51 protein-coding genes, 1 tRNA gene and 11 pseudogenes (1 of these 63 running past the window's edge) are annotated in these 57464 nt (G+C 64.1%); 37 read left to right on the forward strand and 26 right to left on the reverse strand.

Annotated features, from left to right (window positions below):
• The 5 genes and pseudogenes from NI18_RS26805 to NI18_RS26815 all read left to right on the forward strand — a co-directional run.
• Nucleotides 1-187: hypothetical protein (locus tag NI18_RS26805; RefSeq protein WP_306286329.1), on the forward strand; the 187-nt coding region annotated here is incomplete at its 5' end.
• Nucleotides 188-333: 146 nt separating this feature from the next.
• Nucleotides 334-1291: pseudogene (locus NI18_RS09505) on the forward strand (IS481 family transposase).
• A gap of 60 nt (nt 1292-1351) precedes the next feature.
• A pseudogene (locus tag NI18_RS23250) lies at nt 1352-2054 on the forward strand (IS5 family transposase); the annotation flags it as partial.
• A gap of 101 nt (nt 2055-2155) precedes the next feature.
• Nucleotides 2156-2770, forward strand: coding sequence for a transposase (locus NI18_RS27955; protein WP_347574834.1), 615 nt, complete (start codon nt 2156-2158; stop codon nt 2768-2770).
• A 71-nt stretch (nt 2771-2841) separates the two neighbouring features.
• Nucleotides 2842-3235 (forward strand): annotated as a pseudogene (locus NI18_RS26815) (transposase); the annotation flags it as partial.
• Nucleotides 3236-3467: 232 nt separating this feature from the next.
• Here NI18_RS26815 and NI18_RS09520 read toward each other — a convergent pair.
• A pseudogene (locus tag NI18_RS09520) lies at nt 3468-4975 on the reverse strand (glycerol-3-phosphate dehydrogenase).
• A gap of 121 nt (nt 4976-5096) precedes the next feature.
• On the opposite strand from NI18_RS09520, the gene glpK reads away from it, so the two are divergent.
• Complete coding sequence (gene glpK / locus NI18_RS09525; protein ID WP_031441528.1) at nt 5097-6590, forward strand: glycerol kinase GlpK; 1494 nt, start codon at nt 5097-5099, stop codon at nt 6588-6590.
• A gap of 17 nt (nt 6591-6607) precedes the next feature.
• Here the strand turns inward: glpK and NI18_RS09530 are convergent, their stop codons facing one another.
• Both NI18_RS09530 and NI18_RS09535 read right to left on the reverse strand, forming a co-directional pair.
• The gene (locus tag NI18_RS09530) at nt 6608-6988 is read right to left on the reverse strand and encodes a hypothetical protein (protein ID WP_031395863.1); all 381 of its coding nucleotides are present in this window, start codon (nt 6986-6988) and stop codon (nt 6608-6610) included.
• 317 nt (nt 6989-7305) lie between these two features.
• Nucleotides 7306-8565 carry an MFS transporter gene (locus NI18_RS09535; RefSeq protein WP_347574835.1) on the reverse strand — a complete coding sequence of 420 codons (1260 nt, stop codon included), beginning with the start codon at nt 8563-8565 and terminating at the stop codon, nt 7306-7308.
• A gap of 288 nt (nt 8566-8853) precedes the next feature.
• On the opposite strand from NI18_RS09535, the gene NI18_RS09540 reads away from it, so the two are divergent.
• From NI18_RS09540 to NI18_RS09585, 10 genes and pseudogenes are all read left to right on the forward strand, one after another.
• Nucleotides 8854-10065, forward strand: a complete 1212-nt coding sequence (locus NI18_RS09540) for a ubiquinol oxidase subunit II (protein ID WP_042467556.1) — start codon at nt 8854-8856, stop codon at nt 10063-10065.
• 10 nt (nt 10066-10075) lie between these two features.
• Entirely contained in the window at nt 10076-12076 is a 2001-nt protein-coding gene (gene cyoB, locus NI18_RS09545; RefSeq protein WP_031395866.1) for a cytochrome o ubiquinol oxidase subunit I, read from the forward strand.
• 4 nt (nt 12077-12080) lie between these two features.
• A pseudogene (gene cyoC / locus NI18_RS09550) lies at nt 12081-12724 on the forward strand (cytochrome o ubiquinol oxidase subunit III).
• Complete coding sequence (cyoD, locus tag NI18_RS09555) at nt 12721-13122, forward strand: cytochrome o ubiquinol oxidase subunit IV (RefSeq protein WP_031395868.1); 402 nt, start codon at nt 12721-12723, stop codon at nt 13120-13122. The pseudogene cyoC and the gene cyoD overlap by 4 nt, the downstream one beginning before the upstream one ends.
• Nucleotides 13122-13838: an SURF1 family protein gene (locus tag NI18_RS09560; RefSeq protein ID WP_037529716.1), complete on the forward strand. Its 717-nt coding sequence runs from the start codon at nt 13122-13124 to the stop codon at nt 13836-13838. Before cyoD ends, NI18_RS09560 begins: the two co-directional genes overlap by 1 nt.
• Before the next feature lie 75 nt (nt 13839-13913).
• Entirely contained in the window at nt 13914-15224 is a 1311-nt protein-coding gene (locus tag NI18_RS09565) for an ATP-binding protein (protein ID WP_192098653.1), read from the forward strand.
• 11 nt (nt 15225-15235) lie between these two features.
• Complete coding sequence (locus NI18_RS09570) at nt 15236-15769, forward strand: response regulator transcription factor (RefSeq protein ID WP_031395871.1); 534 nt, start codon at nt 15236-15238, stop codon at nt 15767-15769.
• A gap of 39 nt (nt 15770-15808) precedes the next feature.
• Nucleotides 15809-16873, forward strand: a complete 1065-nt coding sequence (locus NI18_RS09575; protein WP_306286331.1) for a spore photoproduct lyase family protein — start codon at nt 15809-15811, stop codon at nt 16871-16873.
• A 133-nt stretch (nt 16874-17006) separates the two neighbouring features.
• Nucleotides 17007-17573 carry an NAD(P)H-dependent oxidoreductase gene (locus NI18_RS09580; protein WP_037529754.1) on the forward strand — a complete coding sequence of 189 codons (567 nt, stop codon included), beginning with the start codon at nt 17007-17009 and terminating at the stop codon, nt 17571-17573.
• Nucleotide 17574: 1 nt separating this feature from the next.
• Nucleotides 17575-18435 (forward strand): pirin family protein, encoded by an 861-nt coding sequence (locus NI18_RS09585; RefSeq protein WP_037529717.1) that lies wholly within the window; start codon nt 17575-17577, stop codon nt 18433-18435.
• A gap of 122 nt (nt 18436-18557) precedes the next feature.
• On the opposite strand, the pseudogene NI18_RS09590 reads toward NI18_RS09585, so the two are convergent.
• Nucleotides 18558-20502 (reverse strand): annotated as a pseudogene (locus NI18_RS09590) (CocE/NonD family hydrolase).
• Between the two features lie 143 nt (nt 20503-20645).
• On the opposite strand from NI18_RS09590, the gene NI18_RS09595 reads away from it, so the two are divergent.
• Nucleotides 20646-21032, forward strand: a complete 387-nt coding sequence (locus NI18_RS09595; RefSeq protein ID WP_052149099.1) for a potassium channel family protein — start codon at nt 20646-20648, stop codon at nt 21030-21032.
• Nucleotides 21033-21126: 94 nt separating this feature from the next.
• Here NI18_RS09595 and NI18_RS09600 read toward each other — a convergent pair whose 3' ends face one another.
• Nucleotides 21127-21912, reverse strand: coding sequence for a LysR family transcriptional regulator (locus NI18_RS09600; protein ID WP_306286332.1), 786 nt, complete (start codon nt 21910-21912; stop codon nt 21127-21129).
• Nucleotides 21913-22006: 94 nt separating this feature from the next.
• On the opposite strand from NI18_RS09600, the pseudogene NI18_RS09605 reads away from it, so the two are divergent.
• Nucleotides 22007-23523: pseudogene (locus NI18_RS09605) on the forward strand (CoA-acylating methylmalonate-semialdehyde dehydrogenase).
• 93 nt (nt 23524-23616) lie between these two features.
• Here NI18_RS09605 and NI18_RS09610 read toward each other — a convergent pair.
• Nucleotides 23617-23934: pseudogene (locus NI18_RS09610) on the reverse strand (GIY-YIG nuclease family protein).
• A gap of 114 nt (nt 23935-24048) precedes the next feature.
• Between NI18_RS09610 and NI18_RS09615 the strand changes: the two are divergent.
• The 4 genes and pseudogenes from NI18_RS09615 to mmsB all read left to right on the forward strand — a co-directional run bounded on the left by NI18_RS09615 (nt 24049) and on the right by mmsB (nt 28292).
• Complete coding sequence (locus NI18_RS09615) at nt 24049-25194, forward strand: acyl-CoA dehydrogenase family protein (RefSeq protein WP_037529719.1); 1146 nt, start codon at nt 24049-24051, stop codon at nt 25192-25194.
• 140 nt (nt 25195-25334) lie between these two features.
• Nucleotides 25335-26374, forward strand: a pseudogene (locus NI18_RS09620) (enoyl-CoA hydratase/isomerase family protein).
• Nucleotides 26375-26427: 53 nt separating this feature from the next.
• Complete coding sequence (locus tag NI18_RS09625) at nt 26428-27204, forward strand: enoyl-CoA hydratase (protein WP_037529758.1); 777 nt, start codon at nt 26428-26430, stop codon at nt 27202-27204.
• Between the two features lie 207 nt (nt 27205-27411).
• Nucleotides 27412-28292: pseudogene (mmsB, locus tag NI18_RS09630) on the forward strand (3-hydroxyisobutyrate dehydrogenase).
• Here mmsB and NI18_RS09635 read toward each other — a convergent pair.
• Nucleotides 28289-29149, reverse strand: a complete 861-nt coding sequence (locus tag NI18_RS09635; protein WP_037529721.1) for a peptidylprolyl isomerase — start codon at nt 29147-29149, stop codon at nt 28289-28291. The pseudogene mmsB and the gene NI18_RS09635 overlap by 4 nt on opposite strands.
• Before the next feature lie 88 nt (nt 29150-29237).
• Here NI18_RS09635 and NI18_RS09640 point away from each other — a divergent pair.
• The 5 genes from NI18_RS09640 to NI18_RS09655 all read left to right on the forward strand — a co-directional run bounded on the left by NI18_RS09640 (nt 29238) and on the right by NI18_RS09655 (nt 32105).
• Nucleotides 29238-29329 (forward strand) — tRNA-Ser (locus NI18_RS09640).
• A gap of 165 nt (nt 29330-29494) precedes the next feature.
• On the forward strand, nt 29495-30205 hold the full coding sequence (locus NI18_RS26820; protein ID WP_306286333.1) for an integrase arm-type DNA-binding domain-containing protein: 711 nt from the start codon (nt 29495-29497) through the stop codon (nt 30203-30205).
• On the forward strand, nt 30180-30881 hold the full coding sequence (locus tag NI18_RS26825) for a site-specific integrase (protein WP_306286334.1): 702 nt from the start codon (nt 30180-30182) through the stop codon (nt 30879-30881). Before NI18_RS26820 ends, NI18_RS26825 begins: the two co-directional genes overlap by 26 nt.
• Nucleotides 30882-31189: 308 nt before the next feature.
• Nucleotides 31190-31396, forward strand: coding sequence for a hypothetical protein (locus tag NI18_RS09650; RefSeq protein ID WP_128082165.1), 207 nt, complete (start codon nt 31190-31192; stop codon nt 31394-31396).
• Nucleotides 31397-31484: 88 nt separating this feature from the next.
• Entirely contained in the window at nt 31485-32105 is a 621-nt protein-coding gene (locus NI18_RS09655; RefSeq protein WP_128082166.1) for a hypothetical protein, read from the forward strand.
• 130 nt (nt 32106-32235) lie between these two features.
• On the opposite strand, the gene NI18_RS09660 is transcribed toward NI18_RS09655, so the two are convergent.
• Nucleotides 32236-32457 (reverse strand): AlpA family phage regulatory protein, encoded by a 222-nt coding sequence (locus NI18_RS09660; protein WP_037529727.1) that lies wholly within the window; start codon nt 32455-32457, stop codon nt 32236-32238.
• Nucleotides 32454-32636, reverse strand: coding sequence for a hypothetical protein (locus tag NI18_RS25615; protein WP_037529730.1), 183 nt, complete (start codon nt 32634-32636; stop codon nt 32454-32456). The genes NI18_RS09660 and NI18_RS25615 overlap by 4 nt, the downstream gene beginning before the upstream one ends.
• Before the next feature lie 95 nt (nt 32637-32731).
• Between NI18_RS25615 and NI18_RS26830 the strand changes: the two genes are divergently transcribed.
• The gene (locus tag NI18_RS26830) at nt 32732-32989 is read left to right on the forward strand and encodes a hypothetical protein (protein ID WP_306286335.1); all 258 of its coding nucleotides are present in this window, start codon (nt 32732-32734) and stop codon (nt 32987-32989) included.
• 63 nt (nt 32990-33052) lie between these two features.
• Here NI18_RS26830 and NI18_RS09670 read toward each other — a convergent pair whose 3' ends face one another.
• The 6 genes from NI18_RS09670 to NI18_RS09690 form a co-directional block, all read right to left on the reverse strand.
• Complete coding sequence (locus tag NI18_RS09670) at nt 33053-33298, reverse strand: hypothetical protein (protein ID WP_198526980.1); 246 nt, start codon at nt 33296-33298, stop codon at nt 33053-33055.
• 62 nt (nt 33299-33360) lie between these two features.
• Nucleotides 33361-33666, reverse strand: coding sequence for a hypothetical protein (locus tag NI18_RS09675; RefSeq protein WP_128082168.1), 306 nt, complete (start codon nt 33664-33666; stop codon nt 33361-33363).
• On the reverse strand, nt 33666-33845 hold the full coding sequence (locus NI18_RS09680; RefSeq protein ID WP_037529735.1) for a hypothetical protein: 180 nt from the start codon (nt 33843-33845) through the stop codon (nt 33666-33668). The genes NI18_RS09675 and NI18_RS09680 overlap by 1 nt, the downstream gene beginning before the upstream one ends.
• Nucleotides 33842-34165, reverse strand: coding sequence for a hypothetical protein (locus NI18_RS09685; RefSeq protein WP_052149100.1), 324 nt, complete (start codon nt 34163-34165; stop codon nt 33842-33844). Before NI18_RS09685 ends, NI18_RS09680 begins: the two co-directional genes overlap by 4 nt.
• Nucleotides 34162-34452, reverse strand: coding sequence for a MarR family transcriptional regulator (locus tag NI18_RS23260; protein WP_084215132.1), 291 nt, complete (start codon nt 34450-34452; stop codon nt 34162-34164). Before NI18_RS23260 ends, NI18_RS09685 begins: the two co-directional genes overlap by 4 nt.
• A gap of 226 nt (nt 34453-34678) precedes the next feature.
• Complete coding sequence (locus NI18_RS09690; RefSeq protein ID WP_128082169.1) at nt 34679-34897, reverse strand: hypothetical protein; 219 nt, start codon at nt 34895-34897, stop codon at nt 34679-34681.
• Nucleotides 34898-34953: 56 nt separating this feature from the next.
• Here NI18_RS09690 and NI18_RS24315 point away from each other — a divergent pair, with 56 nt between their 5' ends.
• The gene (locus tag NI18_RS24315; RefSeq protein WP_128082170.1) at nt 34954-35301 is read left to right on the forward strand and encodes a hypothetical protein; all 348 of its coding nucleotides are present in this window, start codon (nt 34954-34956) and stop codon (nt 35299-35301) included.
• A 74-nt stretch (nt 35302-35375) separates the two neighbouring features.
• Here NI18_RS24315 and NI18_RS09700 read toward each other — a convergent pair whose 3' ends face one another.
• From NI18_RS09700 to NI18_RS09715, 4 genes and pseudogenes are all read right to left on the reverse strand, one after another.
• Nucleotides 35376-36314 carry a DUF87 domain-containing protein gene (locus tag NI18_RS09700; protein WP_306286336.1) on the reverse strand — a complete coding sequence of 313 codons (939 nt, stop codon included), beginning with the start codon at nt 36312-36314 and terminating at the stop codon, nt 35376-35378.
• A gap of 39 nt (nt 36315-36353) precedes the next feature.
• A pseudogene (locus NI18_RS09705) lies at nt 36354-37289 on the reverse strand (IS5 family transposase).
• Between the two features lie 9 nt (nt 37290-37298).
• Nucleotides 37299-37739 carry a hypothetical protein gene (locus NI18_RS09710; protein ID WP_052149102.1) on the reverse strand — a complete coding sequence of 147 codons (441 nt, stop codon included), beginning with the start codon at nt 37737-37739 and terminating at the stop codon, nt 37299-37301.
• Between the two features lie 732 nt (nt 37740-38471).
• Nucleotides 38472-39365, reverse strand: a complete 894-nt coding sequence (locus NI18_RS09715) for a Gfo/Idh/MocA family oxidoreductase (RefSeq protein WP_037529740.1) — start codon at nt 39363-39365, stop codon at nt 38472-38474.
• 446 nt (nt 39366-39811) lie between these two features.
• Between NI18_RS09715 and NI18_RS09720 the strand changes: the two genes are divergently transcribed.
• Nucleotides 39812-41899, forward strand: a complete 2088-nt coding sequence (locus NI18_RS09720) for a TonB-dependent receptor (protein WP_128082172.1) — start codon at nt 39812-39814, stop codon at nt 41897-41899.
• A gap of 1 nt (nt 41900) precedes the next feature.
• Here the strand turns inward: NI18_RS09720 and NI18_RS09725 are convergent, their stop codons facing one another.
• On the reverse strand, nt 41901-42161 hold the full coding sequence (locus tag NI18_RS09725; protein ID WP_128082173.1) for a hypothetical protein: 261 nt from the start codon (nt 42159-42161) through the stop codon (nt 41901-41903).
• A 252-nt stretch (nt 42162-42413) separates the two neighbouring features.
• On the opposite strand from NI18_RS09725, the gene NI18_RS09730 reads away from it, so the two are divergent.
• Together NI18_RS09730 and NI18_RS09735 are read left to right on the forward strand one after the other, a co-directional pair.
• Nucleotides 42414-43745: a Gfo/Idh/MocA family oxidoreductase gene (locus NI18_RS09730; RefSeq protein WP_037529744.1), complete on the forward strand. Its 1332-nt coding sequence runs from the start codon at nt 42414-42416 to the stop codon at nt 43743-43745.
• A gap of 396 nt (nt 43746-44141) precedes the next feature.
• The gene (locus NI18_RS09735) at nt 44142-44777 is read left to right on the forward strand and encodes an NIPSNAP family protein (RefSeq protein ID WP_052149103.1); all 636 of its coding nucleotides are present in this window, start codon (nt 44142-44144) and stop codon (nt 44775-44777) included.
• 354 nt (nt 44778-45131) lie between these two features.
• Here the strand turns inward: NI18_RS09735 and NI18_RS09740 are convergent, their stop codons facing one another.
• From NI18_RS09740 to NI18_RS09750, 3 genes are all read right to left on the reverse strand, one after another.
• A complete protein-coding gene (locus NI18_RS09740) occupies nt 45132-46034 on the reverse strand; it encodes a HAMP domain-containing sensor histidine kinase (protein WP_052149104.1) in 903 nt (300 codons plus the stop codon).
• Entirely contained in the window at nt 46027-46932 is a 906-nt protein-coding gene (locus tag NI18_RS09745) for a response regulator transcription factor (RefSeq protein ID WP_306286337.1), read from the reverse strand. Before NI18_RS09745 ends, NI18_RS09740 begins: the two co-directional genes overlap by 8 nt.
• A 246-nt stretch (nt 46933-47178) precedes the next feature.
• Nucleotides 47179-47727 carry a periplasmic heavy metal sensor gene (locus NI18_RS09750; protein WP_128082174.1) on the reverse strand — a complete coding sequence of 183 codons (549 nt, stop codon included), beginning with the start codon at nt 47725-47727 and terminating at the stop codon, nt 47179-47181.
• Between the two features lie 165 nt (nt 47728-47892).
• On the opposite strand from NI18_RS09750, the gene NI18_RS09755 reads away from it, so the two are divergent.
• The 4 genes from NI18_RS09755 to NI18_RS09770 all read left to right on the forward strand — a co-directional run bounded on the left by NI18_RS09755 (nt 47893) and on the right by NI18_RS09770 (nt 51705).
• Nucleotides 47893-48138, forward strand: coding sequence for a hypothetical protein (locus NI18_RS09755; protein ID WP_031439217.1), 246 nt, complete (start codon nt 47893-47895; stop codon nt 48136-48138).
• A 545-nt stretch (nt 48139-48683) separates the two neighbouring features.
• Nucleotides 48684-48920: a DUF3253 domain-containing protein gene (locus NI18_RS23280; RefSeq protein ID WP_081874081.1), complete on the forward strand. Its 237-nt coding sequence runs from the start codon at nt 48684-48686 to the stop codon at nt 48918-48920.
• Between the two features lie 563 nt (nt 48921-49483).
• Nucleotides 49484-50233 carry an SGNH/GDSL hydrolase family protein gene (locus NI18_RS09765; RefSeq protein ID WP_037529746.1) on the forward strand — a complete coding sequence of 250 codons (750 nt, stop codon included), beginning with the start codon at nt 49484-49486 and terminating at the stop codon, nt 50231-50233.
• The gene (locus NI18_RS09770; RefSeq protein WP_031439219.1) at nt 50230-51705 is read left to right on the forward strand and encodes a carboxylesterase family protein; all 1476 of its coding nucleotides are present in this window, start codon (nt 50230-50232) and stop codon (nt 51703-51705) included. Before NI18_RS09765 ends, NI18_RS09770 begins: the two co-directional genes overlap by 4 nt.
• On the opposite strand, the gene NI18_RS25625 is transcribed toward NI18_RS09770, so the two are convergent.
• From NI18_RS25625 to NI18_RS23285, 3 genes are all read right to left on the reverse strand, one after another.
• The gene (locus tag NI18_RS25625; RefSeq protein ID WP_198526982.1) at nt 51702-51842 is read right to left on the reverse strand and encodes a hypothetical protein; all 141 of its coding nucleotides are present in this window, start codon (nt 51840-51842) and stop codon (nt 51702-51704) included. The two genes, NI18_RS09770 and NI18_RS25625, sit on opposite strands and share 4 nt — an antisense overlap.
• Complete coding sequence (locus NI18_RS09775) at nt 51839-53209, reverse strand: tryptophan halogenase family protein (RefSeq protein ID WP_198526983.1); 1371 nt, start codon at nt 53207-53209, stop codon at nt 51839-51841. The genes NI18_RS25625 and NI18_RS09775 overlap by 4 nt, the downstream gene beginning before the upstream one ends.
• 170 nt (nt 53210-53379) lie before the next feature.
• On the reverse strand, nt 53380-56559 hold the full coding sequence (locus NI18_RS23285) for a TonB-dependent receptor (protein WP_037529747.1): 3180 nt from the start codon (nt 56557-56559) through the stop codon (nt 53380-53382).
• A 255-nt stretch (nt 56560-56814) separates the two neighbouring features.
• Here NI18_RS23285 and NI18_RS09785 point away from each other — a divergent pair, with 255 nt between their 5' ends.
• On the forward strand, nt 56815-57464 hold the 5' portion of the coding sequence (locus NI18_RS09785; protein ID WP_306286338.1) for an ROK family protein. It continues 319 nt past the right edge of the window; only the first 650 of its 969 coding nucleotides appear in the window; the start codon lies at nt 56815-56817; the stop codon falls past the right edge of the window.

Below are 57464 nucleotides of genomic sequence, written 5' to 3' on the forward strand. Positions count from 1 at the left end.
AATCGGGTTCTCCTCGAGGTCACGGCAGAGTTGCGCGCGCAGCGTCCAGGCACCACCCTCGTTCGCGAAGATCGCCATCAATTCTTCGCGGATCGAGTCGGGGGCTCTTGCTCTCGTCGAGCTTCTGGTCGGTCAGCGCGCGGGGAATTTGGGCGATTGCGGCACGATGTCGGACTTGGCGATATAGTCGCCGAATCGGAGCGGCGCTTGCGTGCCATAGCGATCGCCGATCGGGTTGGTGTCCGGATACCTAATTCGCTGTTCCAAAGCAGCTAGGTGTTTGATCCCACGGTTTGATGGTGCGATCCTTTCGTTGGAATGGAAGGAAGCCGTATGGGACAAGTACGTCACGGGAGCGCCACGACCACGCACGCCGTCAGAGCAGCAATACAGCGATCGCAAGCTTCGCTCTCGACGCTGAGCCGAGAGCGTGGGATCAACCCGAAGACGGTCGCAAAATGGCGGCAAGCGGGCAACGGTTGAGGATCTGAAGACCGGGCCGAAGGCCCTCACTCCACGACCTTGACCCCAGCGAGGAGGCAGCGGTCGTTGCATTCCGGCGTCACACATTACTGCCTCTCGACGATTGCCTATACGCGTTGCAGCCGTCGATCCCGCATCTGACACGGTCAGCGCTGCACCGCTGCCTGCAACGGCACGGCATATCCCGTCTACCGGACATTGAGGGGGACAAGCCGAAGCGACAGCGCTTCAAGCGCTACCCGATCGGCTTCTTTCACATGGATATCGCCGAGGTTCAGACTGCCGAAGGCAAACTTTACCTGTTCGTCGGCATCGACCGCACGAGTAAGTTCGCGGTCACCCAGCTCGTCGACAAGGCGGACAGGCGAACGGCGTGGGAGTTCCTTGAACACCTGCTGAAAGCGGTGCCGTACCGGATCCATACGATCCTGACAGACAACGGCATCCAGTTTGCCGAGCAGCCGCGCAACCGTAACACCGCCTGGTCGCGTCAGATGCGCTTCGACATGATCTGCGAAGCAAACGACATCGAGCACCGGTTGACCAAGCCGAACCACCCGTGGACGAACGGTCAGGTCGAGCGGATGAACCGCACCATCAAGGAGGCGACGGTCAAACGCTTCCATTACGAGAGCCACGAGCAGTTGCGGGTGCACCTCGCAGACTTCATGGCAGCCTATAATTTCGCCCGTCGCTCAAGACGCTCAGTGGCCTCACGCCTTACGAATACATCGCCAAATTCTGGACGTCAGAGCCTGACAGGTTCATCGTCGATCCGATCCACCAGATGCCGGGACTAAACAGCTAGGGTCAGGACCCATTGATCTGAGAGGCACGATCTGATTCAGGCTCCGTGAGGAGACCGCGCATGAGCGACCTGTACTGGCTGACCAACGAGCAGATGGCGCGGCTCGAGCCATATTTCCCAAAGAGCCACGGCAAGCCCCGAGTTGATGATCGGCGGGTGTTGAGCGGCATCGTTTTCGTCAACCGCAACGGACTGCGCTGGTGCGATGCACCCAAGGAGTATGGCCCCCACAAGACGCTCTACAACCGGTGGAAGCGGTGGGGCGAAAGGGGTGTCTTCGTCCGCATAATGGAGGGGCTGGCTGCCGCGAGCGCCACGCCTAAGACGATCATGATGACGCGACTTACCTAAAAGCACACCGCACGGCATCGAGCCTGCGGGTTAAAAAGGGGGCCTTGGGCGCCTGATCGGACGCACCAAAGGGGGCATGAACACCAAGCTGCACGCCGTCACCGATGCAGAAGGTAGACCGCTCAGCTTCTTCATGACGGCTGGTCAGGTCAGCGACTACACCGGCGCTGCCGCGCTACTCGACGATCTACCCCCGGCGCAGTGGATGCTGGGCGACCGCGGCTACGACGCAGACTGGTACAGGGACGCCCTTCAGGCAAAGGGCATAACGCCCTGCATTCCCGGCCGAAAATCCCGGATCATGCCCGTCAAATACGACAAGCGCCGCTACCGAAGCCGGAGCCGTATCGAGATTATGTTCGGTCGCCTGAAGGACTGGCGCCGCGTTGCCACCCGCTACGATCGATGCCCGACCGGCTGCGCTTCGGCGTGTCCGAGCATCTCGCTGCGAGCTATACCTGGTGGTATCCGAACCAGATGGGGTGGTTGCCGCCCTCCCCAGACGGCATCGGAATGTGCCAAATTAGCGAGGTTGAATCACTTAGCGGAAAGGACGGCAATCGTGACTACGGATACGATGATCGGAGTGGACCTGGCAAAGTCGGTTTTTCAGCTTCACGCCACGTCGATGTCGGGGCAACCGATGTATCGGAAAAAGCTGTCGCGGCAGGGCTTTGCGGAGTTTATGGCCAAACAGGCTCCCGCCGTGGTCGTTATGGAGCTTGCGGCAGCGCGCATTACTGGGCTCGCGAGATAAGTCGGCTTGGGCATAAGGTCAGACTGATCGCCCCGCATTACGTGAAGCCGTTTGTAAAGCGTCAAAAGAACGATGCGGCAGATGCCGAGGCCATCGTCATTGCTGCCCAACGCCCTGAGATGCGCTTCGTTGAGCCAAAGTCCGAAGAACAGCAAAGTAGGGCCATTTTATTTCGCGGCCGGGAACGGCTCGTTCGCCAGCGTACGGAGTTAATCAACGCACTTCGCGCATGTCTTTATGAATACGGTCATGTCGTACCTCAGGGAATTCGCTGGCTTACTAAAATCGAAGACATACTAACGGCGCCAAAACTGCGACCTGCCCGAACTCATGCGCGAGGAATCACGCGACTTGATGAAGCAAATCGCTGAACAGACAGTCCGCATCGATGCCCGTACGGCAAAGATAAAAAGACCTCGCAGCAGAAGGCGATACAGCGCGGCGTTTGCAGACAATACCTGGGGTTGGTCCAATGACCGCTTTGGCAGTCGAAGCCTTTGCTCCACCGATGGAGAGTTTTCGATCCGGCCGTGACTTTGCTGCATGGCTTGGCCTTGTTCCCCGCCAATTCTCTTCCGGAGGTAAAGAACGCTAGGCCGAATTTCCAAGGCAGGGCAAGGCGATATTCGCAAACTTCTGATTATCGGAGCGATGTCGCGCCTGAACTGGCTCGGGCGCAATCGATTCCCGACGGTTCCTGGCTGGCTGGCTTGGCAGCGCGGAAGCCGAGGATGCTTGTGGCGATCGCGTTAGCGAACAAGATGGCTCGAACAATTTGGGCATTGCTCACGAAAAACGAGAACTACAGGAATTCGGTGCTGACAGCTGCAGCATGATCATCATGCCGCAGCTGCCTATCGCCGGATAAAGGGGGGTGTGAGAAGGCGACGACCCGAATGGGCAAAATGATCGAACAGATCTGGATCAGGAAAACCAGCGTATATCTGCGAGCCATAAAGCTCGGAACTCAGATTTGGACCTGATCCGCGGATCACCATACCGGCCAGCGGCTTCTGAAATGCCGCAGTAATAGGCCTGACAGAAGAGCGCACTCGATCATACGCAAACTCAGGTCAAACCATCTTGCACTTTGGGCGGCAACCACAGAAGATATACGTCGATCCGTGCGGCGGCGTCGGCGGGTACGTGCAGCCCGAGCTTGCTGCGGCGATAGAGGATGTCGGCCGCCGACCGCGCCCATTCCTGATCGACGAGATAGTCGATCTCGGCAGCATGAAGCCCCGCGCCGAAATCCTCGCCAAGCTCGGCGGTGGTGCGCGCCGCACCGAGGATCCGGCCCACCCGCGTCCCGTAGGCGCGGCCGAGTCGGCGCAGCAGTTCAGTCGACAGGTCGGGGTACGCCCGGATCAGCGCTTCGAGATACCGGTCGAAATCGCTCTCGGGCAGATCTCCACCGGGCAGCGCGACCGTCGCGGTCCAGCTTTTTGTCAGGTCCGTGTTTCGATCGGGGAAGAAGGGGGCAAGCTGGATCATCGCGTGCTCGGCGAGCTTGCGATAGGTCGTGATCTTGCCGCCGAAGATGCTCACCATCGCGGCGCGATCCTCCGCGGCGTCGAGATCTAGCACATAGTCGCGTGTCACCGCCGACGCACTGGCCGCGTGATCGTCGTAGAGCGGGCGGATCCCCGAATAGCTCCAGACGATGTCGGCGGGGGTGATGCCACGCTGGAAATACCGGTCGATGGTGTCGCACAGATAGGCGGTCTCGGCGGCGTCGATCGTCGCGGGGCCGGGGGCGCCCTGCCAGGCCTCGTCGGTGGTGCCGATCAGCGTGAAGCGACCTTCATAGGGAATCGCGAAGACGACGCGCTTGTCCGGGTTCTGCAACAGCAGGGCGTGATCGCCCGCATAGAGGCGCGGGACGACGATGTGGCTGCCCTTGATCAGCCGGACCCCGCGGTCGCGGTGCGAATCGGGGATCTTGCCCAGGACATCGGCGACCCAGGGTCCCGCCGCGTTGACGAGCACGCGGGCGGTGACGGTCCGCTCGCCCTGCGCATCGGCGATCGTCGCGGACCAGCCGCCGTCCCGTCGGGTCGCCGCGACCAGCCGGGTGCGCGTCAGGATCGTCGCGCCGCGCTCGGCCGCATCGCGCGCGTGAGCACGACCAGCCGGCTGTCCTCCACCCAGCAATCCGAATAGACGAAGGCGCGCGTCGCGCCGGGTTTCAGCCCGTCGCCCAGCGGATCGCGGTCGAGACGCACGGTCCGCGTCGCGGGCAGGATCTTGCGGCCGCCCAGATGGTCGTAGAGGAACAGCCCGAGCCGGACCATCCAGGCGGGACGCGGCGAATGCGTCTGCGGCAGGACGAACTGCAGCGGCCAGATGATGGGCGGCGCGATCGCCAGCAGCCGCTCGCGTTCGATCAGCGCCTCGCGCACCAGCCGGAGTTCGCCATATTCGAGATAGCGCAGCCCGCCATGGATCAGCTTGGTGCTGGCCGACGAGGTATGGCTGGCCAGATCGTCCTGCTCGACCAGCAGGACCGACAGTCCGCGCCCGGCGGCATCGCGCGCGATCCCGGTGCCGTTGATGCCGCCACCGACGATCAACAGGTCGACGTCGAATTTCGCGGGCGTTTCATCATCGTCTCCCGTTTACCACCGCGGGCCGACCGGTGGCTAGCCTCGACGCGGGGTGGTGGGGCGGCCTAGAGCGGTCGCAAAGGAGAGCCGCATGGGCCAAGCCACGCACGTCCTCGCGATCGATCAGGGTACGACATCGACGCGCAGCATCCTGTTCGATGCGACGGCCAGACCGGTCGCGACGGCGCAGCGCGAATTCGCGCAGCATTATCCGCGACTCGGCTGGGTCGAGCATGACCCCGAGGACATATGGCGCGACACGCTGGCGACCGCGCGCGAGGCGATCGCGCGCGGCGGCGTGCCCGCGCGCGACATCGCGGCGATCGGCATCACCAACCAGCGCGAAACCGTCGTCGTCTGGGATCGCGCGACGGGCACGCCGATCTACCCCGCGATCGTCTGGCAGGACCGCCGCACCGCGGATGTGTGTCAGAGCCTGAAGGCCGAGGGCGCGGAACAGATGGTCCGCGACAAGACCGGCTTGCTGCTCGATCCCTATTTCTCCGCGACCAAGATCGCGTGGATCCTCGACACCGTGCCGGGTGCGCGTGCGCGCGCGGACAAGGGGCAGCTCGCCTTTGGCACGATCGACTGTTTTCTGCTGTGGCGGCTCACCGGCGGCGCGGTGCATGCGACCGACGTGACCAATGCCGGGCGCACGCTCCTCTACGACATTCGCCGGCAGGACTGGGACGATGTGCTGTGCAGATTGCTGCGCGTGCCACAGGCGGTGCTGCCCGAGGTGCACGACAACAGCCATGTGTTCGGCACGACCGCACCGGGGTTGTTCGACGTCCCGATTCCGATCGCGGGAATGGCGGGGGATCAGCAGGCGGCGTTGTTCGGCCAAGCCTGCTTCGCGCGCGGCATGGTCAAGTCGACCTATGGAACAGGATGTTTCATGCTGCTCAACACCGGTGACACGGCGATCGCGTCCGACCACCGGTTGCTGACCACGCCCGCCTATCGGCTGAACGGGCAGATGACCTATGCGCTGGAGGGATCGATCTTCGTCGCCGGCGCGGCGGTCAAGTGGCTGCGCGACGGGCTCGGCGTGATCACCAGCGCGCACCAGACGCACGACATGGCGACCGAGGTTCCCGACAGCCACGGCGTCTACATGGTCCCCGCCTTTGTCGGGCTGGGCGCGCCGCACTGGGATCCCGACGCGCGCGGGCTCATCACCGGGCTGACGCTGGGCGCGACGGGCGCGCATCTCGCACGCGCCGCGCTTGAGGCGGTCGGCTATCAAACGCTCGATCTGGCGCAGGCGATGGTCGCGGACGGCGGCGCGGCGCCCGCGACGCTCAGGATCGACGGCGGCATGGCGGCGAACGACTGGCTGTGTCAGTTTCTCGCGGACATGCTCGAGACACCGGTCGAGCGGCCGACGCATCTCGAGACGACCGCGCTTGGCGCAGCGTTCCATGCGGGGCTGGCGACCGGCGTCTGGCCCGATCTCGATGCGTTGTCGCAGACGTGGCGGCGGGGGGCGTGTTTCGAGCCGCGCATGGCGACGAACGACCGCGCCGCGCTGATCGCCGGCTGGCACGCCGCGTTACGCAAGGCGCTCAGTACGGACTGACGATCGGCCGGGCCGCCTCAGGATGCGACGCGCAGACCCGTCACGCGCTGGACCAGGACTTCGATCTGGCCGCGATGGAACCCGGCGGCGAGGAACCGCTCGATCTCGGCGACCGGCAGCGCGAAGCCGTGGCGCCACGCATGGACCGAGAGCCGACGCAGCGCCTCGAGCCGCGGGTCGGCCAGCGGCGAGCGCTCGGACAGGCCGAAGATCGTCCGCAGCGCGCGGTCCAGCCGTCCCGGCACCGCCAGGCTGCGCAGGCCGTCTTGCTTCGCAAGCATGATGACATGCCATTCGAGCTGCGTGAACCCGGCCCGGCCTTCGGTCTGCGCGGCGCTGATCGTCGGCCGGCTGGCGACGGGGGCGGCGAACAGGTTGTCGAGGTCGAGATAGGCCATGGTCGGGTCTCTTCGGATGGACAAAGGGGCACGCGGCGAAGGTGCCGCGTGGGAAACAGGTCGAATTGTGGTGCAGCGCTTCGGGGCGGCAGCAAAATCATCGTTAGGTGAAGACCGGAGCAGGATCCCTGGACCCCGATCGTCTTCGATACCGCTCGGTATAGTAAGCGCAGGCGGGCGTCAATCGCCTTTTGTACCGACGGGTAGGGTTTCGACCGGGCCTGAAAACCGTAACGTCACCCGCCGCGGGTGCGGCGGGTGACGTCAGTCGTGTAGTCTGGATAGGCGGGCAGCTGTAAGCCGGCCCGCCGGTCAGCTCAGCCCTCGTTGGCGCGCTTCGCCAGTTCCTTGTTCACGCCAAGCGCGATCAGCGTGCAGACCGCACCCGAGAACAGATAGGCGCCGCTGGCCGCGAGGCCGAGCTTGCTCGACAGCAGCAATGCGGCGAGCGGGGCGAAGCCCGCACCGAACAGCCAGGCCAGATCGGTCGTCAGCGCCGACCCGGTATAGCGGTGCGTCTTGCCGAGGCTGGTCGCGAGCGAGCCCGACGACTGGCCGAAGGACAGGCCGAACAGCGCGAAGCCGACGATCATGAACACCCACTCACCGGTCGCGCCGCCGTCGAGCAGCATCGGCGCACCGATCGCGAACAGCGCGATCAGCACCGCGGTGCTGCCGAGCAGCGTGCGGCGACCGATGCGATCGGCGAGCAGCCCGGAAACGAGCGTCGCGCACAGGCCGATCGCCGCGCCGATCACCTCGATCGTCAGGAACCGGCCTGGCGTCTCGCGCGTGAACAGCACGATCCACGACAGTGGGAACACCGTCACCATATGGAACAGCGCGAAGCTGGCGAGCGGGGCGAAGGCGCCGAGCACGATGGTGCGGCCTTCGGCGCGAATCGTATCGAGCACGGGCGCCGGCTGTAGCGCACGCGATTCGAACAGGGTGGTGAACTCGGGCGTGACGACGAGGCGGAGGCGGGCGAACAGTGCGACGACGTTGATCGCGAAGGCCACGAAGAACGGATAGCGCCAGCCCCAGTCGATGAAGTCGGCGGCAGGCAGCGTCGCGACGAAGAAGGCGAACAGGCCGCTGGCCACCAGCAGGCCGAACGGCGCGCCGAGCTGTGGCAGCATCGCGTACCAGCCGCGGCGACCCTCGGGCGCGTTGAGCGAGAGCAGCGAGGCGAGACCATCCCAGGCGCCCGCGAGCGCGATGCCCTGCGCGATACGCAGGATCGACAGCAGCACGACCGACCAGTTGCCGACCTGCGCATAGCCGGGGAGGAAGCCCATTGCCACGGTCGCCGTGCCGAGCAGGAACAGCGCGATCGTCAGCTTGGCGCTGCGGCCATAGAGCCGATCGACCGCAATGAAGATCACCGACCCGAGCGGGCGCGCGATGAAGGCGAGCGCGAAGACCGCGAACGAGTAGATCGTCCCCTGCAGCCGGTCGACATAGGGGAAGACCAGCGTCGGGAAGACGATGACCGAGGCGATCGCATAGACGAAAAAGTCGAAAAATTCGGACGTGCGTCCGATGACGACGCCGATCGCGATCTCGCCCGGCGACACCTTTTTCCCGTGATCGTGAAGATCGCGGGCATCGTCTTCGAAAGCGTCGATGCGGCGTGTGCACTCATTCTCAAACTCGCTTCCGTGAGGCGGCTCGCCGCCCAATGGCCTTTTCGGACGGCGCACCGATCATACGCCTTTTCGTCGACTGCGGGCAGGGCCTTTCGGAGTCACACCGAGAGACCTATCTCTGTCGCATCATGAGCGCCATGCCTTTGCTGCAGTGCGGCGCCCATTGGACAAATTGTCCACTATGGAATGATCTAACAGCGGCGTAGGGGCGAGTACATGACCGCCGAGCTATCGAATTCCAGGCCCCGATCCTGGCTCTTACGCGCAGCAGCCCTGCTGCCCGCGCTGTTGATCAGTGGATGCAACTGGGTCGTGATGTCGCCATCTGGCGATATTGCGGTGCAGCAGCGTGACCTGGTCCTCATCTCCACCGGGCTGATGCTCATCATCATCGTCCCGGTGATCGCGCTGACGCTGTTTTTCGCTTATCATTACCGGCAGGCGAACAAGAGCGCGAAGTACGAGCCGACCTGGGATCACTCGGTCGGGCTCGAGCTGCTGATCTGGGGCGTGCCGCTGCTGATCATCATCGCGCTCGGCGCATTGACCTGGACCAGCACGCATCTGCTCGATCCCTATCGTCCGCTCGGCCGCATCTCCGCGCAGAGCGGCGATATCGGCGAGAACACGCCGGTGGGGCAGCTCGCGGGCAACCAGCAGACGATCACGGGCGGCAAGCCGCTCGACGTCCAGGTCGTCGCGCTCGACTGGAAATGGCTGTTCATCTACCCCGAATACGGCATCGCCACGGTCAACGAACTGGCCGCGCCGGTCGATCGCCCGCTGCGCTTCAAGATGACCTCGTCCTCGGTCATGAACGCCTTCTACATCCCCGCGCTCGCCGGCATGATCTACACCATGCCCGGGATGGAGACGACGCTGCATGCGGTGATCAACAAGCCCGGCAATTACGAAGGCTTCTCGTCCAACTATAGCGGCGCGGGCTTTTCGGGCATGCGCTTCCGCTTCCACGGGGTGTCCGACGCGGGCTTCGATGCCTGGGTCGCGAAGGTCCGGAACGGCGGCGGCGGTCTGAACCGTGCCAACTACATGCAGCTCGAAAAGCCGAGCGAGAAGGTGCCGGTCCGCTATTTCGGCGGTGTCGAGAGTTCGCTGTTCAAGGCGATCGTCGAGCAGTGCGTGAAGCCCGGCAAGCCGTGCATGTCGGACATGATGGGCAAGAACCCGCATGACGGCATGGCGATGCCCGGCGTCAATGGCGGCAGCGGGCCGCAGGACGCCGGCCCCCGACCCGAGGGCGGCTTGATGAAGGACGGCGACGAAAAGGGGAGCGGGAAACACTGGTCTGCGCCAGCCGACATAAAACGCGACGGCGCCAACGCCGCGCCCGGCTCGCCTGCCAACCGCAATCACACCATGCTGACCCCCTCAACCATGCCGGGCTCGCGCCCCGTCGCGAACGGCTAGAGAAAAGCTCATGTCAGACTCCATATTGAAGACGATCTTCGGCCGACTGACGCTGGAATCGCTGCCGCTGCATGAACCGATCGTCGTCGCGACGTTCGGCATGGTGGCGATCGGCGGTGCCGCGCTGCTGGCCGCGCTCACCTATTTCAAGGTGTGGGGCTATCTGTGGAACCAGTGGTTCACCAGCGTCGACCACAAGAAGATCGGGATCATGTACATGATCCTCGCGATCGTCATGCTGCTGCGCGGCTTCTCCGACGCGATCATGATGCGCCTGCAGCAGGCGATGGCGTTCGGGGGTAGCGAAGGCTATCTCAACGCGCATCACTATGACCAGGTCTTCACCGCTCACGGCGTGATCATGATCTTCTTCGTGGCGATGCCGATGGTCACCGGGCTGATGAACTATGTCGTCCCGCTCCAGATCGGTGCGCGCGACGTGTCGTTCCCGTTCCTGAACAATTTCAGCTTCTGGATGACCGCGGCGGGTGCCGTGATCGTCATGATGTCGCTGTTCATCGGCGAGTTCGCGCGGACCGGCTGGCTCGCGATGCCGCCGCTGTCGGGGATCGCCTATTCGCCCGATGTCGGGGTCGATTATTATATCTGGGCGCTCCAGATCGCGGGCATCGGAACGTTGCTGTCCGGCGTCAATCTGGTCGCGACCATCGTCAAGATGCGTGCGCCCGGCATGGGCATGATGAAGATGCCGATCTTCACCTGGACCGCACTGTGCACCAACATCCTGATCGTCGCCGCCTTCCCGGTGCTGACCGCGGTGCTCGCGATGCTGTCGCTCGACCGGTACATCGGTACCGCGTTCTTCACGAACGACGCGGGCGGCAACCCGATGATGTACGTCAACCTGATCTGGATCTGGGGTCACCCCGAGGTCTACATCCTGGTCCTGCCGGCGTTCGGCATCTTCTCGGAAGTCACCTCGACCTTCTCGGGCAAGCGCCTCTTCGGCTACAGCTCGATGGTCTATGCGACGCTCGTCATCACGATCCTGTCGTACCTTGTCTGGCTGCACCACTTCTTCACCATGGGGTCGGGGGCGAGCGTCAACTCGTTCTTCGGCATCACCACGATGATCATCTCGATCCCGACCGGGGCCAAGATCTTCAACTGGCTGTTCACCATGTACAAGGGGCGGATCCGGTTCGAACTGCCGATGATGTGGACGATCGCCTTCATGGTGACCTTCACGATCGGCGGCATGACCGGCGTCCTGCTCGCGGTGCCGCCTGCCGACTTCGTGCTGCACAACTCGCTGTTCCTGGTCGCGCATTTCCATAACGTGATCATCGGCGGCACGCTGTTCGGCATGTTCGCCGGGATCAACTACTGGTTCCCGAAGGCGTTCGGCTTCAAGCTGGACGAGAAGTGGGGCAAGGTCTCGTTCTGGTGCTGGGTGTCGGGCTTCTACTTCGCCTTCATGCCCCTCTATGTGCTCGGCCTGATGGGCGTGACCCGCCGCATGCGCTATTTCGACGATCCGAACCTGCAGATCTGGTTCGTCATCGCCGCCTTCGGTGCAGCACTGGTCGCGGTCGGCATCGCTGCCTTCCTGATCCAGATCTTCGTCAGCATCCGCAACCGCGAGGCGCTCGCCGATCACACCGGCGACCCCTGGGGTGGCCGGACGCTCGAATGGGCAACCTCGTCGCCGCCGCCCGACTATAACTTCGCGTTCACGCCCGTCGTTCATGATCTGGACGCCTGGTACGACATGAAGGACCGCAAGCATCAGCGGCCGGTCAGCGGCTTCCGCGCGATCCACATGCCGAGCAACACGGGTACCGGCGTCGTGCTGGGCGTGCTCAGCATCGCCTTCGGCTTCGCGATGATCTGGTACATGTGGTGGCTCGCGGGTCTGACGCTGGTCGGGATCTTCGCCACGACGATCTTCCACACCTTCAACTACAAGCGCGACTTCTACATCCCGGTCGAGGACGTGATCGCCAGCGAGGACGCGCGCACCCGCATGCTCGCGACCCAGGGAGCCTGACGCGATGTCTTCGGTATCATTGAAGAAGGACGGTCTGGACGAGAAGGGTGAGCCCCTCTCGTTCTACCAGCTGGAAGAGCATCACCATCCCGAGGGCAGCAGCACGATGCTGGGCTTCTGGATGTACCTGATGAGCGATTGCCTCATCTTCGCGGTGCTGTTCGCAGCTTACGGCGTGCTCGGCACCAGCTATGCCGGCGGACCGACGCCCAAGGAGATCTTCGAGCTGCCGCTCGTCGCGGTGAACACCGCGATGCTGCTGTTCTCGTCGATCACCTATGGCTTCGCGATGCTGTCGATGGAGGAAGGGCGTCAGCGCATCATGCAGATGTGGCTGGCCTTTACCGGGCTGTTCGGCCTCGCCTTCCTGTCGATCGAAATGTACGAGTTCGCCACCCTCATCCATGAGGCGCGGGTCCGACCCGCAGCGCGTTCCTGTCGTCCTTCTTCACACTGGTCGGCACGCACGGCCTGCACGTGACGATGGGCTTCATCTGGCTCGTCACGCTGATGGTGCAGGTGCAGAAGCACGGCCTGATCGCCGCGAACAAGCGCCGCCTGATGTGCCTCAGCATGTTCTGGCATTTCCTTGACGTCATCTGGATCGGCGTCTTCACCTTCGTCTATCTGATGGGTTCGCTGCGATGACCGACCGCCCCGCCACCGCGCACGACGCGCATGCCGACCACGCCCATGACGATCATGGGCATGGCGACGACCACGCGTCGCACGGGACGCGCAAGAGCTACCTCAAGGGGTTCTTCCTCTCGGTCATCCTGACCGCGATCCCGTTCTGGGCCGTAATGACCGGCGCGTTCAAGGATCCGTCGACCGCCGCGCTGGTGATCATGCTGTTCGCGGTGATCCAGATCGTCGTCCACATGATCTACTTCCTGCACATGAACGGAAAGTCCGAGAATGGCTGGACGATGATGGCGCTGATCTTCACGATCATCCTGGTCGTGATCACGCTCAGCGGCTCGATCTGGGTCATGTATCACCTCAACACCAACATGATGCCGATGCAGGCCGCGGTAGATATGTGATGTCAGGGCATGCCCGGCCGCGGCCGGCGATCTGGGTGGCGGGCTTCATCGCGCTGCTGCTGTTCGCCGGGTTCTGCGCGCTGGGTGTGTGGCAGGTCGAGCGTCGTGTCTGGAAGCTCGACCTGATCCGGCAGGTGGCCGCGCGGTCACAGGCCGCACCGGTCGCGCCGCCCGGCCCGGCGTACTGGCCGGCGATCACGGCGAGCAGCGATGCGTATCGCCGTATCCGGGTGAGCGGCGTCTTCGCGCATGACCGCACGACGCTGGTCCGCGCCGCAACCGCACTTGGCAGCGGCTATTGGGTGATGACGCCGTTACGGACCGCACAGGGCTTCGATGTCCTGGTCAACCGCGGCTATGTCTCGCCCGAACAGCGCGGCGCCTATGCGCGGCCGGTCGGGATGGTGACCGTGACGGGCTATCTGCGGATTACCGAACCTGGTGGTGGCTTCCTGCGCAAGAATGATCCCGCGACCGACAACTGGTATTCGCGCGACGTCGCTGCGATCGCGGGCGCGCGTGGCCTTGACCGCACGGCGCCCTATTTCATCGACGCGGACAAGGTCGGGGACGGCGCACCGGTCGGCGGCCAGACCGTCATCGCGTTTCCGAACAATCATCTCGTCTACATGCTGACATGGTTCGGCCTCGCCGCGATGACGGTGCTCGGCTTCGTCGTGTTCGTGCGACACGATCGTCGTCGTGATAGACGCTGATCGGCGACGTCGTGCGTTGAGAGCGTCGCAGGAGAGATGGACCGCGTGACGGCGCACGACACGATGAGATTGGCGATGGATTCCTCGCGGTGGCAGGCCTGGGTCAGCCGCGCGCGCGCGGATACCGATGCCGCGGGCAATGCGAACATGCGGCAGCTGGTCACGCTGCGCTGGATCGCGGTGGCGGGGCAGCTGGTCACCGTGTTGACGGTCCGCTTCCTGCTGGGGATCGACCTGCCGCTGGTGCCGATGCTGTTGGCGATGGCGGCGTCGGTCGCGCTCAACCTCGCGAGCATGCGGCTCTATGGCTGGCAGCGCGGGGCGAATGCGCAGCTGCTGCTCGCGATGCTGCTCGACGTCGGATTGCTGACCGTCCAGCTCTACCTCAGTGGCGGCGCGACCAACCCGTTCATCGCGCTGTACCTGTTGCAGGTCGTGCTGGGCGCGGTGCTGCTCGATCGCTGGTCGAGCTGGGCGATCGTCGGGGTGACGGGCGGGTGTTTCGCGCTGCTGACGATCCGGTATCGCCCGCTCGCCCTGCCGACCGATTATGCGGGCGAGTATTTCGCGCTCTACACGGTCGGGTCGCTGCTCAATTTCCTGCTCGTCGCGACGCTGCTGGTACTGTTCATGACGCGGATCACGGGCAATCTGCGCGCCCGTGACGAGCATCTGGCGGATCTGCGCCAGCAGGCGGCGGAGGAGGATCATATCGTCCGCATGGGCCTGCTCGCGTCGGGTGCCGCGCACGAACTCGGCACGCCGCTCGCGTCGCTAGCGGTCATCCTCAACGATTGGAAGCGGATGCCCGCGCTCGCCACCGATGCCGGGATGCTCGAGGAGATCGGCGAGATGCAGGCCGAGGTCCAGCGGTGCAAGACGATCGTCACCAACATCCTGCTCGCGGCGGGCGAGGCGCGCGGCGAGGCGCCCGAGGTCGTGCCGCTCCACGTCTTCCTCGACGCGATCGTCGAGGACTGGCGCGCGCTGCACGCCGGTGTCGAGTTCGACTATACCAGCCGGCTCGGCGACGATCCGCTGATCGTCTCGGATCCCGCGCTCAAGCAGGTGATCGCCAACGTGCTCGACAATGCCGCCGAAGCATCGCCCGCCTGGGTCGGGTTTTCGGGCGAGCGGTCGGGCGATCATCTGGCGTTGATCGTCCGCGATCACGGACCGGGGTTCACGCGCGACAAGCTGGCGAGCTTCGGCAAGCCCTATCAGTCGAGCAAGCGCGATCCCGGCCATGGCCTCGGCCTGTTCCTCGCGGTCAATGCAATGCGCAAGCTGGGGGGCAGCGTGGCGGTCGCCAATCGCGAGACGGGTGGTGCGGAAGTGACGTTGATGCTGCCGCTGGCGGCGATCGCCCTGGAGCGTGACGAATGAGCGAGCCCGATATCCCCCCGGTCAAGCGCCTCGTGATAGTCGAGGACGACGAGACGTTTGCGCGCACACTGAAACGCTCGTTCGAGCGGCGCGGCTATGCGGTCCGGCTTGCGGCGAGCCATGAGGATCTGGTCGTGCTGCTCGCCGACGACGTGCCGCAATATGCGGTGGTCGACTTGAAGCTCGGCGGCGCGTCGGGGCTGGTCTGTGTCCAGACGCTACACGCGCATGACCCCGATATCCTCGTCGTCGTTCTGACCGGCTTTGCGAGCATCGCGACCGCGGTCGAGGCGATCAAGCTCGGCGCCTCGCATTATCTGGTCAAGCCGTCGAACACCGACGACATCGAGGCGGCGTTCGACCGGACCGAGGGCAAGGTCGACACCGCGGTGACCGAACGCCGCGCGACGATCAAGACGCTCGAATGGGAGCGGATCCACGCGACGCTCGCGGAAACCGGGTTCAACATCTCGGAGACTGCGCGGCAGCTCGGGATGCACCGGCGGACGCTCGCGCGCAAACTCGAGAAGCGGCCGGTCAAATAGCCGCAACGCTTGTCGTCGGGCGGGCGTTATGGTGCGATGGTGTCGCCCTCTTCCTCCCGCCTCTGGGTGCCGCGGCGCCTCCTCGCGACGCCGTCGTCGCTCCTCTGGGACCATGGTGAACAGATCGTCGCGCGCGCACGGGCGCTGGACGTGGCGGTGACGACCCTGCCCAGCGATCGTCTTCGCCTCGACCTGCCAGACGATCCCCGGCAGCAATATGCACAGGCGAAGGCGACGCTGGCGCTCGTCGTCGCCCCGCCGTCGAAACGCCGGTTGCAGCCGATCGCGCCGAGCGCCGACTGGCGAATCGATCTGGCCGAAGGGTGCCCTGCGCATTGCGGCTATTGCTATCTCGCGGGGTCTCTGAAGGGGCCGCCGATCACGCGGGTCTATGCGAACCTGCCGGAAATCCTTGCCGAGCTTCCCGCGCATCTCGGCCAGGGGACGGTCACGTCGCGCTCCGCCACGCGCGCGCACGAGGGCACGACGTTCGAGGCGTCCTGTTACACCGATCCGCTCGCGATCGATCACGTCACGGGGTCGCTGTCCGCGCTGATCGCGCATTTCGGCGCGTGGGAGGCGGACGTGCAGCTGCGCTTCACGACGAAGTTCGACGCGGTCGAGCCGCTGCTCGCGCTCGATCACGCGGGGCGGACGCGGATGCGCGCCTCGATCAACCCGGCGGGCTATGCGCGGTTCGAGGGCGGCACGAGTCCGGTCGCGGCCCGGCTGGTCGCGCTGCGCCGGATGGCGGATGCGGGGTACAAGGTCGGGCTGACGATCGCACCGATCATTGCCGCCGAAGGATGGCGCGACGCCTATGCCGAGCTGATTGCGCAGGCGGGACAGGTGCTCGGCGATATCCCGGACCTCACGATGGAGCTGATCACGCATCGCTACACACCCGGGTCCAAGGCGGTGCTCCAGACTTGGTATCCCGGCTCCTCGCTCGATCTCGGCATGGCGAACCGCACCGAGAAGCGCACCAAGTTCGGCTCGGTCAAATATGTCTATGACGCGGACACGATGCGGGCGTTGCGCGCCTTCTTTGCCGACGAGATCGCGGCGCGCCTGCCCGAGGCGCGGATCCTCTACTGGACCTGATCGCCGTCCAACCGGGCAACACAGCGTTGCCGACCCTGCGCTGGTGGGCGCCGGTGCCGTCGCCTATCTGGATACCAAGATCTTGCGCGCCGCCGTCGCCCGGCGCTCGCGCGTGACAACAGGAGATTTCTGCATGCCCGTCCTTCTCGGTATTTCCGGCAGCCTGCGCCGCCAGTCGTTCAACGCCGCGATCCTCAATTCGCTCGCCGACGCGCTGGGGGACAAGGCGACACTGCGGATCTTCCCGCTCAACGCGATCCCGATGTACGATCAGGATGCCGATACCGACACGCCACCCGAGGCGGTCGCCGCGCTGCGGGCCGCGATTGGCGAGGCGGACGGGATCGTGATCGCGTCGCCCGAATATAATCACGGCATGCCCGGCGTGCTGAAAAAACGCGCTCGACTGGGCTTCGCGCCTTACGGCAAGGCGACGCTGACGGGGAAGCCGGTGTTCACACTGACCTCGTCGCCCGGTGCGGTCGGCGGCGCGCGCGCGCAGGCGCAGCTGAACGAGACGCTGGCGTCGATCGGCGCGCGCATGCTGCTGCGGCCGCAGTCGGTGATCGGGGCGGTGCACGAAAAGATCGCCGACGGGCGGCTGAGCGACAAGTCGACGCTCGAGTTTCTGTTGAGCGGTATCGACGCCCTGCTGGCGGAGATCGCGCGTCCGGCCTCGGCTGTGCGCGAGGCGAACTGAGATGCGGCGCGTGCTGCGGACCTATCCCGCCCAGCGTGACGACATCGCCGATCTCGTCACGCGGCGCCCGCTGCCGGGGCCGCAGTTGCCGCAGGTCGATCCGTTCCTGTTCCTCAACCATCATGGCCCGCAGACCTATGCGCCCGGTAACAACGGCCTGCCGTTCGGGCCGCATCCGCATCGCGGGTTCGAGACGGTCAGCTTCATCCTGACCGGCGAAATGGCGCATCTCGACAGCGGCGGGCACGAAAGCGTGATGCAGGCGGGCGGCGTGCAGTGGATGACCGCGGGGTCGGGGCTGATCCATGCGGAAATCTCGCCAGCGTCGTTCAAGCGCGACGGCGGGCGGCTCGAGATCCTGCAGCTGTGGGTCAACCTGCCGGGGCGGCTGAAGATGACCAAGCCCGCCTATACCGGGCTTCAGCGCGAGGATATTCCGGCGGTCGCGGTCGCGGTCGACGGCGGTGTCGTGAATGTCATCGCGGGGACGTTTGAAGGGCAGGCGGGGCCGGTTGAGTCGCTGACGGGAGTCGCGATGATGACGGTCGAGTTGGCGGCCGGGGGCAAGGTGACACTGCCTGCACCGCGCGGTCGCAGCGTATTCTTCTATGTGATCGAGGGGCGGCCCGAGGTCAGCGGGACGGTCGTCGAGCCGTGGCACCTCGTCACGTTCGACCAGGATGGCGACATGATCGAGGTCGCGGCGTCAGGCCCGGTGCGGCTGGTGTTCGGCCATGCCGATACGATCGACGAGCCGGTCGTTGCGCACGGGCCGTTCGTGATGACGACGCGCGAGGAGATCGGCGAGGCGATCCGCGATTACCAGGCGGGGCTGTTCGGGCCTGCGCCGGCTATCGCATAGGTCCTTTCCCGTCATCCCCGCGAAGGCGGGGATCCAGACTGGCTGGCCTTGCTAACAATGCCGTGAGGCCAGCCAGTCTGGGTTCCCGCCTCCGCGGGAATGACGGTGGTGGGGCGGGGGGCTTACTTCGCCAGCACGGCCGACTGGTCGACCGCGACCACCGGCAGCCACACCGCGCTCGCCGTCGCGCCGCCGCGTTCGATCGTTACCGTCGCCTTCTTGTAGTCCGCCTTCTTCGCAAGGAAGATGTTGGGGACGAAGGTCTGCGGGTTGCGGTCGTAGAGCGGGAACAGGCTCGACTGGACCTGCACCATGATCCGGTGCCCCGGCTGGAACACGTGGTTCACCGTCGGCAGGCGGAACTTGTAGCGCTGCGTCTTGCCGACAGGAATCGCACTCGGCTTGGCGAAGCTGTCGCGGTAGCGGCCGCGGAAGATGTCGAGGCTGATCGGCAGTTCATAGCCGCCCATCTTCGGATCGCTCGCGACCTCGTCGGGATAGACGTCGATCACCTTGACGACGAAGTCGGCATCGGTCCCCGTCGTCTTGGCATAGATGTCCGCGATCGGCGCGCCCGACACGCGGACCGGGGTCGTCAGTACGTCGGTCGTATAGGTCATCACGTCGGTGCGGCCATCCACCCCGCGCTGGTCGCTGACCAGCCAGTCGCCCCAGCGGCCGTCGCCGAAATTGACCGGGCGCGGCAGATGCGGGACGGGCTTGGCGGGGTCGGAGACATAGCTGTCGCCGCCGCTCGCGGCCTTGGTGAAGCCCAGCCCGCCCTCGGCACCGAGGTAGATCGGCTTGAGAGGCGCGGCACAGCCGCTCTCGCAGGCGAGTGGCCAGGTCGACAGCCTGTCCCAGTGATTCTCGCCGGTGTTGTAGATCGCGGCGGCGGGCAGCGTGACCGCGGGGCCGTCCTTCAGATACTGGTCGAACATCGGCAGCACCATCTGTTCGCGGAACTGCTGCGCGGTGTCGCCGTCCCACTGGAACGGGCCGAGGCTGCGGCCGTCGCGATTGACCTGGCTGTGCCGCCACGGACCCATGACGAGATGGTTGTTGCCCATCTTGCCCTTCGCCTTCAGCGCCTCCCACGCGGTGATCGCGCCGTACATGTCCTCCTGATCCCACAGCCCCTGTTCCCAGAGCGTCGGCACGTTCGAAGGGTTGGCGGCGAGCAACTTGTCGAGCGCCTGGCCCTGCCAGAATCCGTCATAGGCGGGATGTGCGACCATGCGCTGCCAATAGGGAAGCTGGTCGTATCCCGACGCCTTGGCCCAGTCGCCCGCCGAGCCGATGCGACGGAAATTCTCGTAATCGTCATAGCCGCCGGTCGGCGGCGCCTTGCCCGCGCCCTTGTAGCCGGTCTGGCCGCCGAGCCAGGCGATGTTGGCGAGGCGGAACGCGCCGTAATGGAACCAGTCGTCGCCCATCCAGCCGTCGATCATCGGGCTTTCTGGCACCGCGGCCTTGAGCGCGGGGTGCGGGTTGAGCAACGCCATGACGACGGTGAAGCCCTCATAGGACGACCCGATCATGCCGACGCGGCCGTTCGATTCGGGCAGGTTCGCCTTGTTCACCAGCCAGTCGATCGTGTCATAGGCGTCGGTGACGTGATCGACCTTGGTCGGGTTGAGCGGGCCGATCACCGGGCGCGTGACGACATACTCGCCCTCCGAGCCATATTTGCCGCGGACGTCCTGATAGACGCGAATATACCCGCCCTTGACGAACATCTCGTCGGCAAGCGGCAGCGTCGAGAGGATGCTTGGGCTGTCCATCCGCGTCGCGCGCGACTTCGCGTCATACGGCGTGCGCGTCAGCACGATCGGCGCGTTGGCCAGCCCCTTGGGATAGACGATGACGGTGTAGAGCTTCGTCCCGTCGCGCATCGGGACCATCACCTCGCGCTTGACGTAGTCGCGGTTGGCGGTGGCGGGGACGAACTTGGGCGGGGACATCGCCGCCGGCGGGGGCAGTCTTGTCAGAAACAGTCTGGGGCACCTGCGCCGACGAAACGGTGGCGAGCGCGATCGAGGCAAGAAGGACGAGCTTGAGGGTCATGAAACGCTCCGGAAGAGGATGCGGCCAAGCTAGGCGCAATTGTCGCGCGGGGGCAATCGGGTTCGTGATCGATCAGCCGCGTGTGTGCCGCTTGAAATGTCGGCCGCTTGCTGGATGATGCGCCGAAACAACCGGGGGGTATCATGGCGCGCAGGGCAAAGGGATCGTGGCGACCGTTCATCCAGGCCTTGCCGATCCTGATCGTCGGCTATGTCTCGACCATCCTGATCTGTGCGGTGCTGTTTGCGACGTTCGAGGGCAAGCCTGTCGATGTCGGCATCTGGTGGTCGTTCGTGACCGCAATGACGATCGGCTATGGCGACGTGTTTCCCGTGACGATGGGGGGCAAGATCGTCGCGGTCGCGCTGATGCATGCGGTGCCGCTGTTCCTCGTGCCGCTGCTGACCGCGAAAATGGCGGCCAAGATGATCGTCGACAGCGACGCCTTCACGCATGCCGAGCAGGAGGAGATCAAGCTGGCGCTCGCGCGGATCGAGGCGATCCTTTCGCGTGAGCCGCGGCAGGATTAATCGGGGGCCAGCACCGCGCGTTCGCGCCCGACCAGCGCCACCAGCCAGTCGGTGAAGGCACGGATCGCGTCGAAGCGGCCGGTGTCCTGGTGCGTCACCAGCCAGAAGGCGCGGCTGATTCGGATGTCGGGGAGGATCGCGACAAGCCCGGGATAGCTTCGCCGATGAAGCACGGGAGCACGCCAATCCCCGCGCCTGCCGCAATCATGTGCGCCTGCGCGTTGATGCTCGACGAACGCAACACCGGGTCGCGGACGCCCGGGATCTCGTCGAGATAGCGCAGCTCGGGCGCATAGACGATGTCGGGCACATAGCCGATCATCCGCCGGTCGCGCAGGTCCGCGATGCCGTGCACCGGGCCGTGCGCCGCGAGATGCTCCGCCGATGCATAGAGCCGCAGCGTATAGTCGGTGAGCTTGCGCGTCCGCAGCGGACCGCGGCGCGGGCGTGCGAGCAGGACCGCGACGTCGGTCTCGCGCCGGGTCGGGTTGAGGAAGCCGCTGGTCGCGACGAGATCGACCGCGAGCTTGGGATGCGCCTGTGCGAGCGTGCCGAGATGTCGGCTGACGAACCAGGTGCCGAACCCCTCGGCGACGCTGACGCGGATCGTGCCGTCGACCTCGGTCCGGCCCGCGGGCGGGGTGCGGATGTCCGATGCGATCGCCGCCATCGCGGTCGCGCGCGCGAGCAGGTCCTCGCCCGCGCTGGTCAGGATCTGGCCGTCGGGGCCCTGTTCGAACAGCCGCTGGCCGACCGCGGTCTCGAGCCGGCGGAGGCGACGACCGACCGTGGTGGCGTCGACGCCGAGGCTCGCCGCAGCACGCCCAAGCTGCTGCGCACGGGCGACTTCGAGGAAGATCGGCAGGTCGCTCCAGTCCATACCGACTGCAAATATGCAGCTCAGGGCTGCAAGTCTATCGCTTGTGTCGCAGGCGAGGCAGTGGTGTAGAGGCCGCAAAACAAGGAGAGGCGCCATGACCGTTCGCACCATCGAGCATCTGATCGCAGGCGGCACCGCGGGTGGACCGTCCTCCGGCGGCGGCCGTAGCGGCGACGTGTTCGATCCCAATAGCGGCGAGATCCAGGCGCGCGTGACGCTCGGCACGCAGGCCGATCTCGATGCCGCTGTCGCCGCCGCGCAGAAAGCGCAGCCGGGCTGGGCAGCGACGAACCCGCAGCGCCGCGCGCGTGTGATGTTCGAGTTCAAGCGGCTGGTCGAGGCGAACATGGACGAACTCGCGCGGCTGCTGTCGTCCGAGCACGGCAAGGTGATCGCTGATTCGAAGGGCGATATCCAGCGCGGGCTCGAGGTGATCGAGTTCTGCTGCGGCATCCCGCACATTCTCAAGGGCGAGTACACGCAGGGCGCGGGGCCTGGGATCGACGTTTATTCGATGCGCCAGCCGCTCGGCATCGGCGCCGGCATCACCCCGTTCAACTTCCCCGCGATGATCCCGCTATGGATGAGCGGCGTCGCGATCGCGACGGGCAACGCGTTCATCCTGAAGCCGAGCGAGCGCGATCCGTCGGTGCCGGTGCGGCTGGGCGAATTGTTCCTCGAGGCGGGGCTGCCCGAGGGGATCTTCCAGGTCGTCCACGGCGACAAGGAGATGGTCGACGCGATCCTCGATCATCCGGCGATCAGTGCGGTCAGCTTCGTCGGTTCGTCCGACATCGCGCATTATGTGTACCGCCGCGGCGTCGAGGCGGGCAAGCGCGTCCAGGCGATGGGCGGGGCCAAGAACCACGGCATCGTGATGCCCGACGCGGACCTAGACCAAGTCGTCGCCGATCTGTCGGGTGCGGCGTTCGGGAGCGCTGGCGAGCGGTGCATGGCATTGCCGGTGGTGGTGCCGGTCGCGAGAAGACCGCCATTGCTTTGCGCGAGAAGCTGATCCCGGCGATTGCGGCACTGCGCGTGGGTGTTTCGACCGACAATGACGCGCATTACGGGCCGGTGGTGAACGCAGCGCATCGCAGCCGGATCGAGAACTGGATCCAGACGGGTGTCGACGAGGGTGCGGAACTGGTCGTCGACGGGCGCGGGTTCGAGTTGCAGGGGCATGAGAAGGGGTTCTTCATCGGGCCGTCGCTGTTCGATCACGTCACCACGGAGATGTCGGCGTATAAGGAGGAGATCTTCGGGCCGGTGTTGCAGATCGTCCGCGCCAGGGATTTCGAGGAGGCGGTGCGCCTGCCGAGCGAGCATCAGTACGGCAACGGCGTCGCGATCTTCACGCGCAACGGCCACGCCGCGCGCGAGTTCGCGGCGCGGGTGAATGTCGGCATGGTGGGGATCAACGTGCCGATCCCGGTGCCGGTGGCGTATCACACGTTCGGCGGCTGGAAGCGTTCGGCGTTCGGAGACACCAACCAGCACGGCATGGAGGGCGTGAAGTTCTGGACCAAGGTCAAGACGATCACGCAACGCTGGCCCGATGGCGGGGTGGGTGATGCCGCCAACGCGTTCGTCATTCCGACGATGGGGTGATCGGGTGCGGCGTTTCCTCCCCGTCATCCTGGACCTGATCCAGGATCCAGAGCCATCGAGCGCGACGCCCGTGGCTCTGGATCCTGACTTTCGTCAGGATGACGGGGTGGGGAGGGGGTCGAAGCCCCAGTCCTCGGCCAGATCGCGCCAGGTTGGGTTGTCCGTCTCGATCAGCGTGGTCTTCGACGACCGTTTCCAGACCTTGAGCTGCTTCTCGCGTGTGATCGCCGCGTCTATCGTGTCCGCCATCGCAAACCAGACCAGCCGGTTCACGCCGTATCGCTTTGAGAACCCGTCGAACATGCCGTCGCGGTGCTAAACGATCCGCGCCATCAGGTCGGACGTCACGCCGATGTAGAGCGTTCCGTTGCGCCCGCTCGCCATGATATAGACCGCGGGTTGCCTAGCCATATCCTTCCCCCACCCCCGTCATCCTGACGAAAGTCAGGATCCAGAGCCGCAGGCGTCAGCATTCGCCGCTCTGGATACTGGGTCAAGCCCAGTATGACGACACAGGAAAGCCCGATGACCAACCAGTTCGACCTCACCGACGACCAGCGCGAGATCCAGGAGCTCGCGCGCCGCTTCACCGCCGACCGGATCGCCCCGCATGCGGCCGATTGGGACGAGAAGCACATCTTCCCGCGCGACACGATCAAGGCGGCGGCCGAGCTCGGTTTCGCGGCGATCTATGTCAGCGAGGAGAGCGGCGGCATCGCGCTCGGGCGCCTCGAAGCCGCGTTGATCATGGAGGCGATGTCGTACGGTTGTCCGTCGACGAGCGCGTTCATCAGCATCCACAACATGGCGGCGTGGATGATCGACCGGTTCGGCTCGGCCGCGGTGAAGGACAAGTATCTTCCCGATCTGGTGACGATGGACCGGTTGGCGAGCTATTGCCTGACCGAGCCGGGCTCGGGGTCGGACGCCGCCGCGCTGAAGACGCGCGCGGTGCGCGACGGCGACGACTGGATCGTGACCGGCTCGAAGCAGTTCATCTCGGGCGCGGGCGAGAACGAGGTGTACGTCACCATGGTCCGCACCGGTGAGGAGGGGCCCAAGGGCATTTCCTGCCTGGTGATCGAGAAAGACATGCCCGGCGTGTCGTTCGGCGCGAACGAGAAGAAGCTCGGCTGGCATTCGCAACCGACTCGGCAGGTGATCTTCGACGGCGTCCGCGTGCCGGCGGCCAACATGGTCGGCGGCGAGGGCGAGGGCTTCCGGATCGCGATGATGGGGCTCGACGGCGGGCGGCTCAACATCGGCGCCTGCTCGCTCGGCGGCGCGCAGCGGTGTCTCGACGAGGCGATCGCCTATACGCGCGACCGCAAGCAGTTCGGCAAGCCGATCGCGGACTTCCAGAACACGCAGTTCATGCTGGCCGACATGGCGACCGAACTCGAGGCGGCGCGCGCGCTGCTCTACATGGCGGCGGCCAAGGTCACGGCGAACGCGCCCGACAAGACCAAGTTCGCGGCGATGGCGAAGCGGCTGGCGACGGACACCGGCTCGTCGGTGGTCGACCGCGCGTTGCAGCTGCACGGCGGCTACGGGTATCTGCAGGATTACCCGATCGAACGCTTCTGGCGCGACCTGCGTGTGCATTCGATCCTCGAGGGTACCAACCAGGTCATGCGCATGATCGTCGGCCGCGAGCTGACCCGGCAATGATGGATATGGTCACCGACTGCCGAACAGCATCCACCCCGCGGAGGCCGGGGTCCAGGTGGGGGACGCGAATCGGCTTGGTGACATCCTCTGTTACATCGACCTTTCCAACTGGACCCCGGCCTTCGCCGGGGAGGTGATTTATGAATGACCTGATCACGACCGTCGAAGGGCCTGTCGGCCGGCTTCGGCTGAATCGGCCCAAGGCGTTGCACGCGCTGAACCTTGCGATGTGCGAAGGCGTGCTGGAGGCGCTCGAGGCGTGGCGCGGGGATGCCTCGGTCGAGGCGATCGTCGTGGATCATGCCGAGGGTCGTGGGTTTTGCGCGGGCGGCGATATCCGGATGCTCGCCGCGTCGGGAGCCGGCGACGGCGCCGAAGCGCGCGCGTCTTTCACGCCGAGTATCGGATGAACCACCGGCTGTTCGTCTATGCCAAGCCGATCGTCGCGTTCATGGACGGGATCACGATGGGCGGCGGCGTCGGGCTCGCCTTGCCGTGCACGTACCGCGTCGCGACGGAGAACACGAAGTTCGCGATGCCCGAGACGGGGATCGGGCTGTTCCCCGATGTCGGCGGGGGATGGTATCTGTCGCGGCTGCCAGGGCGGATCGGGCAGTATCTCGCGCTGACCGGGCACCGGATCAACGGCGCCGATTGCCTGGCGCTGGGGCTGGCGACGCATTATCTGACGAGCGCCAAGCTCGAGAGCGTGAAGGACTGGATCGTCGAGCGTCCCCGCGAGATCGACGTCATACTCGAAGGGTCGTCCGACGTACCCGACGATGCCGAGATTATGACGCATCGTGACGAGATCGACCGGCTGTTCGCGTCCGATGTGCTCGAGGAAATCTATGCCGCGCTCGACGTCGATGGTGGTGAGTGGGCCGCGAAGACGCTTGCGACGCTCAAAACCAAGTCGCCGCAGACGATGAAGGTGTCGCTCCGGCTGCTTCACGAGGGCGCGGCGATGGCGAGTTTCGCAGACGAGATGAAACAGGAATATGCGGTCGGCGCGCATGTCGTGCAGCGGCATGACTTCATCGAGGGCGTGCGCGCGGTGATCGTCGACAAGGACAATGCGCCGCGCTGGGATCCGGCAACGCCCGAGGCGGTGAGCGATCATGTGATCGACCAGATCTTCGCGCCGTTGCCAGCTGCCGAGGCGTGGACGCCGGGTTGAACATAGAGCACGTCACCCCAGCGTTCGCTGAGGTGACGGAACAGGAGACTGACATGGCCGATTACGAAACGATCCTCGTCGAGCAACGCGGCGGCGTCACGCTCGTCACGCTCAACCGGCCGCAGGCGCTCAACGCGCTCAATTCGCAGGTGCTCGCCGACCTGATCGCCGCGTTCGCCGCGTTCGATGCGGATCCGTCGCAGGGCTGTGCGGTGCTGACCGGTTCGGCCAAGGCGTTCGCGGCGGGCGCGGACATCAAGGAGATGCAGAGCCAGGGCTTTGCCGACATGTATGCGAGCAATTTCTTCGCCGGCTGGGAGCAGGTGACGCGGACGCGCAAGCCGATCATCGCCGCGGTCGCGGGCTATGCGCTGGGCGGCGGCTGCGAGGTCGCGATGATGTGCGACTTCATCCTCGCGGCGGACACCGCCAAGTTCGGCCAGCCCGAGATCAAGCTCGCCGTCTCCCCCGGCATGGGCGGATCGCAGCGGCTGACGCACGCGGTCGGCAAGGCCAAGGCGATGGAGATGGTGCTGACCGGGCGGATGATGGACGCGGTCGAGGCCGAGCGCGCCGGGCTGGTGTCGCGGATCGTGCCTGCCGACGAACTGGTCGAGGAGGCGGTGAAGACCGCCGCGACGATCGCCGCGATGGCGCCGCTGGCGGTGCTGGCGAACAAGGAGATGGTCAACGCGGCGTTCGAGACGAGCCTGTCGCACGGCGTCCAGTTCGAGCGGCGGCTGTTCCACGGCCTGTTCGGCACCGCGGACCAGAGCGAAGGCATGGCCGCCTTCGTCGAGAAGCGTGCGGGGACCTGGACGGGGAAGTAGCAGGCGCGTCGCTGCCCGCCCGCCCGCAATCGTCGCTGCCCGTCATCCTGACGAAAGTCAGGATCCAGGGTTACGGGCGGTGTCGGTCTTGGCTCTGGATCCTGACTTTCGTCAGGATGACGGAGTTTGGGGGGCAGGACGTAGCCGCAGATGGCGGGGTTGGTGCGCGAGCGGCACAGTCGCCGCGGCAGATTTAGGAGAGAGTACATGGCACGCATCGGATTCATCGGGCTCGGCAACATGGGCGGCGGGATGGCCGCGAACCTCGCGAAGAACGGCCATGACGTCCACGCGTTCGACCTGAACGCCGACGCGCTCGCCAAGGCAAAGGCGGCGGGCTGCCTCCCCGTCGACTCCGCCGCCGAGGCCGCCGACGGGGCGGAGGCGATCGTGACGATGCTGCCCGCGGGCAAGCACGTCGCCGAGGTGTATGACGCGCTGTTCGGCGTCGCGGGCCCGACCGCGATCCTGATCGACTGTTCGACGATCGACGTCGCGACCGCGAAGCAGGTCGCCGACGCCGCGCAGGCCAAGGGGCTCGCGGCGGTCGACGCGCCCGTCTCCGGCGGGATTGGTGCTGCCAATGCGGGCACGCTCACCTTCATGGTCGGCGGTTCGGCGGCGGCGTTCGAGCGCGCCGAGCCGATCCTTGCGGCGATGGGCAAGGCGGTGATCCATGCCGGCGCGAACGGCGCGGGGCAGGCGGCGAAGATCTGCAACAACATGATCCTCGGCGCGACGATGATCGCGACCTGCGAGGCGTTCGTGCTCGCGGACAAGCTCGGGCTCGACGCACAGGCCTTTTACGATATCGCCAGCGTCTCGTCGGGGCAGAGCTGGTCGATGACGAGCTATGCGCCGCTGCCGGGGATCGGCCCCGACACCCCCGCCGACCATGACTATCAGGGCGGGTTCGCCGCTGCTTGATGCTCAAGGACTTGAGGCTCGCGATGGCGGCGGCGCAGGATGTCGGCGCCGACACGCCGATGGGGGCGAAGGCCGCCGAGCGCTACGAGGCGTTCGCCGAGGCCGGGCAGGGCGGACTCGACTTCTCCGCGATCATCCGCACGTTGCAGGGCAACGCCTAGCCCGGCGTGCGGCGGACCGGCGGGAGCGCGTTGCAGATGTCCGCACCGCCCGCCGGCACCGTGAAGAACGGCGGCGTCCGGTTCTCGCGCCCCGCGATCCAGGCGGTGAAGCGCGGGTTCGCCGTTGCGCGGTACTGGAAGTGCGGGCGGGTGGCGGCGGGAAGGTCGCTCGCCAGCCGCGCCGAGACGATCGGGCTGCGCTCGGCAGGCGTGGCGTAGAAGCCGAGCTCGCCCGTCCCGCGCGGCAGCGACGACAGCCACTCGATCCCGTCGACCACCCGCCCGACGACCGCGATGTTGCGGTCGAGCGCGCGCGGCGCATGGCCGATCACGGTGTAGAGTTCGGCGCCGCTGCCGACGCTCGGCGCGAGGTCGCGCGCGACGCCGACCATCCCGTAGCAATGCGGCAGCCACTGCCGCGTCCCCGACCCAGCGAGCGGCCAGCCATCCCCGCTGTAGCCCGCCCATTCGGCATAGGGATCGCGCTTGGCGAGCCGCACGATCGCGGTCGGCCCGGCCATGTCATATTCGGCGGCGATCCCGTCCGCGACGCCGGCGACGAGCGGCTTTTTCTCGGTCGCATCGCCCCATTGCGCGACATAATTGTCCTGCACGCGGTACACGCTCGTTGCGGTGTCCCACCAGCGCGCGCGGGCGAGCGCGCGGATGTTGGCGACGTGCGCGGGCGCATAGGCGGGCGCGAGGCGGAGCGTGAAGCCATGCCCGTTCGCCAGCGTGAATACGAGAATCTCGTCATCGGGCACCGCGACCCAGTCCGACGCGACCGGATCGGACGGCAGCGGTGTCGGCACCGGCGTGGCTTGGGCGAGGGCGGCGGCGAGAAGGGTGGTGATCATCGCTGTGAGACTGCCCGAGTGCCGCCCCGCACGCAATCGCTTGCGCCGCAGCCAAACCCGCTCTAGCAGGCGCGTTCCAGAGCAATGCGGAGCGGTGGCCGAGTGGTCGAAGGCGCTCGCCTGGAAAGTGAGTATACGTCAAAAAGCGTATCGAGGGTTCGAATCCCTCCCGCTCCGCCATCACCCTTGTTTTTACCGTTCGTTCCCGTGCACCGGGATTGATTTATCGGGGTTTTCCGGCCCTTTCGGCGCCATCGGTTGTTCGTACCTGTGCGCTAGCGTTCATACATCGGTATGGCACAACGCATGGTATGAACTTCGCTACGTATGGTATGGTGCGCGAACATGCTCAACGACGCCAAGGTGAAGGCCGCGAAGGCCAAAGAGACTGCCTACAAGCTGGGCGATTCCGGACAGCTTTATCTCTACGTCACGCCAGCCGGCGGCCGTCACTGGCGGATGAACTATGCGTACGGCGAGCCGACGAAGGCCGGCGGCCGGATGCCGCAGAAGACCTTGTCGCTCGGATCGTACCCGGCGCTGACGCTCAGCGATGCGCGCCGCAAACGCGATGAGGCCAAGGCCACGCTTGCGGAAGGTCGCGATCCGTCGGTCGAGCGCAAGATCACCGCGAAGGCTCGTGCTATCGCTGACGGCAACACGTTCGAGATCGTTGCGCGACGCTGGCACACGCTGCGCAAGCCGAACTGGTCGACCGTTCATGCGGCGGACGTCATCGAAAGCCTTGAGAACGACATCTTCCCCGCAATCGGCGACCTGCCGATCCGGCTCGTCCTCGCGCCGAAGCTTCTCGACGTGCTAAACAAAGTCGAGGAACGCGGCGCGATCGAGACTGCTCACCGCCTCCGCCAGCGTGTGTCGTCCATCTTCGTCTATGGAATCGCGGCAGGCCTATGCGACGCCGACCCGGCGGCCAGTCTCGGCAAGGCGCTGAAGAAAAAAGCCCCGCGCGACGAAGCAGCCGTCGATCATCGACGGCATCGAGGACCAAGACGAGCGAATCGCTGCGGTGAGCGCCGTGCTGGTCAACTGTGACAAGGAGCGGTGCCGGGCGCTGACGAAGTTCGCCCTCCGGTTTCTCGCTCTGACGGCGGTGCGGCCGAACGAGGTTCACGGTGCGCGCTGGGACGAGATCGAGGGGGTCGACTGGGGCAAGTCCGACGCCCCATCGCCGGCGGCGCTCTGGCGGATCGGCGCGGCGCGGATGAAAGGCGACGAAGATCGGAAAGCAGACAAAGCCGGCGATCACCTGGTCCCGCTCGCGCCCGAGGCGGTCAATCTGCTGCGCGTGGTTCGACGGCTTTCGGGTGACCTGCCAATCGTCTTTCCTGGGGAGCGTCACGCGCATCGACCGATGTCAGAGAACACGTTGAACGCCCTGCTAAAGCGAGCCGGGTATCATGCTCGGCATGTCCCGCATGGGTTCCGCGCTGCGTTTTCAACGGTCATGAACGAGCGCGCCGATCGTCAATGGCGCGAGGCTGGGCATAAGGGGGCGTCGCCCGATCGTGCAATCATCGATTTGATGCTCGCGCACGTCCCGAAGGATAAGGTCGAGGGCGCCTATAACCGCGCGCCCTACATGCCGCGGCGGCGCGAGCTGGCTTGTGAGTGGGCTGAAATCATTGCGAACGACCTCGCGCCGCCTGAGGCGCATATTGGGCAGCCTATACGATGGGCCGATACCTCGCCTAAAGGCCCGCGACGTTAGTTTTGTCGATCTGTCCAGGCATCGCCGATCTGAAATACCTGCGTCATCTCAGCGAGTGCGCGGTGATTGCGATGGTCGTGAAAAACGTATGTGTCTGGTGTGCTAAACGATTGTTAATTCGCTGCTTGCGAATTTGGTGGTTGTGATCATATTGCGGTTAGGCGGGAAAACGTTTAGTGGCCCGCCTGACTCGAAGATACGATGTATGGCGTTAACCGCTCCTTCATTGGAACTTCGTTAGTACGTGATCATTGGTGTTCCGTCTGCCCACGCCGGGTGGGCGGGATTTTTGTGAGGAGGAGGCGAGAATGGATACCGCAAACCACTCGACAAGCCTCTCTTGTCGCTACGCGTCGATGCAGGCTTCTGGCCTGGTTGATGTGAAGTTTCTGCTCAGCAACGCTGCAGAGACTACGGGCGAAGAGGTGTGCCGGGAAGTGAATGCAATGTACGAGGCGCTGGATCGCGGAGACGCGAAGCCCTTGGATTTTGGCGACCGTTCCGTCATCCAGTAAAACCTCACGTATTGTATAAGAGGCCCTATTTCGATAGGGCCTTTTTTTTTTGTCTCATTGTCCGGTGCGATCAACGATGCGCGTAAACATGTCGAAGTTGGTGAGCGTTCTAAAAAAAGTAGAAGTGGTTCGCGAACAACTCGATGCCATGTGCATCGGCAAACAGGGGCCGGCGCTTCGCGTCATGGATCTCGCGTACGTCATCAGTGAAGTTTACAAGCTGCAAATCGAAATGGTGGTTGTCGACTTTCGTGCCGACCATCTTAAGGGCAACCTCGAGCGTTATTCCGACGGCCGGGCGCGAGTGCTGGTTCGTGCGGATCTCAACGATGCAGAGAAGCGACTGGTGGCCGTCAAGGAGCTTTGCCATCTTTTTATCGATGAAAAGGATGACTGGTCAGCCGACGGCACAGCGACGATCGATGCCTATCTCAAGATGGAGTCGGCTGTTGGAGAAGGCGAAGACCGACCAATAGCTGGCAATACAATCCACTCGGAGCTGATGGCGATGCTGGCCGCAACCGAGCTAATGTATCCCCAAGAGTACCGTGAAGCGGATGCGCTAAAAATGGCAGAAGAAGGCGCTACCCTATCATCGATTGCGCTTGAGCATGAAATACCAGCGTATGTTATTCGTCATGCTATAACGAATAAAGTTACACTAGACCATGCACGCGAAATGTTGGGAGAGGAGCGGAAGGCGGCTTAAATCTTGCTTAGAACAAAGGCCTCTGTAGCTCGCTAGCATATCTCTATTGTATATAGCTTTATGTGTTTCTGCCGTTGCTTCCACTAACGGCATGACGCTTGAGCTTGACTTTATTCTGTCGATCAAGTGTTCAAGCAGCTCGTGCTTTCTTAATTTGCGCTACCCAGGCGCGAACCTCCGCTTCGCTCCATCGTGACCCCGCTCCGCCCGGCTTGTACGGCGGCGGGAAGTCGCCTTCGCGAATGAGCTTATAGATCCGCGTCCGCTTCAGCCCGACGATGTCCTCGACGACCTTTAGCATTACCAGGCGATCCGTGTCGGGCGTGGCCGCGAGCGCTTCGTCCTGTTTCATCGCATATGCCTTTTCTTAAAAGCCTCGAGCCCGCGGTCAATCGCGGCGGGCAGTGGGTCGGTGGTGCAGGACCACGCTGCGCCTGCGGCTGCGATACAGCCGAGAAAGTCGTGCCAAATCTGCGTATGACCTAACGCCACCACGAGAATCACGGCGATAAGCATGCGCGCGAACGTCATTGGGTCGTTCCCACCGTGGGCATCTGTCGAACTAAGTCGTTTCGGAGGCTCTCGACTGACTTTTCGAGGCAGAATACCAGCGAGTCGAGACCGTGGTGCTCGACATGAACGTTGATCATGGCCTGAAGGAAAACGCCGCTCGCGTTGAGCGGGCCCAGCGCCTCGACCGCTTCAGTTGCGATTCTTTCGGCGTAAACGTCGATGCAAGGATCCTCGGCATTAGGGAAGCTTCTGTGCCATCGGTCACTGCACCGCCCCCTTCGGAGCGAGATCGTTGCGGATTCCGTCGGCAAAAATGGCTGCGCCCCTTTCAAGTGCGCTTGCGGCGAACCGCCTGTCGTATTTCGTGCTGAGGATCGCCGCGGCGGCATGAAGTAGGACGCCGACTGCTCCGTTGTGATCCTGATTGAACGCCCTCACGAGAAGCTCGCCAAGCGCGCCGCGTAAATCGTGCGCGCGTCTCCGACATCCTGCGGTGCGAGGCCTATTGCCGTCCGCTCGGCGATCGCGAGATCGATCCCCATGATCGTGACGAGGCCGTCGAGATTTTCAATATGCTGCGTCAGGATGTGCATATGCACTGCCGGTAGCGTGACGTTCGGACCCATGTCGGTAGGATCGGGGCTGACGGGCACATTTATGAGCTCTGTGAGCGTCGGCATACGGCCGATGACGTCAGCCAGAATTGCTTTGGCTGCCGCCGCATGCTGAATTTTGTCTTTCCTCATGCCACTTCGTCCAAGGCGGCGTCGAGCGCGGTGAGCTTCACCCGCGCCACTTCCTGCAGGATGACGAACGTCGAGTCCGGCATGAGGTCGAGCAGCCGACCCGCCTCAATCTCGGCGGCAGCGAACGACGGGTGGCGGAACCGCGGCGGACGGACGCGGTGCGTCTTTGCCTCGGCAATTCCACCAGCGCCCCCGCCGCGCTTCAGACTGTCGCCTGCCTTGCGAAAGAGGAGGAAGTTGCCGCCGAATCGCTTCGTATCGAGCGATCGCATGGGCTTCGGCAGGGTCGTGATGTCGGTCATCATGCTTTCCTTGTGAGTGGCACGCCGGAGCGGCTCGTTTGGAATTGTTCGCGCCTGATCTCGGCGGCGATCTTCTGCGCGACCGAGACGATCGTCTCGTCCAGCGCGTTGCCGGGCTGCGGCTGCGCTTGTGCGACCAGCTGCACGAACCGACATGCCTGTTCGGCGGCGGGCGTCACTGGCGCTGGCCCTGCAGCCGGGCGGGGAACACCGGGACCCAGACTATCGCGTTGCGGCCGCTCCTGTTCTTTCGCCGGCCGCCGCCAGCCCGAACCTTCCCCAACTGGGCGAGCTCAGTAAGACGGGGGCGGATCGACAGGATCGACAAGCCTAGCCGACCCGCGACCTCGTCAGCAGTGAGCCCGTTCGACCGTTCCACCACTGCCAAAGCTGGGGCCCGTAGTTGCGGCGCGGTCGGCGCGATCTGATCGGCAGCGGCTTGGGAAGTATCACGAGCCTGCGCGCCCGGAGCGCTGGGGTAGCGAAACAGGTCGTTCATGACGAGGCACCGGATATGAAGCCGCGGCGGACCGCCTCGGCATAGATCTCCGCGTCAGCGACTGCGGCAAGGTCGGCAGGTGGCCGGGTCAGCCGGATATTACGACCTCGGCTAGGCTCCCGGGCGATCAGCCCTTGCCGCTCGAGGCTATCCAGCAGACGCGACGGTCCCGACGGTGAGGCTAATCCGAGTTCGGCCTGTATCTCTCGAACCGTTGGTGCGACGCCGTCATGGCTTGCGATGTACGTCTGCAGATAGTGTAGCAGCTGGCGCTCACGGGGCATCATGCGGCCATCCTCCGAAGTCCAACGGCCGGAACATCCGCCGGGCGAAAATCGCCACACCACTGGTCTTCACTCATTGGCGGGAAAGCCTGCCATGATGAGCTTGCGGCGATGATCGCGGGACCCGTTGGCGCATACCGGCGGCACATTCCTCCAACGTTGGCGAAAACCTTCGCAGCAGTTTTGCCAGGTAAGAAATACCGGCAAGAGCCGCAGATTTCTGGGGCGCTCATGAGGCGTCTCCCGAGCTATCGCTCAAGAACAGCATGCGCCATTCATCCCAAAGCCGGGCCGTCTCTCCTGCGAGCTTCATCCGCTGCGCGCGATCGGCGGGCGTGTCGGTCGTCAGATCGACCAGTCGGTACAGGTAGTTCAGCCGCAAAGCGGCGGCGTCGAAGGCTGCCCACGCGAGATCCACCGGCGATGTTGCTGCGGCTAGGCGGATCATACCGCAACACTCGCACAATGGCTCGCTGACCGAACGGGCGGTCGGATCGCCTCGCGGTGCTGCCGCTGCTCGTCGGTCATAAATCGCACGTATTTAATCGCGCTACCCTTCGACAATCCAAGGGCGCCATCGACCTCCGCGAACCGCGCGCCGTCGACAAGCATATCAATCGCGATTTCGCGTTGCTGAAGCAGGCGCTTCGTTTCCTCGCGCGTATGCCCGGGCAAGTGGTCCGTAGGTGTGTTTTTGCCTCGGAAACCACTACAGCCGAAAGGGTGGAACCTAAGTTTCCCGCAGCCGCACTTTGGATGCGTCCCATTGAGTTTCATGATGGCGAGAAACGGTGCTGTCACACGCCGAACCTCGAACAGGTGCAAGCCTGTGATGGCGGCGAGATCGCGTAGGCTTCCAATCGTCGGCAGTAGTTCCACCATCATCGCCAGCAATTCCGGCGGCACAGATTTGGCTTTTGGTCCGCTCATCTCACTACTCGCAAAGCTGGGGTTGAGGGTTGGTCGTCATCAGCCAGCATCATCGACGCCATGTCGGCAGCGCTAGTCGACGGCAGAGGGGTGAGGCCCTTTGATGCGCCCGCCTTGCCGACCGTCATCACTGCGCCGACCGTCACCTTCATGGGGCGGCGGGCTATCGCTGGACCGAGGCCTAAGAACTCGCCGCGGTTGAGATTGCGCACCTGCTCGCCATCGGCTCGCGACATACCAAGCAGGTCGACCGCGCGCGCGATATCGATGTCGAGGAAGGTTCGGCCAAGCAGGAAGTTCGAAGCCTCTGCGGCAACGTTCTTGTGCAGCTTAGAGAGGCGCTGCGTTGCAATGATCCCCGCCAATCCACGCTTGCGACCCCGGCTCATGAGGTTCGCCATCGCTTGCTGGCCCTCTTTGCGCGCCTCCTTATCTTCACCGTTGTCTCCGTTAGGGGCGAACAGGTGCGCCTCGTCGACCGCGACGATCGCCGGATGCCAATGCTCAGGCGGAGCGTCGAACAGGCCGTTGAGGAAAGCGGCGACCGCGCGCAGCTGGTCGTCGATTGGCATGCCTTCGAGGGTCAGCACGATCGATCCGCGCAGCTCGCGCGCCTTCCGGGCCACGCTCGCCAGTTTCGATGGCTTGAACTTGGCTGCGTCAACAACGGTATAGCCGAACGTCTCGCCGAAGGAGACGAAGTCCGCCTCCGGATCAACGATGATCTGCTGAACGACGCCGGCGCTTTCCTCGAGCAGTTTGCGTAGCAGATGGCTCTTGCCGCTGCCGCTATTACCTTGGATCAGCAGCCGCGTGGTCAGGAGTTCCTCGAGGTCGACGAACACCTTCAACTCCATGCACGTGCCGATCTCTAGGGCGTTGTCGCCCTCGGGCCGCACTGGCGCGATGAACGCGGCCTGGGGGCTTTGTTGCACAAAGATAATTAAGCACAAATATGGTTTTACTGACGAGATCTATGCAACGCGGATGGTGGTCGGTGTTCCTATTTGTGAAAATCGATTGAGAACTGCGGCACGGAGTTTGAGCTCGGTAATCTGACGATCAAAGGTGCGCGATGCGACGCGCTCGCCGAGCAGCTTGAAGCAGTGCATCTTCGTCTCGACCAGGCTGCGGCGATGGTAGCCGCTCCACTTCTTCCAGATTGTTCGACCGAGCCTTTTCATCGCGCGTAGCGTTTCGTTGCGAGCATCGGCGCCGGCCGCCGGCTTCTTCCATGGCTGGCCGCCCCGGCGTACGGGAATGACCGCGTCTGCGCCCCGGGCTGCGATCGCGGCCCGACACTTTCTGGTGTCGTAGGCGCCATCACCCCCCGACGATCGTAATCCGTTCGTCCGTCGGGATTTGCGCCAGCAGATCCGGCAGTGTCGCGGCGTCGCCAATCGCATTGGTTGTGACCTCGATGGCCCGGATCTCCAGGGTTTCGGCGTCGATCCCAAGGTGAACCTTACGCCACTGGCGACGGTAGGAAGCGCCGTGCTTGCGCGTCTTCCATTCGCCTTCGCCCATCATCTTGATCCCGGTACTGTCGACCAGCAAATGCAGACCACCCGTACTGGCGCGACCATCAAGTGACACCGCCAATGTCTTCTGCCGACGGCATAGCGTCGTGTAATCCGGCACCGGCCAATCCAGCTTTGCCAGCTTCAGCAGGCTGGCAACCAGTCCCGTCACCTGCCGTAGCGGCAGTCCGAACACTATCTTCAGCGTCAGGCAAACCCTGATCGCGCTGTCCGAAAACCGCATCGGCCGACCTCGACGACCAATCGGGGCTGCCAGCCAATCCATGCCCGGGTCAAACCCAAGACCTCCAGCGACCCGCGGCGCTTCAGCGCTGCGTTATACTCGCTCCAGTTCGTCGTGCGGTACTTCGGCATGGTCGGTTTTGGCATCCATCCCACCTACGCTTCCTGACCCTCACAGGGAATCCCAACGCCCTTTGTGCAACAAAGCCTGTCCCGGTATAAATTGAGCGTACGCACATACCGGTCACGATAGTGCTCGCATTGCTCGGGGCCACCCGATGTCGGCTCGTGATGAATATCGCGCGCGACGATATCGCGGCAGAGGCCGTGCCAATAATCGCGGGTATAAGCCAGATGCAGATGCCACGCCTGATCAACCGCGTCCGACGGCGTAAGCTGCTCATCGCTGATCGCGACCAGCGCGAGGAAGCGACGATATTCCGTCGCGACCCGGTCTGCAAACGACCCGGTCCATCCGTTCTCTGCGGCCAGCCTCCCTTCGAAGCTGAGGGCTGCACCGGGCTGGCCGATGCTCAGGGTCTCGATCCTCCCAATGAGGATCCTTCGCGCCATATGCGCGGGGCTGTTCGGTTCCATACCCCATTAAATTAGTATGATATTGTTGCAGGATTGTGACGCCGATGGCGACCAAGCGATCCGGATGCCGCCGCCCGCACCTCGATCGTTGCGTGATGCTCTGGGGTAGACAATGTCCGACCGCCACTCGGCCTCGACACTGCCGTTGCAGGCTGAGCGATCGTAAGCGCGGCGCCGATATCGTGCATCAACATGGTCCATTTCAGCCTGTGGTCGACGACGCTCGGGTCACTCGCCGGGGCGGCCCGCCTGTTGCGAGCGGGCGATCCATTGTTCCTGCACGACCCCTTTCACCGTGCAGATCAGCCGACCGGGCCGTCCAACGAAACGTTCAACGCTTCCCCGAAGACACGCAGCCCGCTCTGGGACTTACGTTAGCTCGAGACAGTGATCGTAGCTGCTGACGTGTCCACGCTGGCTCGTGTCGTCCAAATGCCGGCCAATAACCCTTGGGTCGTTCTGCAACGCAATTCGCTACAGACCGGGCCCATGGCAGTCCGAGGGCTACCGCCACGCACGACCTTCTTTCGCCTACGACCCACAAGCTGACGTCGCAGGGCATTCCCCCCCCCGCCGAGCTGCGGACACTCATTCAATGAGGTTTCCGGCTAAGCCACTGCATGCCATTTAGGCGGTTGTCGGCACTGGCGTACATGAAGTGGGGGCGACCTTGTCGGTGCGGTGCGGGCTGTGCGCCGACGCCTTCGAATTACGGAACGCCTGTCCGAGACTTCACGCCTCCGTGTGACGGACGATGGCCTCGCAAACTTCATGCGTTGCGAGAATAGCGGCTGCATCGACCGGCCTTCGCTCACGCGCCGCAAGCAGGAAGTCGTCGCACATCGCCGCAAAGCCGCGCTGCTCTCCTACCGAGATCCAGTCGCCTCGTCGATGTAAGCGCTGTGTCCCGCTTGTCTCGACGCGATCAGCAAGGTTCAGCACGGTATGACGGGCCCCACCGCCAATGAGGTCCAGGCGCTCCTCGTCGAGCCCACTGTTACGATGCATCGTGCCGATAGCGGTAAACCCGTCGCCTGCCAGCGTGAGGGTGATCGTGTGGAGCATGCCGTCTACGACATGGGTTTCGATGTTGCGTCGGCGGACCGGTCCTGGGGCCAGGAACAGCAGCGTATCGACGACATGGATGAAGTCATCAAAGACGACCTTCCGCGGTTCGTTGGGTTGCCGGCAGCGGTGCTTTTCGAGGATGATGAGGTTCGCGTCGATGCCTCGCAATGCGACATAATCTGGCGCAAACCGCCGGTTGAAGCCGACCATAAGCGGAACGACACGGTCCGTGGCCAAGGCGACAAGCGCTTCGACGTCGCCGAGATTATCGGCGAGCGGCTTATCGACGAAGGTCGGGACGCCTCTCTCAACAAGGAGCCTGACGAGCTCGCCGTGTGCCTGCGTGGACGCGTGGACGAAGGCGGCGTCGAACGATGTGGTGGAAAGCGCATCTGCAGCGCTGGTGTGCCGATGCCCGATACGAAACGAGCGGCCGACCTCGTCGAGGACGCCCGCATCGCGCGTCGCCAGGTGAATGTCGAGATCAGCTCGCGTCGACAGAACCGGAAGATATGCTTTGCGAGCGATGTCACCCAGCCCGATGAGAAGCACGCGCATATCTATTCCCCGGTCCGGCACGATCGCCGCGTCTGCCGGGCCGCAATAGCTTCACGATTGCGCTCCCCGCAACCAATCGTCGGGGATGACCGCGACCGCAACTGGGGCAAAGATGTCGCGGTGCGCAGCAAAAATGCATCGCCGCCGATCGTGTCTCTTGCCGCACGTTGCAGTGATGTTACCGGTCGGGGTCGGATCCGGGTCACACGGATCGACGCAGGAGGATGTTCGAAGCCCAAGGGGGGACCATCCATGATTCGCTTGCCCGTTCGTACGTCTGCCATCGCCCGGCTGCTGGCCGCCAGCGCGCCGTTATTCGTCTGTGCCACACCCGCCGTCGCGCAGGACCAGGCGCCGACGGGGCAAGCCGTCGGCGATCCGGCCGGCGAACAGGCGTCGGCGACATCGTCGTCACGGCGACCCGCCGTCGGGAATCGGCGAAGGACGTGCCGCTCGCGGTCACCGCGATCAGCGGTGAGAAACTCGACGTGCTCAACTCGAGCGGGCTCGATATCCGGTTCCTCGCCGGTCGTACGCCGAGCCTCCAGGTGGAATCGTCGTTCGGCCGCACCTTCCCGCGCTTCTACATCCGCGGGCTCGGCAATACCGATTTCGATCCGAACGCCGCACAGCCGGTGTCGGTGGTGTATGACGACGTCGCGCTCGAAAATCCGATGCTGAAATCCTTCCCGGTGTTCGACCTGCAAAGCGTCGAAGTGCTGCGCGGGCCGCAGGGCACGCTGTTCGGGCGCAACACGCCAGCCGGCGTCGTGAAGATCAATTCCGCGAAGCCGGATCCGGACAAGGCCTCGGGCTATGCGACCGGATCCTGGGCGACCTACAACACGATCAACGGCGAGGCGGCGCTGAACCTGCCGATCGGCAACGGCTTCGCATTCCGTGCATCGGGCCTGATCCAGTCGCGCGACGATTGGGTCACCAACGATTCCACGACGGGCAATGCCGACCGCAAACTCGAAGGGTACCGCGATGTCGCCGGCCGCTTCCAGCTCGGCTATACAAGCACCGACTTCAACGCCTTGCTGAACGTCCACGTCCGTGACCTCACGGGCTCGCCGCGCATCTTCCGCGCCGGGCTGTTCAAACCCGGCACCAACGACTTCAACACCGGCTTCGACCCCAAGCACGTCACGCTCGACGGCTATACCAGCCAGAGCCTGACGCAATGGGGCACCAACCTGCGGCTCGATTATCACCTCGACGGCATCGGCACCTTTTATTCGGTCACCGGCTATGAACAGGCCAAGGTCGAGAGCACCGGCGACGTCGACGGCGGCAACAGCTACCCGTTTACGGGCGGCACGATCGGCGCGATCGGCGTCGGGCTGTTCCCGTCGAACACCGGCGGCCTCACCAAGCCCAAGGAGTTCAGCCAGGAACTGCGCTACGCCAGCGAGGACATGAACGGCATCCGCTTGCAGGGCGGGCTGTATTATTTCTACCAGACGCTGCGCTATCATCAATATGACTATGCGTTCGGCGGTACCGGATCGCGTGCGACCGACCTGACGCAGGACGTCTTTCACGACAATCGCAACGAGAATTACGGTGCGTTTGCATCGATCGAGGCGAAGCCGACCGAGTTGCTGACGTTGCGCGCAGGCGTCCGCTATTCGCACGACTATCGCAACGATCTCGTAACCGCACCGATCCCCGGGACCGGGATCAGCGACACACTGCCCGCGCGTGCCGTCGTCCGTGGCTCGAACGTGACCTGGGACGCGAGCGCGACCTATGAGCTGACCCCCGCGATCAACGTGTATTCGCGGCTTGCGACCGGCTATCAGGGGCCGGCGATCCAGGACCGCGTGACGTTCGGCAGCGTCCAGAGCACCGCACCGAAGCAGACGACCTTCTCGGGCGAGAGCGGCTTTAAGGGGACGCTGCTCGACCGGAAGGTGAACTTCTCGCTCGACGCCTATTGGTACAGCACCAAGGACCTGCAGATCACTGCGGTCGGCGGCAGCAGCAACTCGGCACGGCTGATCAGCGCGAACAAGGCGATCGGCTACGGCGTCGAGGGCGAGTTCGAGGCGCGGCCGGTACCCGAATTGTCGCTGACCGCAAGCGGCAGCTACAACTTCACCGAGATCCGCGATCGCTCGATCGGCGTGGGGGTCTGCGCGACCTGCACCGTGCTCGACCCGATCGTGAACGGGTTTGCGATGATCGACGGCAACGATCTCCCCCAGGCGCCACGCTGGATCGCCAACTGGACAGCGCGCTACGGCATACCGCTCGCGAACGGTGGCGAGGTCTATGCCTATACCGACTGGGTCTATCGCAGCCGCATAAACTTCTTCCTGTATGAAGCGGTGGAGTTCACCGGCAAGTCGTCGCTCGAAGGCGGGCTCAAGGTCGGCTATAAATCGCCGCAGGGGTATGAGGTCGGCGCGTTCGTGCGCAACATCACCAACCAGTATCGCAGCATCAGCGCGATCGATTTCAACAACCTGACGGGGATGATCAACGAGCCGCGGATCATCGGCGGCCAGTTCAAGGTCGCGTTTTAGGTTAAGACGCCGAACTGGGCACCTTGCGCGCAATCCTGGTGCGAAAGCGAGCGTCGCGGATGAACCCGAACTCCTCGACAAGGGCCGTCGCAAGCGCGGCGGCCTGATCCAACGCTGCCGTCGAACCACCGGCGACGGCCGCCAGCCGGACGGAGATGGCTTCGAGCACGTCATCACAGGCAGCACGGTCGGTGCCGGCGTGATCGAAGAGCGCCAATGCAGGCGCGGCTTCGTCAGGAAGGGTATCATTCTCATCGACCAAGCCAACATGCATCAGATCTTGCGGGTGCCCAACTGCCATCGAAGAGGGTGAGCACTGCTCTATCATTCGGATCGTTATTTCGACGATGCGTGACGTTCTTGGTCATGGCCGACCGAACGCTGCTTTTCGTCTGGATGACCCTGCTCAGGAGCTGGAACTGCGTTTTGCGGCGCACTCCCTTTGCGTCTGTGGTCTTGCGAAGGGGCGGTTGGGCGCTACCAATGCCGTCAGGACAGATTGGGGAGGACCAACATGACCACCAGCTTCGACCGCCGCGCCCTCTTGGTTGGCGGCCTCGCAGCCTCGGCTGCTACCGTAGTGCCGCTTAGCCAGGCCTTTGCCCAGCGCCGCGGCCGGGTCTCGGCGAACGACAAGGTCCAGGTGGGTCTTATCGGTTGCAAGGGCATGGGCTGGTCGGATCTATCAGCCATGTGCAAGCGGGCCGACGTGGCGCCCGTAGCCCTTTGCGACGTCGACGCTACGGTCCTTGCGGCACGCGGTGCCGAATTGAAGAAGGTCTCAGGCCGCACGCCGAAGCTCTACGACGACTATCGTCGGATGCTGGACGACAAGTCGATAGACGCGGTGATCATTGCTACGCCCGACCATTGGCACGCGCTTCAGCTGGTCGATGCCATGTCCGCGGGCAAGGACGCATATTGCGAAAAGCCGCTCGGAAACTCCATTGCCGAATGCCGTGCCATGGTCGCCGCCAAACAGCGTCACAATCGTTTGGTTCAGGTTGGTCAGTGGCAACGCAGCAACCAGCACTGGGCAGACGCGATCGCGCATGTTCAGTCCGGCGGCATCGGTCGGGTCCGAAAGGTCAAGGCTTGGGCGTACATGGGATGGATGAAGCGCGTCGTTCCCCAACCGGATCAGGCCCCACCCGCCGGCGTCGATTATGATAGCTGGCTGGGCCCCGCACCGCTGCGCCCCTTCAACTCCAATCGCTTCCACTTCAGCTGGCGCTGGTACTGGGACTATGCGGGCGGCCTGATGACCGACTGGGGGGTCCATCTGATGGACATCGCGCTGTTGGGCATGAAGGCAGAGGCACCTCGTTCGGTCAGTTCGCTTGGCGGCGCCTATGGCTATCCGGGCTCTGCGATGGAAACCCCGGACACGCAGACCGCCATCTACGATTTCGGCGACTATTCCGTGGAATGGGAGCATGCGGTCGGCATCAGTCAGGGCCCCTATGGCGGCCGCGACCACGGCGTCGCCTTCGTCGGCGAGACCGGCACCCTTGTCGTCGATCGTGGCCAGTGGCGCGTCACTCCAGAAACGAGCGATGGCAAAGCCATGACTCGGGAGATCCCGGTCACGAAAGCCAAGGACGAGGGGCTGGACCGGCATACAGCCGACTTCATTGCCTGCGTCAAGGATCGCGCGCGCACGCCAGCGTGTACGATTGAGGCGGCGTCCAACACCGCGATCGTGTGCCAGATGGGAAACATCGCCTTGCGCACAGGCCGAAAGGTGAGTTGGGATACTGCGACAGGTCAGTTCAGGGATGACACAGAGGCGAACACACTAATCACGCCCCGCTACCGTGCACCCTATCGGCTGCCAGCTGCATAAGCCGGCTGGCCGCCTATGCCGACAAGGTGGAACCGCTGCGCCGCGCGCTCGACAGCGGCTCTTGCCAATCGCTGCCATGGGATGACCGAGGTCGGCCATTCGGTAACCAGTCCCAGATCCCCAACTTTGGTCGCACTTACATGTTAGCTGGACAGCTACTTTCGATGATTAAGCGCTGTCAGTATCTATCTCTATATCAAGGCGCTGAACCAGTTGACGCCACCCAGCTGGCACATTTGACGCAGGAATGCCGCGAAGTCGGCGCAGGTCAATCATCAGCGGGCAGACATCGCGGATTGACGACGGTTGCGGCTTGCGCTCGACTGGCCCGGACGGCTTTGCGAGGGCATCATGGCATATCCAATTGATCGACGTTCGTTGCTCGCAGGTGCCGCTATGGGCGGCGTGGCGCTTGCAACTGGCGAGGCTGAGGCTCAGCCTCGCGACGCGGCAGCAACCCTGGAGATCTACGAGCTGCGGACCTATCGGCTGGTAAACGGCCCCATGAAGGAGCGTCTGGACGCATATCTGAGGAACGCCTTTATACCAGCAGCACGACGCGCGGGTTGCGGGCCGGTGGGGGTATTTACGGTGGCGATCGGGTCCGCAAGTCCAAGCGTCCATGTTCTCGTCCCCTATCCCTCGATCGAGGATTTCGTGGCTTTGCCCGGCAGGCTTTCCGCCGATCCGAGCTACACCACGGCTGCCGGGTCGTTTTTGAAGGCGACGCCAGACGCGCCGCCATACACGTCATTCGAGGTGAAGCTGATGCGCGCCTTCCCTCACTTTCTTCGTCTCGAGTTGACCGACGCCTCGAGCAGCAACACGCCCCGCATATTCGAACTCAGGACGTATTTCAGCCATAGCGAAGCGGCAGGAATGACCAAGATCGGGATGTTCGACACGGGCGGTGAGATCGAGATATTCCGTCGGACTGGCCTAACGCCGGTCTTTTTTCGCCCAGGACCTTACCGGAGCTCGCCTGCCGAGCCTGACCTACCTGCTGACGTTTCCCGACCTTGCGACCCGTGAACGAAACTGGCGTACCTTCGGGTCGGATCCCGCTTGGCGCCGGCTTATCTCGACGCCGGGGCTTACCGACCGCGAAATCACCATCGGGATAGATAACCAGATCCTAAGTCCGGCGTCGTTTTCGCAGATTTGACCGACAAGCGGGCGTTCGCGCCCTATGTGCTCCCCAAACTTCGGTCGTCCGTTCGTTTAGATTCCCGGCCGCTTTTCGGGCGGCATTGCGGCAGAGCTGTTCATCTCGGCAATGCCACCCTGAACCGACCACCAACCGCCTCGGCTGCAATGCAGCGCACCTCACCTCCGTGTTGGCGTGCAATCTGACGGACGAGGCTGAGACCGAGGCCATGTCCGCCATCACCCTCGTTCGCGCCCCCGTGCTCTGTAGAACGGCGCGAAGATGGCCTCACACTCGCTCGGCGGGACGCCTGCGCCACCATCGTGGACCTCAAGCGCGATCTCCGTTGCAGAGGCTGTCAGCATGACGAGGATCGCCGTCCCTCCGCCGTAACGTTGCGCGTTGTCGAGGAGATTGCGGAGCATCCGCCGGAGGAGGATCGCATCGCCGCAGATCTCTACTCGCTCTCCAGTGAACTGCGCGGTAGCCCGCGCACATTCTTCGGCAACGAGCGCGGTCAGGTCCAAAACGGTTGGCCGGTGCTCACGCTTTGACATCCCGTCGAGCCGGCTTGCGAGCAAAACCTCCTCGACCAGCTGGTCGAGCTCCATCACATTGCGCGCTAGCTCCGCACGTACTGCGACGGACGGTGCCTCGGACAGCAACTCGATCGCCATGCGGATACGCGCAAGCGGCGATCGCAGTTCGTGGGAGGCATTGGCTAGCAGGATCCGCTGCGCGCTCATCAACGCTTCGATCCGCCCGGCCGATTGGTTGAATCTCATTGCCAGCCGCGCAATTTCGTCGCGCCCCTCGACGGCAACCCGGCTCGACAGATCGCCCGTTCCCCAGGCATCGACGCTGGCCTGGAGCCGCTCAAGCCGGCGGGTGAGCCGGCGAACGACGGGTAATGCAGCGACCGCCACGACCACCGCAATCGCCAGCAGTAGCGCCAGCATGGCGAGATGGCCATGGAAGCCCTGCATGGCCGCCGGCGCCGCGCCGTAGCGGAGGTGCGCCAATCCAAAGAGAGTTGCCGCCGCGGTTAGGCTCGCCAGCAATGCGAGATAGATCCGCCAATACAGGCGCTGCATCAGGCGGGGTCGGCCGCTGTCACCGTCCAGCACGTCAGGCTCAGCCATCCTGCACCCGTGCGAACACGTAGCCCGATCCGCGTACTGTGATGATGCGCCGAGGCTGCCTGGGATCGTCTTCGATTGCGGCACGCAAGCGTCCGATATGAACGTCAATCGATCGGTCGAATGGCTCGTGGCTTCCGCCCCTCAACGCGTCAATCAGCTGGTCGCGCGACAGCACGCGACCGGCGCGCTCGGCGAGCACCACGAGCAGTTCGAATTGATAAGCGGTCAGCGGGCAACCCTGCCCGCCCAGCTGTGCCACGCGCGCATCGCGGTCAATCTCCAGCCGCCCGAACCGCAGTCGCGGCAGGCTGTCCGCCGCCGCCAGGGCCGGTCGGCGCAGCACGGCGCGTAGCCTGGCCAGCAACTCGCGGGGCTCGAACGGTTTGGGAAGATAGTCGTCAGCGCCTAGCTCCAGGCCGATTACGCGGTCGAACGGGTCACCCTTTGCCGTGAGCATCACGATCGGCACCGCGCCGGCGGGCGACGGCAGTGCGCGGATGCGACGGCAGATGTCGAGCCCGTCGCTGTCGGGGAGCATCAGGTCGAGCAGCACGGCCGCGAACCCCGCATGCTCGTGGTCGCGCAACGCGGCTAGGCCCTCCTCGCCGGTCGTGGCGTGCGCGATGAGATAGCCGTGCTGGGCCAGATAGGTCTTCACCATCGCCGCCAGGCGGCAATCGTCTTCAATCATCAGGATATGCTGAATGATGGCCTTAGCCTTCGGAAGATGATGCAGGGATGTCCAGCAGACCATACAGGCTTCGCTCAATGCACAAAGCCTGTAGGCCAGGTCCGACGATCGCGTGCCGTCAGCGACCTGTGTCGACCACGAGTGCTGCGATCTCGACCGCTTCTGCCGCATGGGCGGCAGCAATCTGGTCAAGTTGAGCCGAAGCACGGGCTATGGCAGTTCGAGTACAGCGCATCTCGCTCAGGTTCATCGCCAATGGCAAAACACCCTGGGTGGCGCATACCCGACGCGCTGCTCCATGGATGCGCCTCTGAAGGGTTGCCCGGCCGGCTTCGCCGCGTAGATCGAGATCGGCAACGCTGACGCGTTCTATCAGGGTCTGGCTTGACGGCGACGTCAGCGGCGCGGCGTCGCCTGAGACGGCCAGTATGCATATGCCAACCAAAAAGGGGCTCACAGCCCTGCTCCCTTGTGATGGACCGCTTTGAGATGAGCAGCCAATCGGACGCGCTGTGATGGTGTCAGCACCTCGGCCGCGTCGGCCAGCCCTTGGACGATCCGCCGCGAGGCACGGTCCGCCTGCTGCACCTGCTCGACACGCAATGCCTCCAACCCGGCGCGATCGATCGACGGCTGCAACAGCAGGATGTATGTACGTTGGTGCGCGGTCAGGAACTCTGCGTGAAAGGCATCCAGATCGGTATGGACCGAATTGGCGATTAGCTTCAGCTGGGCCCTTTGCTTGGGTGTGCCGTCAGGCAGAAGTTGCGTTAGCATTTTGTTGAAGTGCGCGTCGTTGATCGCAGGATCCGCTGTTGCCGAATGGCCAGGCGGCCCGTGTAGGGGCGGTACCGCCGAGGCTAGGCCAGCACCGGCGATCGCTGCGGTCCCGGCCACGACGGCCAGCAGCCCGGCAACCGTCCGGCGTCGTTGAAAATATCGGTTCATTGCACAGCGCTCCATCCAATTCAGCCGACGAACTATTCGTTGGCCGGTCTGCAATGGCAGAGCGCCTTGGCTTCAAGATGTGTACCGAGTAAAGTTTTGCAAACGTCGGCCAATTGGTGGCGACACACCTTTATCTAACTCACTGACCGCCCTGTAGCTCTTCTGTGGGCTCGACCCATATGCGACGATATCGTCGCGGCATTCCTTGCAGGGTATGAGGTGGAGACGCAGCGCCTGGAGACCGAGACGGTCAGCATCCGCCCGGATCGTGAAGTCGGACTCGCGAATCTCGACCGGCAGATCGGCCTTGCGAAGATGGAGAAGATGGTCCGCTTCACGGTCGTGCTCCGCCCTCACGCGGCCCAGCTCGTCGACCGGTATTCGGAACGGGAGGATGCCGGCGTGCCGATCGATCCGACAATCGATCTGTCGAGCATCGCTACGGCGTCGCATCGACCACGGTGAACGAATGCCAAATTTGGGCAGGCACGTTCCAGCGCTCCGGCTTTGACCAGACCTGATTCCACCATCTTAGCTATGGGGCGAGTTGGTCTTAATATTCGCACTACGCGCTGGCATAATAACCACGACAGCCCCGGAGCTTTCGCTTCGGGGCTGTCGTGGTTGGTTGCGGGGACAGGATTTGACCGCTGCAGAACTCGTTGTCGCCTGAGCGGGGGGACTGTCGTCCGCTCCTAGTTGCTTAGGGCAAAAGCACCACGTCCAGCGTCTATGTCTGCATTTGAAGGTGCCGCCTTTGAGGGCGGCGCCTTCACCCAAAAGGGTAGAGTTGTCGACATCGTGTGTTCGGACCGATCGTTGCTCGCCTTGATATGAGGGCTGGCCCCACAAAGCGGTGATCTTCGCCGCGATTATAAGCTCGATTCCGCGCTGCGCGCGCGGCGGTCAGTTGCTCTTTACTTAGCCCGCATGGCGCCGACCAAGATCTGGAAGGCACCGAATGCCAATAGCAACTTGACCAGCCGGAGTGCGCGGTCGACGCAGTCTGGATGACGGATCCGAAGGCAGCCACTCTTTCCCTGCTCGAGCGCCGCGCACCCGGGGCGACGATATGCCCAAGCGAGGTGGCCCGTTCAATGGCACAGGATTGGCGCAGCGCAATGCCTGCAGTCCACGAAGCGATAGACGAGCTAGTCAGCGACGGGCTGGTACAGCTTAGCTGGAAGGGAAAGCCGCTTGCAAAGCGCTCAGGGCCGTACAGAATCCGCAATCTTGGCGGCGATTGAAGCTAGGGCTTAATTCGCATGTTTTGCCCATTCCAGTATCAGACGTCCGCACAACAACGTCATATTCAGCAGCTGCGGCTGCGGCGACCCACAGGCAGACTTTCATGCCGCTCCTTCTGCTGCCCGCAATCAGACATCGGTTTAGGTTGGCGCGCTGTGCTCCTTCGTCGCTTGTGGCACGAACACCGAGAGCGCGAGCGTGACGCCTACGATTATCAGGACGCCCCAGAACGTCAGGTGCAGGTCGCGCGCTAGCCCTGCCCACTTCGCCACTGTGCTTGCCGCCGACCCCTGCCCCACGAGCATCTACTGAACCTGTTGCAGCGGCCAGCGGGTCAGCGTTCTAGTCTGGTAAGCACAGTGCCCAGCACCGCCGCCCCAAGCGTGCTGCCAGATTGCAAACAACAAGTTGGAGACCGTCGTGACCCCACGCTCTGCGAAACCCACGCTGCCCTGAATCAGCGTGAGGATAAGGCGCCACAACCCATAGTGGGCCGATCGCACAAAAATTTAGCTTTGCCGTTTCATTATGCGATAGCGCGGCGACAGTTCCGGAGCGCAATATGAAAACGATCTTACTCAGCTTGTCTCTGGCAGCAGCGGCCGCACCGACGATCGCGAAGACAGATGATGTGAAGGCCAGCGCCGCGCGCCAAGCGGAGGAGCGGTTGCATACCGATTGGGCATGGCTCGGCCGCTACACGGAGGCCAATGCGGAGTTGCCGGCCGGCATGGCGGGCCCACGCGTCGTCTTCATCGGCGATTCAATCACACAGGGCTGGTTCGACATGGCCCCTACCTTCTTTACCGACAACAACCGCATCGGACGCGGGATCGGTGGGCAGACCACGCCGCAGATGGTGTTGCGCTTTCGCCAGGACGTGATCGATCTGAAACCCGCAGTCGTACAGATCATGGCCGGCACCAACGACATTGCCGGTAATACCGGGCCGATGACGCCCGACCAGTCGAAGGCCAATATCATGACGATGGCGGAACTTGCGCGCGCGCACGGGATCCGCGTGATCCTCGCCTCGATCCCGCCCGCCGCGGATTTTCCGTGGCGGCCCGGCCTCGAAACCGCCGACAAGATCGTGGCGATGAATAGCTGGTTGAAGGGGTATGCTGCGCAGACCGGCGCTACCTATGCCGATTACTGGACGGCGCTACACGACGGCAAGGGGTTCCGCGCGAGCCTGACCTATGACGGCGTCCATCCGAACAAGGCGGGATATGCCGTCATGGGACCGGTTGCCGAAGCGGCGATCCGCGCGTCGCTCGCCAAGCCGGCGCCAAAGGCGCTCGCCCAGTGATCGTCCTCGCGCTGGCGCTCGCAGCCGTCACCGCCGGCCCGGTGGTGCGCGCCGACGATGGTCCGGTCCGCGGCGAGGCGCTTGCGAACGGCGGTGCAGTGTTCCGCGGCATCCGCTTCGCCAAACCGCCGACCGGACCGCTGCGGTGGCGCGCGCCCGAACGGCCGACGCGTTGGACTGAACCTGTCGAGGCAATTGCGACCCATGCGGCCTGTCCGCAACCCGTCTATGGCGACTGGAACCGGGACGCGGCGATCAATAGCTCGGAGGATTGCCTGTTCCTCGACGTACGCACGCCGACGTCGAGCGCGACCGCGGCGCTGCCGGTGCTGGTATGGATCCACGGCGGTGGCAATCGCGCGGGCGCCGGGGGCGGCACCGTCGAATCGCGGATCACCGAAGCGGGCGTCGTGCTGGTGAGTGTCCAGTACCGCCTCGGCGCGCTAGGCTTCCTGTCGCATCCCGCCCTCAGCCGTGAACAGGGCGGGCATTCGGGCAATTACGCGCTGATGGACCAGCAGGCGGCGCTCGCCTGGGTCCAGCGCAACATCGCGCGCTTCGGGGGCGATCCAAAGCGCGTCACGATTGCGGGGGAATCCGCCGGCGCGCAGGACGTCGCGCTACACCAGCTGGCCCCGGCTTCGCGCGGATTGTTCGCGCAGGCGATCCAAGAAAGCGGAACGCCCGGTTTCGGCGTCGCGCCGCGCACGCTCGCGCAGAACGAACGCCTGGGTGAACGTCTCATAAGGGCCGCCGGACTGCCGGATACGGCCCCGACCGCCCAGCTCCGCAACCTGTCCGTCGACAAAATCCTGGAGGCGCAAGACGCAGTCGATGTTCCCGATCTGGACGATGACAGCTTCATCTGGTTGCAGGCGGTAATCGACGGTCGCGTCCTGACCGACACGCCCGCCAAGCTGCTGGCGAGCGGCCGGTTCGCACGGACGCCGCTCGTCATCGGCGTCAACGCGAAGGAACTGCCCCTACATGGCGGTCGCGCGGCGGCGGAGGCGACGGTTCGACGCGAATTCGGTGCGGGCGCCGACCGGGCGCTCGATCTCTACGGTTTCCAGCGAGGCGGCACGCCGGTCGATGATCTGCGCCTGGGTGACGTCACCGCGCAGATCGCCGATGACGTGACCTTTCGCTGTCCGACGATCGCCGTCTCCAAGGCATTCGCACGCATCGGTGTACCGGTGTGGCAGTATCAGTTCGACTACGCGCCGGCTGGCGGCACGGTCAGCCATGCAAGCGAGATCGGCTATGTGTTCAACCCGCCGCAACCCGGCCAGCCGCCGCTGCAACGCTATTGGGTCAACTTCGTCAGAACCGGTAATCCCAACAGCGCCGGGTTGCCCCTATGGGCGCGCTATTCGGTCGACACGCGCGCTTACATGGCGTTCGAACAGACCGGCCCGGCTGCGCGGCGAGACCTGCGCGGGCCAATCTGCACGCTGCGCGACACTCCCTAACGCGCCGGCATCATCAGGCGATCAGGAGGGCCGCCCGGCTCGGCAGGCTGCGCGAGCCCCGGACTGCGCGCAGCCAGGCCGAGGAACGCGTCGTGCGGCTGCGCGAGCGCAACAGCCTGTGCAATCGACTCCTTCATCCGGCAAATGCCGATTCAAGGTCCGGAACCGAGAAATGGTCGGCACCGGGATCATGCGCGGCCGCGTCGATCCCGAAGCCTGCATACATCGACAGCCAGCTCGGATCCTGGAACGATTCCCACTCATACCGGACCAGATGGCCGCGCGCCTTGAACAACCGGAGCTTGTGCGCCAGCGCCTCGGGAAGCGCCGTGTCGCGGCAGCGATCCCACATCGGCTCTCCACGCCTGACATTGGCAAAATAATGGAGCAGCAGGAAATCGCGGATCCGCTCATATTCCAGCCCGGTCGTGCGATTATATTCCTCCGCCAGCGCGGGATCAAACCCGCAATCGGGCAGCAAGGCGAGAAGCTTTTCGATACCCGTCTGTATCAGCGTGATGCTGGTCGATTCGAGCGGTTCCATGAAGCCCGCGGCGAGACCAAGTGCGACACAGTTCCCCTGCCAGAAGGCCGTACGCCGCCCAGTGCGAAAGCGGATCATGTTTGGCTCGCCTAGCGCTTCGCCCTCGAGCCTCCCCTTCAGCGTAGCGACCGCCTCGTCGTCAGAGATGTGACGGCTCGAATAGACATACCCGTTGCCGACGCGGTGCTGGAGCGGGATGCGCCACTGCCAACCGGCTTCGAGCGCGGTGCTGCGTGTATACGGGGTCAGCGGCCCCGATCGCGTGCATGGCATCGCCACTGCCCGGTCGCACGGCAGCAGGTTCGTCCAGTCTTCATACGGCACGCCCAGGGCGCCGCCGAGCAGCAGCGACCGGAACCCCGAGCAGTCGATGAATAGATCGCCGTCGATCGCCTTGCCGCAACTGGTGTCCACCCCGCTGATGAACCCCGTGCGACCGTCGACGCGCACATCGGTGATAGTGGCATCGATGTGTTCGACGCCCCATGCGATCGCCTTCTGCGCCAGGAACCGTGCGAATAGCCCGGCATCGAAGTGCACCGCCCAGTCGAAAAACAGCAGATCATGAACCGGCCGGTCGGTCGGCGGCATGAACAGGTTGCGCTCCGCCAGCGCGGTCGCGAGACAGAAATCGGCCAGCGGCGAAGCGTGACCGGCAGCGTTCATCTTGCGCCAGTAATGATGGAACGCCACGCCGCGCGATCGCATGCCGTACAGGCCGAACGGGTGGAAGAAGCGCTCGCCTTCGCGCTTCCAGTCGACGAACTCGATGCCGAGTTTGACCGTGCCCTGCGTCGCCGCCATCACCTCCTGCTCGGTGACGCCGATTTCGCGGAAGAAATCGCGGATGCCCGGCACGGTCGCCTCGCCGACGCCGACCGTGCCGATCGCGCTGGAGTCGACGACCGTGATCTTGACCGGCTGGCGGTCGAGCCGCCGGGCGAGCAACGTTGCCGCCATCCACCCCGCCGTGCCGCCCCCGACGATGACGATCGAGCGCAGCGGCCCGCGGGCGGATGCCGGACCGGTGTTCTGCCCGTCATGACCAACTCCCCGTCAACGCAGTCCGGCGTACAGGTGCCCGCCACCCCCGATGAAAGCCGGCGGGCATTTGCGTCACACATTACGCCTCAGAACTTGAAGCGTGCACCCGCCATGAACCGGCGCTCGTAAATGTTGTTGTAGGCCTTCTCGTCCGGGAAGGTCAGATAGTATTTCTCGTATTCTCCGGTCAGGTTCGACCCTTGCGCATACAGCGTCAGGTTTGGCGTGAAGTCGTAGCTGATCGACGCGTCAACATAATTGGTTGGTTGCTGATAGAGTTCGAGACCCTGGATACCGCCGAAATTCTGCTGCACCGCGCGCTTAGAGCGATAATTCCACGCGACACGCGCCTGGAAATGATCGTCCTGGTAGAAGCCCGCCAGATTGGTCTGGATCTTCGAATTATCCTGGAACGGGATCGCATCGCCCTTCAGATCGACCGCGCCGGAGTCGGACGGCGAATAGGTGATGTTCGCGTCGATACCGAAGTTGGTCAGGATCGACGGCATGAAGCCTAGGTCGCTGAACGACTGTTTCCAGCCTGCCTCGACGCCCTTCAGCGTCCCGCCATCGCCCTGCACCGGCGTGCTGATCGAGACCGTCCGGTTGCGGACGACGCCGTCATTGTCGGGCAGGTCGGTGCGGACGATGTTGCCCGACTGGATGAAGCTCGCAACGTCGATGTAGAAGGCGCCGACGCTGATCAGGCTGCTCGCGCCGATATAATATTCGAGCGATCCCTCGACGTTGGTGGCGCGCCACGGATCGAGCTGCGGGTTGCCGTTGGAACTGCCGCCGGTGACGCGGAACACGGGCGAACCGGGGTTGCTCGTGTCGATCGCATAGGTCGGGTTAAGGCCGCCGCCCCATTGGTTGAGGTCGAGCAACGTCATCGTCTTCGAATAGGCAAGCCGCAGCTTCACATTCTCGACGAGGTTGAACGCGAGATTGAAGGCGGGCAGGAAGTCGGTGAAGCTGCGCTTGGTCTCGACGGTGCCGTTGCTCAGATTGGCCAGGCCATAGGGCTGTGGCGAACCGGTGACGAACTGCGTGATGTCGAGCTTGGTGTTGATGACCTTGAGGCCCGCATTGCCCGACACCGGGATGCCGAACACGTCGCCCTTGACGTTGAGCTGCGCGTAGCCCGAAATCTGCTTCACGCCGACGTTGAACGACGCGCCGGGGTTCTGCACTTCCACGTTGCCGGGATAAAAGCTGTTCTGGAACGCCAGCGCGTTGTCCATCACCTTGGGATCCAGCACGTAGATCGGCGGCAGGCCAGCGCCCGGCAGGTTGTACTGCTTGACCTGCCCGTTGAAGATCGGATCGCTCGCCTTGCGGACCTGCCCTGCGGTGTAGGGAGCGAAGCTGGCGGTCCCGAACGTGCCCGTACCGGCACGGCACGAGGCATCGTTCAGGGGGACGTCGAATGCCTTCCATTTGACCAGGCAGCCACCCGCCTGCGACGCCTGCCCGGCATAGAGCGGTGCCGCGCGATCAAATTCGAAATCGTCGACCGTGCGCTCGCTATACCGGCCACCCAGGGCCAGGCTGACATTGTCGTTCGCCTCGTAGGAGACGTCACCGCGGATCAGCTTGAGGTCGCCCTTGCGCCGGTAATTGCCCTCCGACGAGGTCGTCTTCATCGTGTAGCTGTCGATATTGCCGAGCGCGTTCGTCAGCTGCGATGGCAGCGTGAACACGGGCTGGTTGCCGGTGAAATCGACCGTCGCTGGTAGCGACGCCGCGCCCGCCAAGGTGTTGACGACATAGCCGCCGGGATTGAACGCGACGTCTCCCGTCGGATAATGACCGATCCCGCCCGGCTGCCACTGCGCGCCGTTGGACGGGCTGAACTGCAGATAGCTCTGGTCGTAGTTCGAATAGGCCTTGCCGTAGATACCGCGCAGGCTTGCCTTGAAGCGACCGCCATTGTCGTACTTGAGTTCCACATTGTAGTTCTGCGACTGCGACTTGAAGCGATCATTCTGCGCGTACGAGTCGAAGTTGCCGAGATCGTAATTATAGACTTGTGTGGTGTTCAGGTCATAGTCGCGAGTCACGCCGCCGTTGCTGAGCGAAACAACCGAACCCGTGTTACGCGACTGCCCCGGGACGAATTCGGCCGCCTGCCAGTTGACGTTCTGCATCTGGATGCCGGCAGTCCGGTCGTTCTCGTTCTGGCGGGTGAAGAACGCGTCGGCGTTCAAGGTCAGCGCATCGCTGATCTCCCACTGCGCCGAGGCATTGATACCGATCCGCTCGCGCTGGTTCACCTTGTCCCAGGCGGTGAAACCCTGTGGGACGATGAACGCGTCGTTCGAGTCACCGTCGCCGTTCACGTCGCGGCCGGTACCGACGATCGTGCCCTTGGGACGATTGGCGGGCGAAAAGCCGCTGCTCAGGTTGACGTCGCCAGTCGGGTTGGCGGCAGTGTTGAACTGCTCGTTGTGGAGCGCTGCGCCATAGCCTTCCTGGATGCCGTTGTGCGAGTTCGACAGATGCAGGTTCGAATAGGCCCCGGACACGAGGAAGCCGACCTTCTCGCCACGGAAGCCGAACAAGCCGTTCAGGTTTGGATCGAATTCCTTGGTCTTGTCGCCGTACGCGCCCTCGGCGGCAGCCGCGAAGGTGAAGCCCTTCTTCAGGTCGAACGGACGGCGCGTGCGCAGGTTGACGGTGCCGGTGATGCCCGCGTTGAGCAGGTCCGCCGTGCTCGACTTGATGACGTCGGCGCCGGCGAACAGCTGCGACGGGATGTCGTTGAAATTCGGTTGGATCGTCGTGATCGATTGCGCGCCGAGATAGGCCTCGCCGTTGAGCAGCGTCGTCACCTGTGGCAGGCCGCGAATGTTGATTGCGGCCCCCTCACCCGCGTCGCGGCGGATCTGCACGCCAGGGATACGCTGGAGCGAATCCGAGATGGTCACGTCGGGCAGCTTGCCGATGTCTTCGGCGGAGATCGAATCGGTGACCGACGCGGCATCGCGCTTCAGGTTAACCGCACGCCGCTGCGCGCCGCGAATGCCGGTAACGACGATGTCCTCGCTTTCTGCGGCGGCATCGCTCGTCGGGGTGGTCGGGGTTTGCGTTTCGCTCGCCTGATCGGCCGCAGCCGCGGACGGCGATGCAGCCTGATCTGTGGGCGCGCTTTGCAACACCCCCTGCGTCGTCGATGTTTGCTGCGCGAGCGCAGTACTGCTGCTGACCAACGCCGTCACCGACGCGGCGACCATCAGCATGTTCTTGGATTTTGCGCGCAACATTCCGACCCTCTCCCTCACAATCAACACCGCCAGCGATTGGCGAACGCGTTAGCCTGCGAGAATGAAGTTGATCGACGCCGCGGCGCCCTACCCCTCTCCCACGTGCCAGCCGCAACTTACCGTTGTCTTGGCACCCGTGTTCTACCGCGCCGCAAAGCGCCGTCAATTGGATAATCAATTTGCGTTTATTTTTCGAACTGGCATTGTCGATCGGGATGGCCGTGCAGCGGTCACGAGCATGGGGGGGAGGATATCGTGGGGGAGAGTGGTACCATTGCCAACATCGGCGGGCTGGTATGCGAGGATGCTGCGCCGGCGCTGGGTATCGATTTCGGCGGTACGAAGATCGAAGCCGTGTTGCTCTCGAAAAACGGCGCGGCTGCGTGGCGGCAACGCATTCCCAATCCCGGCAGCTACGACAGCGCGCTGACCGCGATATCGAACCTGGTCGCCGCGGCGGACGACGCCGGGGGCGCGCGCTGCACGGTCGGGATCGGTGCACCAGGCTCGCCGTCACCGCGAACCGGGATCATGCGCAACAGCAACTCTACCTATCTCAATGGCCGCCCCTTTCGCGAGGACCTCGCCCGGGCGCTCGGTCGCCCCGTACGGCTGGTCAACGATGCCAATTGCCTGGCTCTGTCGGAGGCGATCGATGGCGCCGCTGAGGGTGCGCAGAGCGTCTTTGCGCTGGTGATCGGTACCGGAGTCGGTGGTGGCGTTGTGCTGTCCGGCGCCGCGATTGATGGTGCACACGGGATCGCTGGCGAGATCGGCCATCTGCCCCTGCCCTGGCCCGACGGACGCGAGGCCGATCCTCCGCCATGCTGGTGCGGGCTGTCGGGCTGCATCGAGAGCTGGGTTTCGGGTACCGGCTTTGCGCGGGCCGCTGCCACCGAACACGG

Source organism: Sphingomonas sp. Ant20, assembly GCF_000783375.1.
Lineage (GTDB): Bacteria > Pseudomonadota > Alphaproteobacteria > Sphingomonadales > Sphingomonadaceae > Sphingomonas > Sphingomonas aerolata.

Coding starts and splice junctions, on each gene's coding strand:
- NI18_RS27955 (WP_347574834.1), top strand. CDS start 2,156: ATGTGCCAAATTAGCGAGGTTGAATCACTTAGCGGAAAGGACGGCAAT.
- glpK (WP_031441528.1), top strand. CDS start 5,097: ATGGGCCAAGCCACGCACGTCCTCGCGATCGATCAGGGTACGACATCG.
- NI18_RS09530 (WP_031395863.1), bottom strand. CDS start 6,988: ATGGCCTATCTCGACCTCGACAACCTGTTCGCCGCCCCCGTCGCCAGC.
- NI18_RS09540 (WP_042467556.1), top strand. CDS start 8,854: ATGACCGCCGAGCTATCGAATTCCAGGCCCCGATCCTGGCTCTTACGC.
- cyoB (WP_031395866.1), top strand. CDS start 10,076: ATGTCAGACTCCATATTGAAGACGATCTTCGGCCGACTGACGCTGGAA.
- cyoD (WP_031395868.1), top strand. CDS start 12,721: ATGACCGACCGCCCCGCCACCGCGCACGACGCGCATGCCGACCACGCC.
- NI18_RS09560 (WP_037529716.1), top strand. CDS start 13,122: ATGTCAGGGCATGCCCGGCCGCGGCCGGCGATCTGGGTGGCGGGCTTC.
- NI18_RS09565 (WP_192098653.1), top strand. CDS start 13,914: ATGGATTCCTCGCGGTGGCAGGCCTGGGTCAGCCGCGCGCGCGCGGAT.
- NI18_RS09580 (WP_037529754.1), top strand. CDS start 17,007: ATGCCCGTCCTTCTCGGTATTTCCGGCAGCCTGCGCCGCCAGTCGTTC.
- NI18_RS09585 (WP_037529717.1), top strand. CDS start 17,575: ATGCGGCGCGTGCTGCGGACCTATCCCGCCCAGCGTGACGACATCGCC.
- NI18_RS09595 (WP_052149099.1), top strand. CDS start 20,646: ATGGCGCGCAGGGCAAAGGGATCGTGGCGACCGTTCATCCAGGCCTTG.
- NI18_RS09600 (WP_306286332.1), bottom strand. CDS start 21,912: ATGGACTGGAGCGACCTGCCGATCTTCCTCGAAGTCGCCCGTGCGCAG.
- NI18_RS09615 (WP_037529719.1), top strand. CDS start 24,049: ATGACCAACCAGTTCGACCTCACCGACGACCAGCGCGAGATCCAGGAG.
- NI18_RS09625 (WP_037529758.1), top strand. CDS start 26,428: ATGGCCGATTACGAAACGATCCTCGTCGAGCAACGCGGCGGCGTCACG.
- NI18_RS09635 (WP_037529721.1), bottom strand. CDS start 29,149: ATGATCACCACCCTTCTCGCCGCCGCCCTCGCCCAAGCCACGCCGGTG.
- NI18_RS26820 (WP_306286333.1), top strand. CDS start 29,495: ATGCTCAACGACGCCAAGGTGAAGGCCGCGAAGGCCAAAGAGACTGCC.
- NI18_RS09650 (WP_128082165.1), top strand. CDS start 31,190: ATGGATACCGCAAACCACTCGACAAGCCTCTCTTGTCGCTACGCGTCG.
- NI18_RS09655 (WP_128082166.1), top strand. CDS start 31,485: ATGTCGAAGTTGGTGAGCGTTCTAAAAAAAGTAGAAGTGGTTCGCGAA.
- NI18_RS09660 (WP_037529727.1), bottom strand. CDS start 32,457: ATGAAACAGGACGAAGCGCTCGCGGCCACGCCCGACACGGATCGCCTG.
- NI18_RS25615 (WP_037529730.1), bottom strand. CDS start 32,636: ATGACGTTCGCGCGCATGCTTATCGCCGTGATTCTCGTGGTGGCGTTA.
- NI18_RS09670 (WP_198526980.1), bottom strand. CDS start 33,298: ATGCCGACGCTCACAGAGCTCATAAATGTGCCCGTCAGCCCCGATCCT.
- NI18_RS09675 (WP_128082168.1), bottom strand. CDS start 33,666: ATGACCGACATCACGACCCTGCCGAAGCCCATGCGATCGCTCGATACG.
- NI18_RS09685 (WP_052149100.1), bottom strand. CDS start 34,165: ATGAACGACCTGTTTCGCTACCCCAGCGCTCCGGGCGCGCAGGCTCGT.
- NI18_RS23260 (WP_084215132.1), bottom strand. CDS start 34,452: ATGATGCCCCGTGAGCGCCAGCTGCTACACTATCTGCAGACGTACATC.
- NI18_RS09690 (WP_128082169.1), bottom strand. CDS start 34,897: ATGATCCGCCTAGCCGCAGCAACATCGCCGGTGGATCTCGCGTGGGCA.
- NI18_RS09710 (WP_052149102.1), bottom strand. CDS start 37,739: ATGGAACCGAACAGCCCCGCGCATATGGCGCGAAGGATCCTCATTGGG.
- NI18_RS09715 (WP_037529740.1), bottom strand. CDS start 39,365: ATGCGCGTGCTTCTCATCGGGCTGGGTGACATCGCTCGCAAAGCATAT.
- NI18_RS09730 (WP_037529744.1), top strand. CDS start 42,414: ATGACCACCAGCTTCGACCGCCGCGCCCTCTTGGTTGGCGGCCTCGCA.
- NI18_RS09735 (WP_052149103.1), top strand. CDS start 44,142: ATGGGCGGCGTGGCGCTTGCAACTGGCGAGGCTGAGGCTCAGCCTCGC.
- NI18_RS09740 (WP_052149104.1), bottom strand. CDS start 46,034: ATGGCTGAGCCTGACGTGCTGGACGGTGACAGCGGCCGACCCCGCCTG.
- NI18_RS23280 (WP_081874081.1), top strand. CDS start 48,684: ATGACGGATCCGAAGGCAGCCACTCTTTCCCTGCTCGAGCGCCGCGCA.
- NI18_RS09765 (WP_037529746.1), top strand. CDS start 49,484: ATGAAAACGATCTTACTCAGCTTGTCTCTGGCAGCAGCGGCCGCACCG.
- NI18_RS25625 (WP_198526982.1), bottom strand. CDS start 51,842: ATGAAGGAGTCGATTGCACAGGCTGTTGCGCTCGCGCAGCCGCACGAC.
- NI18_RS09775 (WP_198526983.1), bottom strand. CDS start 53,209: ATGGCGGCAACGTTGCTCGCCCGGCGGCTCGACCGCCAGCCGGTCAAG.
- NI18_RS23285 (WP_037529747.1), bottom strand. CDS start 56,559: ATGTTGCGCGCAAAATCCAAGAACATGCTGATGGTCGCCGCGTCGGTG.